General features: G+C 33.4%; 56 protein-coding genes and 1 tRNA gene (1 of these 57 only partly in view). 28 read left to right on the top strand and 29 right to left on the bottom strand.

The features are described 5' to 3' along the window. The first annotated feature begins 20 nt into the window (after positions 1–20). The 8 genes from sucC (at position 21) to KGI96_RS00535 (ending at position 6,759) form a co-directional block, all read left to right on the top strand. On the top strand, positions 21–1,211 hold the full coding sequence (sucC, locus tag KGI96_RS00570) for an ADP-forming succinate--CoA ligase subunit beta (protein ID WP_211597709.1): 1,191 nt from the start codon (positions 21–23) through the stop codon (positions 1,209–1,211). After that, the gene (gene sucD, locus KGI96_RS00565; protein WP_211597708.1) at positions 1,195–2,061 is read left to right on the top strand and encodes a succinate--CoA ligase subunit alpha; all 867 of its coding nucleotides are present in this window, start codon (positions 1,195–1,197) and stop codon (positions 2,059–2,061) included. The genes sucC and sucD overlap by 17 nt, the downstream gene beginning before the upstream one ends. A gap of 82 nt (positions 2,062–2,143) precedes the next feature. Continuing rightward, positions 2,144–2,809 carry a CsgG/HfaB family protein gene (locus KGI96_RS00560; protein WP_211597707.1) on the top strand — a complete coding sequence of 222 codons (666 nt, stop codon included), beginning with the start codon at positions 2,144–2,146 and terminating at the stop codon, positions 2,807–2,809. An 11-nt stretch (positions 2,810–2,820) separates the two neighbouring features. Further along, positions 2,821–3,189, top strand: coding sequence for a DUF4810 domain-containing protein (locus KGI96_RS00555; RefSeq protein ID WP_211597706.1), 369 nt, complete (start codon positions 2,821–2,823; stop codon positions 3,187–3,189). Continuing rightward, positions 3,189–3,860 (top strand): DUF799 domain-containing protein, encoded by a 672-nt coding sequence (locus tag KGI96_RS00550; RefSeq protein ID WP_211597705.1) that lies wholly within the window; start codon positions 3,189–3,191, stop codon positions 3,858–3,860. Before KGI96_RS00555 ends, KGI96_RS00550 begins: the two co-directional genes overlap by 1 nt. Before the next feature lie 139 nt (positions 3,861–3,999). Next, positions 4,000–4,224, top strand: coding sequence for a YejL family protein (locus KGI96_RS00545; RefSeq protein WP_211597704.1), 225 nt, complete (start codon positions 4,000–4,002; stop codon positions 4,222–4,224). Position 4,225: 1 nt separating this feature from the next. Continuing rightward, positions 4,226–5,920, top strand: a complete 1,695-nt coding sequence (locus KGI96_RS00540) for a DUF3413 domain-containing protein (RefSeq protein WP_211597703.1) — start codon at positions 4,226–4,228, stop codon at positions 5,918–5,920. Positions 5,921–5,988: 68 nt separating this feature from the next. After that, positions 5,989–6,759: a Nif3-like dinuclear metal center hexameric protein gene (locus tag KGI96_RS00535; RefSeq protein ID WP_211597702.1), complete on the top strand. Its 771-nt coding sequence runs from the start codon at positions 5,989–5,991 to the stop codon at positions 6,757–6,759. A gap of 5 nt (positions 6,760–6,764) precedes the next feature. Here the strand turns inward: KGI96_RS00535 and KGI96_RS00530 are convergent, their stop codons facing one another. The 5 genes from KGI96_RS00530 to yajC all read right to left on the bottom strand — a co-directional run bounded on the left by KGI96_RS00530 (position 6,765) and on the right by yajC (position 11,393). Next, a complete protein-coding gene (locus KGI96_RS00530) occupies positions 6,765–7,346 on the bottom strand; it encodes an HI_0983 family protein (RefSeq protein WP_211597701.1) in 582 nt (193 codons plus the stop codon). 4 nt (positions 7,347–7,350) lie between these two features. Then, on the bottom strand, positions 7,351–8,154 hold the full coding sequence (gene yaaA / locus KGI96_RS00525; RefSeq protein WP_213156503.1) for a peroxide stress protein YaaA: 804 nt from the start codon (positions 8,152–8,154) through the stop codon (positions 7,351–7,353). 94 nt (positions 8,155–8,248) lie between these two features. After that, positions 8,249–9,217, bottom strand: a complete 969-nt coding sequence (secF, locus tag KGI96_RS00520; protein WP_211597699.1) for a protein translocase subunit SecF — start codon at positions 9,215–9,217, stop codon at positions 8,249–8,251. Positions 9,218–9,228: 11 nt separating this feature from the next. Beyond that, positions 9,229–11,073 carry a protein translocase subunit SecD gene (secD, locus tag KGI96_RS00515; protein WP_211597698.1) on the bottom strand — a complete coding sequence of 615 codons (1,845 nt, stop codon included), beginning with the start codon at positions 11,071–11,073 and terminating at the stop codon, positions 9,229–9,231. A 29-nt stretch (positions 11,074–11,102) separates the two neighbouring features. Continuing rightward, positions 11,103–11,393 carry a preprotein translocase subunit YajC gene (gene yajC / locus KGI96_RS00510; protein WP_211597697.1) on the bottom strand — a complete coding sequence of 97 codons (291 nt, stop codon included), beginning with the start codon at positions 11,391–11,393 and terminating at the stop codon, positions 11,103–11,105. 166 nt (positions 11,394–11,559) lie between these two features. On the opposite strand from yajC, the gene KGI96_RS00505 reads away from it, so the two are divergent. The 6 genes from KGI96_RS00505 (at position 11,560) to pepT (ending at position 18,172) form a co-directional block, all read left to right on the top strand. Continuing rightward, positions 11,560–12,105: a YtfJ family protein gene (locus KGI96_RS00505; RefSeq protein ID WP_211597696.1), complete on the top strand. Its 546-nt coding sequence runs from the start codon at positions 11,560–11,562 to the stop codon at positions 12,103–12,105. Positions 12,106–12,258: 153 nt separating this feature from the next. Further along, positions 12,259–12,588, top strand: coding sequence for an ArsR/SmtB family transcription factor (locus tag KGI96_RS00500; RefSeq protein WP_211597695.1), 330 nt, complete (start codon positions 12,259–12,261; stop codon positions 12,586–12,588). A gap of 10 nt (positions 12,589–12,598) precedes the next feature. Further along, the gene (locus KGI96_RS00495; protein WP_211597694.1) at positions 12,599–13,732 is read left to right on the top strand and encodes an SO_0444 family Cu/Zn efflux transporter; all 1,134 of its coding nucleotides are present in this window, start codon (positions 12,599–12,601) and stop codon (positions 13,730–13,732) included. Between the two features lie 497 nt (positions 13,733–14,229). Beyond that, complete coding sequence (locus KGI96_RS00490; protein WP_211597693.1) at positions 14,230–15,564, top strand: amidohydrolase; 1,335 nt, start codon at positions 14,230–14,232, stop codon at positions 15,562–15,564. Positions 15,565–15,609: 45 nt separating this feature from the next. Beyond that, positions 15,610–16,929: a C4-dicarboxylate transporter DcuC gene (gene dcuC / locus KGI96_RS00485; RefSeq protein ID WP_211597692.1), complete on the top strand. Its 1,320-nt coding sequence runs from the start codon at positions 15,610–15,612 to the stop codon at positions 16,927–16,929. 10 nt (positions 16,930–16,939) lie between these two features. Continuing rightward, entirely contained in the window at positions 16,940–18,172 is a 1,233-nt protein-coding gene (gene pepT / locus KGI96_RS00480; protein WP_211597691.1) for a peptidase T, read from the top strand. A 164-nt stretch (positions 18,173–18,336) separates the two neighbouring features. Here the strand turns inward: pepT and KGI96_RS00475 are convergent, their stop codons facing one another. The 4 genes from KGI96_RS00475 to clpB form a co-directional block, all read right to left on the bottom strand. Continuing rightward, entirely contained in the window at positions 18,337–19,317 is a 981-nt protein-coding gene (locus KGI96_RS00475; protein ID WP_211597690.1) for an ArsA family ATPase, read from the bottom strand. A 37-nt stretch (positions 19,318–19,354) separates the two neighbouring features. Further along, positions 19,355–19,624, bottom strand: a complete 270-nt coding sequence (locus KGI96_RS00470; protein ID WP_090920113.1) for a cory-CC-star protein — start codon at positions 19,622–19,624, stop codon at positions 19,355–19,357. A gap of 4 nt (positions 19,625–19,628) precedes the next feature. After that, positions 19,629–21,305: a carbon starvation CstA family protein gene (locus KGI96_RS00465; RefSeq protein WP_211597689.1), complete on the bottom strand. Its 1,677-nt coding sequence runs from the start codon at positions 21,303–21,305 to the stop codon at positions 19,629–19,631. 211 nt (positions 21,306–21,516) lie between these two features. Further along, positions 21,517–24,090, bottom strand: a complete 2,574-nt coding sequence (clpB, locus tag KGI96_RS00460) for an ATP-dependent chaperone ClpB (protein ID WP_211597688.1) — start codon at positions 24,088–24,090, stop codon at positions 21,517–21,519. 262 nt (positions 24,091–24,352) lie between these two features. Between clpB and KGI96_RS00455 the strand changes: the two genes are divergently transcribed. Continuing rightward, positions 24,353–24,982 (top strand): TIGR01621 family pseudouridine synthase, encoded by a 630-nt coding sequence (locus tag KGI96_RS00455; protein ID WP_211597687.1) that lies wholly within the window; start codon positions 24,353–24,355, stop codon positions 24,980–24,982. Positions 24,983–25,178: 196 nt separating this feature from the next. Here the strand turns inward: KGI96_RS00455 and rimO are convergent, their stop codons facing one another. From rimO to KGI96_RS00440, 3 genes are read right to left on the bottom strand one after another with little or no spacing between them, the layout of a single operon-like run. After that, on the bottom strand, positions 25,179–26,513 hold the full coding sequence (gene rimO, locus KGI96_RS00450; RefSeq protein WP_211597686.1) for a 30S ribosomal protein S12 methylthiotransferase RimO: 1,335 nt from the start codon (positions 26,511–26,513) through the stop codon (positions 25,179–25,181). Between the two features lie 29 nt (positions 26,514–26,542). After that, positions 26,543–27,688, bottom strand: coding sequence for a succinyl-diaminopimelate desuccinylase (gene dapE / locus KGI96_RS00445; RefSeq protein WP_211597685.1), 1,146 nt, complete (start codon positions 27,686–27,688; stop codon positions 26,543–26,545). Position 27,689: 1 nt separating this feature from the next. After that, positions 27,690–28,034, bottom strand: a complete 345-nt coding sequence (locus KGI96_RS00440; RefSeq protein WP_211597684.1) for a Spx/MgsR family RNA polymerase-binding regulatory protein — start codon at positions 28,032–28,034, stop codon at positions 27,690–27,692. A gap of 255 nt (positions 28,035–28,289) precedes the next feature. On the opposite strand from KGI96_RS00440, the gene KGI96_RS00435 reads away from it, so the two are divergent. Both KGI96_RS00435 and KGI96_RS00430 read left to right on the top strand, forming a co-directional pair. Then, positions 28,290–28,535 (top strand): ORF6N domain-containing protein, encoded by a 246-nt coding sequence (locus tag KGI96_RS00435; protein WP_229577185.1) that lies wholly within the window; start codon positions 28,290–28,292, stop codon positions 28,533–28,535. Positions 28,536–28,537: 2 nt separating this feature from the next. Next, positions 28,538–28,816 carry a helix-turn-helix transcriptional regulator gene (locus tag KGI96_RS00430; protein ID WP_211597683.1) on the top strand — a complete coding sequence of 93 codons (279 nt, stop codon included), beginning with the start codon at positions 28,538–28,540 and terminating at the stop codon, positions 28,814–28,816. 153 nt (positions 28,817–28,969) lie between these two features. Here KGI96_RS00430 and KGI96_RS00425 read toward each other — a convergent pair whose 3' ends face one another. Beyond that, the gene (locus KGI96_RS00425; protein ID WP_211597682.1) at positions 28,970–29,950 is read right to left on the bottom strand and encodes a nucleotidyl transferase AbiEii/AbiGii toxin family protein; all 981 of its coding nucleotides are present in this window, start codon (positions 29,948–29,950) and stop codon (positions 28,970–28,972) included. Further along, entirely contained in the window at positions 29,947–30,663 is a 717-nt protein-coding gene (locus tag KGI96_RS00420) for a DUF6088 family protein (RefSeq protein ID WP_211597681.1), read from the bottom strand. Before KGI96_RS00420 ends, KGI96_RS00425 begins: the two co-directional genes overlap by 4 nt. 210 nt (positions 30,664–30,873) lie before the next feature. Between KGI96_RS00420 and KGI96_RS00415 the strand changes: the two genes are divergently transcribed. The 10 genes from KGI96_RS00415 (at position 30,874) to KGI96_RS00370 (ending at position 42,269) form a co-directional block, all read left to right on the top strand. Further along, positions 30,874–33,033 carry an SNF2-related protein gene (locus tag KGI96_RS00415; RefSeq protein WP_306344737.1) on the top strand — a complete coding sequence of 720 codons (2,160 nt, stop codon included), beginning with the start codon at positions 30,874–30,876 and terminating at the stop codon, positions 33,031–33,033. Between the two features lie 80 nt (positions 33,034–33,113). Further along, positions 33,114–33,470 carry a hypothetical protein gene (locus KGI96_RS00410; protein ID WP_211597679.1) on the top strand — a complete coding sequence of 119 codons (357 nt, stop codon included), beginning with the start codon at positions 33,114–33,116 and terminating at the stop codon, positions 33,468–33,470. 360 nt (positions 33,471–33,830) lie between these two features. Further along, complete coding sequence (locus KGI96_RS00405) at positions 33,831–34,457, top strand: hypothetical protein (RefSeq protein ID WP_211597678.1); 627 nt, start codon at positions 33,831–33,833, stop codon at positions 34,455–34,457. 16 nt (positions 34,458–34,473) lie between these two features. Continuing rightward, the gene (locus KGI96_RS00400; protein ID WP_229577183.1) at positions 34,474–37,353 is read left to right on the top strand and encodes an alpha/beta hydrolase family protein; all 2,880 of its coding nucleotides are present in this window, start codon (positions 34,474–34,476) and stop codon (positions 37,351–37,353) included. A gap of 289 nt (positions 37,354–37,642) precedes the next feature. After that, the gene (locus KGI96_RS00395) at positions 37,643–38,092 is read left to right on the top strand and encodes a hypothetical protein (RefSeq protein WP_211597677.1); all 450 of its coding nucleotides are present in this window, start codon (positions 37,643–37,645) and stop codon (positions 38,090–38,092) included. 136 nt (positions 38,093–38,228) lie between these two features. Further along, positions 38,229–38,921: a hypothetical protein gene (locus KGI96_RS00390; protein WP_211597676.1), complete on the top strand. Its 693-nt coding sequence runs from the start codon at positions 38,229–38,231 to the stop codon at positions 38,919–38,921. Further along, on the top strand, positions 38,911–39,906 hold the full coding sequence (locus KGI96_RS00385) for a hypothetical protein (RefSeq protein WP_211597675.1): 996 nt from the start codon (positions 38,911–38,913) through the stop codon (positions 39,904–39,906). Before KGI96_RS00390 ends, KGI96_RS00385 begins: the two co-directional genes overlap by 11 nt. Positions 39,907–39,939: 33 nt before the next feature. After that, entirely contained in the window at positions 39,940–41,046 is a 1,107-nt protein-coding gene (locus KGI96_RS00380; RefSeq protein WP_213156498.1) for an ISAs1 family transposase, read from the top strand. A 120-nt stretch (positions 41,047–41,166) separates the two neighbouring features. Continuing rightward, positions 41,167–41,469, top strand: coding sequence for a hypothetical protein (locus KGI96_RS00375; protein ID WP_213156496.1), 303 nt, complete (start codon positions 41,167–41,169; stop codon positions 41,467–41,469). A 116-nt stretch (positions 41,470–41,585) separates the two neighbouring features. Then, a complete protein-coding gene (locus KGI96_RS00370) occupies positions 41,586–42,269 on the top strand; it encodes a tyrosine-type recombinase/integrase (protein WP_211598101.1) in 684 nt (227 codons plus the stop codon). Here the strand turns inward: KGI96_RS00370 and KGI96_RS00365 are convergent. Then, complete coding sequence (locus tag KGI96_RS00365; RefSeq protein ID WP_211598099.1) at positions 42,260–43,456, bottom strand: IS256 family transposase; 1,197 nt, start codon at positions 43,454–43,456, stop codon at positions 42,260–42,262. The genes KGI96_RS00370 and KGI96_RS00365 overlap by 10 nt on opposite strands. A 50-nt stretch (positions 43,457–43,506) precedes the next feature. On the opposite strand from KGI96_RS00365, the gene KGI96_RS11220 reads away from it, so the two are divergent. Next, positions 43,507–43,893, top strand: coding sequence for a tyrosine-type recombinase/integrase (locus tag KGI96_RS11220; protein WP_211598107.1), 387 nt, complete (start codon positions 43,507–43,509; stop codon positions 43,891–43,893). A gap of 94 nt (positions 43,894–43,987) precedes the next feature. Here KGI96_RS11220 and KGI96_RS00355 read toward each other — a convergent pair whose 3' ends face one another. The 14 genes from KGI96_RS00355 to KGI96_RS00290 form a co-directional block, all read right to left on the bottom strand. After that, positions 43,988–44,344 carry a hypothetical protein gene (locus KGI96_RS00355; RefSeq protein ID WP_211598097.1) on the bottom strand — a complete coding sequence of 119 codons (357 nt, stop codon included), beginning with the start codon at positions 44,342–44,344 and terminating at the stop codon, positions 43,988–43,990. Continuing rightward, on the bottom strand, positions 44,341–45,759 hold the full coding sequence (locus tag KGI96_RS00350; RefSeq protein WP_211598095.1) for a TraU family protein: 1,419 nt from the start codon (positions 45,757–45,759) through the stop codon (positions 44,341–44,343). Before KGI96_RS00350 ends, KGI96_RS00355 begins: the two co-directional genes overlap by 4 nt. 287 nt (positions 45,760–46,046) lie before the next feature. Next, the gene (locus KGI96_RS00345; protein WP_211598093.1) at positions 46,047–46,418 is read right to left on the bottom strand and encodes a single-stranded DNA-binding protein; all 372 of its coding nucleotides are present in this window, start codon (positions 46,416–46,418) and stop codon (positions 46,047–46,049) included. After that, positions 46,418–46,933: a hypothetical protein gene (locus KGI96_RS00340; protein ID WP_211598091.1), complete on the bottom strand. Its 516-nt coding sequence runs from the start codon at positions 46,931–46,933 to the stop codon at positions 46,418–46,420. The genes KGI96_RS00345 and KGI96_RS00340 overlap by 1 nt, the downstream gene beginning before the upstream one ends. Further along, positions 46,923–47,867, bottom strand: a complete 945-nt coding sequence (locus KGI96_RS00335; protein WP_211598089.1) for an AcaB family transcriptional regulator — start codon at positions 47,865–47,867, stop codon at positions 46,923–46,925. Before KGI96_RS00335 ends, KGI96_RS00340 begins: the two co-directional genes overlap by 11 nt. 199 nt (positions 47,868–48,066) lie before the next feature. Beyond that, on the bottom strand, positions 48,067–48,651 hold the full coding sequence (locus KGI96_RS00330; protein ID WP_211598087.1) for an STY4526/YPO1902 family pathogenicity island replication protein: 585 nt from the start codon (positions 48,649–48,651) through the stop codon (positions 48,067–48,069). Beyond that, positions 48,641–50,137: a ParB family protein gene (locus KGI96_RS00325; RefSeq protein WP_213156494.1), complete on the bottom strand. Its 1,497-nt coding sequence runs from the start codon at positions 50,135–50,137 to the stop codon at positions 48,641–48,643. The genes KGI96_RS00330 and KGI96_RS00325 overlap by 11 nt, the downstream gene beginning before the upstream one ends. Next, a complete protein-coding gene (locus KGI96_RS00320) occupies positions 50,130–50,990 on the bottom strand; it encodes a ParA family protein (protein ID WP_211598084.1) in 861 nt (286 codons plus the stop codon). The genes KGI96_RS00325 and KGI96_RS00320 overlap by 8 nt, the downstream gene beginning before the upstream one ends. A gap of 523 nt (positions 50,991–51,513) precedes the next feature. Then, positions 51,514–51,590, bottom strand: a tRNA-Asp gene (locus tag KGI96_RS00315). A gap of 100 nt (positions 51,591–51,690) precedes the next feature. Then, positions 51,691–52,452: a DNA polymerase III subunit epsilon gene (gene dnaQ / locus KGI96_RS00310; protein WP_211598082.1), complete on the bottom strand. Its 762-nt coding sequence runs from the start codon at positions 52,450–52,452 to the stop codon at positions 51,691–51,693. A gap of 101 nt (positions 52,453–52,553) precedes the next feature. Continuing rightward, the gene (ettA, locus tag KGI96_RS00305; protein WP_211598080.1) at positions 52,554–54,224 is read right to left on the bottom strand and encodes an energy-dependent translational throttle protein EttA; all 1,671 of its coding nucleotides are present in this window, start codon (positions 54,222–54,224) and stop codon (positions 52,554–52,556) included. A 78-nt stretch (positions 54,225–54,302) separates the two neighbouring features. Further along, positions 54,303–55,199 (bottom strand): EamA family transporter RarD, encoded by an 897-nt coding sequence (rarD, locus tag KGI96_RS00300; protein ID WP_211598078.1) that lies wholly within the window; start codon positions 55,197–55,199, stop codon positions 54,303–54,305. A 62-nt stretch (positions 55,200–55,261) separates the two neighbouring features. After that, a complete protein-coding gene (locus KGI96_RS00295) occupies positions 55,262–56,557 on the bottom strand; it encodes an AmpG family muropeptide MFS transporter (protein WP_211598076.1) in 1,296 nt (431 codons plus the stop codon). Between the two features lie 154 nt (positions 56,558–56,711). Continuing rightward, on the bottom strand, positions 56,712–57,671 hold the 3' portion of the coding sequence (locus KGI96_RS00290; RefSeq protein ID WP_211598074.1) for an alanine/glycine:cation symporter family protein. Its footprint extends 495 nt past the window's final position; 960 of the gene's 1,455 nt are visible here — the last part of the coding sequence; its start codon lies off the right edge, out of view; its stop codon occupies positions 56,712–56,714.

The raw sequence follows: 57,671 nt of genomic DNA, 5'->3' as shown, positions 1-57,671 counted from the left end.
AAGTTAGGTGATATCATCCAATGAATTTACACGAATATCAAGCTAAACAACTGCTAGCTCAATATGATATTGCTATTCCTAAAGGAATAGCTTGTCAGAATTTAGCACAAATAAAACAAGCGTTACAACATATTCAATCATCACAATGGGTATTGAAATGCCAAGTGCATACTGGTGGACGAGGTAAAGCAGGTGGAATAAAAGTAGTAAACAATGAAACTGACGCATTAACCTTTGCCAATCAAAGATTTGGAAGGCAATTAGTTACGTATCAAACTGCTCCTATGGGGTTGCCGGTACACACCATTTATGTGGAAGAAAATACGGCAATTGAACGTGAAATTTATATCAGTGTTGTCATTGATCGCTCATTGCAAAAAATTGTATTTATTGCCTCAAATGAAGGAGGGATAAATATTGAAGAAGTTGCTCAAGCACACCCTGATTTAATTTATAAAACGATTATTGACCCCTTAGGTGCAATGCCTTATCAAGGGCGTGAAATAGCATTTAAATTAGGATTGCAAAGCAATCAAGTTAAACAATTTACGCAATTTTTTATGCAACTCGTGACCTTATTTAAGCAAAAAGATTTATCCTTATTAGAAATTAACCCTCTTGCCATTACTCAAACAGGGGATTTGGTCTGCTTAGATGCCAAAATGATTGTGGACGATAATGCCCTTTACCGCCAACCTGAATTACAACAATTTAATGATCCCACACAACAAGATCCTAGAGAAATCATTGCAGAATCTTATCAGTTAAACTATGTTGCCCTCAAAGGTAATATTGGCTGTGTGGTCAATGGTGCAGGGCTTGCAATGGGAACAATGGATAGTATAAAAGCTTTTGGTGGACATCCTGCTAATTTTCTTGATGTGGGAGGTAAAATTACGATTGAACGAGTAACTGAAGCGTTTAAATTAATTTTATCGGATCACAATATTAAGGTTATTTTAGTCAATATATTTGGTGGCATTGTACGTTGTGATTTAATCGCAAAAGGAATTATTGTCGCAGTCAATGAAATCGGAATTGAAATTCCCGTCATTGTACGTTTAGAAGGCAATAATGCTGAAATCGCTCATCATATTCTTTCTGAATGTCACTTAAATATTATCAGTGCAACAAACCTTACACAGGCGACACAACTTGCCGTAGAGGTTGCAGAAAAAAATAAGGAAATTAATAATGGCAATTTTAATTGATAAAAATAGTAAGGTAATTTGTCAGGGATTTACGGGTAGTCAAGGCACCTTACATTGCACCGATGCACTGGCTTATGGTACACAGCTTGTGGGTGGCGTATCTCCAAATAAAGGAGGAACTACGCATTTAGGCTTACCGGTTTTTAATACTGTTCGTGATGCAGTAAACAATACGGGAGCAACAGTGTCTGTTATTTACGTACCTGCAAGTGGCTGTAAAGATGCTATTTTAGAAGCAATCGATAGTGGTATTAAACTCATTATTTGTATTACAGAAGGTATCCCTGTATTAGATATGCTTGAGGTAAAACAACGTTTGAACCAAAGTGAGACAATGATGATAGGTCCAAATTGTCCGGGTGTCATCACGCCAGATGAATGCAAAGTTGGGATTATGCCTGCTCATATTCACAAAAAAGGCAAAATTGGGATTATTTCTCGCTCTGGAACACTGACCTATGAAGCAGTAAAACAAACCACGGATGCAGGATTAGGGCAATCGACTTGTGTCGGCATTGGTGGAGATCCTATCTCAGGCTCTAGTTTTATTGATATACTAAAACTCTTTGAGCAAGATCCACAAACAGAAGCAATAGTAATGATTGGGGAAATCGGAGGAACTGCCGAAGAAGAAGCCTCTGAATTTATTAAACAGCATATCACCAAACCAGTGATTGGCTACATCGCTGGAATAACTGCCCCAAAAGGAAAAAGAATGGGACACGCAGGGGCAATTATTAGCGGAGGAAAAGGAACCGCAGAAGAGAAATATCGAGTATTACAAGAAGCAGGTGTCATCACTGTCAATAGCTTAACGGAGATTGGAAGAATACTTCAATCATCCTTATAAATTTTTCCTCTATATACAAATTTTTAAAAATGATCTAATATGTGAATCGAAAATCATTTCTAATTAAATTGAGGAAAATTATATGAAAAAATTATTACCTATCGTTGGACTTTCAGTTCTTACTCTAGTTGGTTGTGCTACTGAAGGCTCTCGAGTTGTAGAAACCCAAAAAGTAGCTACCTATAATACAACCTATCATGGTCAAAAATCACCTATTGCCTTAGGTAAATTTAACAACCGTTCAAGCTACCAAAATGGCATTTTCTCTGATGGTTCTGATCGTTTAGGTAGCCAATCAAAAACTATTTTATTAACACATTTACAACAAACTGGACGTTTTAGTGTCTTAGAACGTGCTAATCTAAATGAAATGGCAAAAGAAGCTAAAATCAGAGGCAAAAAACAACATCTTAAAGGTGCGACTTATGTAGTCACTGGTGATGTTACTGAATTTGGACGTAAAACTGTTGGCGATCATCAACTATTTGGTATCTTAGGTCGTGGTAAACAACAAATTGCTTATGCAAAAGTTGCATTAAACATACTTAATGTGAATACATCTGAAGTTGTTTATTCTTCCTTTGGTGCTGGAGAATATAGTTTATCAAACCGTGAAATTATTGGATTTGGTGGTACTGCTGGATATGATGCAACACTTAATGGAAAAGTGCTTGATTTAGCAATACGTGAAGCAGTAAATAATCTGGTAAAAGGCATTGAAACTGGTCAATGGACACCAAGTAAATAAGGGGTAAATGAATGTTAAAGATACTCAAATTTGTTTCTTTATTACTCTGTGGCGTGGTGATTATTGGTTGTCAATCACCAACTTCATCTCTGTATTATTGGGGTAATTATTCTGATTCTGTATATGCATATTATGATAATGAAACAACATTAGACACACAACAAGAAAATATGCTACAAATTATCAATAATGCCCAAAAATCAGGTAAACAGGTTGGTCCTGGTATTTATGCACACTTAGGTTTGATTTCATTAAAACAAGGAATGGCTCAAAAAGCTCAAGACTATTTCCAAAAAGAAATGACTCTTTATCCAGAATCTGCCACTTTTATTCAGTTTTTACAACGTAAAAATAATTCTCTAAAAGGAGTGGTTAAATAATGAAAAAATTATCTCTATGGTTAGCTTCTTTATCCATTATTTTACTATCTGGTTGTAGTAATAAATCAGAGCCTTATGACTATTCAACGTTACAAAATAGTAACCCAAAATCAATCCTATTGGTTCTACCTAAAAATAACTCACCAGAAGTAAAAGCAGATATTTCCGTGCTTGCTCAAGCAACAATGCCTTTAGCAGAAAAAGGTTACTATGTTTTTCCTGTTACGTTGGTGAATGAATTATTTAAAGAAAATGGTGTAACAAATGGTAATGATATTCAAAATATCAGTGCAAAAAAATTACATCAAATCTTTGGTGCTGATGCTGCAATGTATATGACAGTGGATGAATATGGTTCTAGCTATCGTGTATTTGACAGTGTCACTACTGTCTCAGCAACAGCAAACTTAGTAGATCTGAAATCCGGTAAATTGCTATGGAGTAAAGATGCTAAAGTTTCTATGAATAGTAATGGAGATCAAACTGGTGGCGTTCTTGGGTCTTTACTTGCTGCAGTAGTCAATCAAATTATTAATACTGTAACAGATCAAGGTTATAAAGTTGCAGGGCAAACAACTGAAAATTTATTTAGTGCTGGGCATAGTGGAAATATACTCTATGGTCCAAAACACCCTCTTTATCAAAAAGATCCTCAGTTACCGACTAAGTAATCTTCCCAAAGGCTATAATTTTTTATAGCCTTTTCATTCTCTCTATTCTGATATCATAAAAAAATAAGCGGTAAGATCTACATAAAAATTTACAAATTTATGTTATTATTATTCCAATTATCTTACAAAAATTTTTACTATGGCTATAAAATCTAAATATAACAATGAACAATTAGATACACTACTCAATGAATTGATTACTGTATTAGAAAAAAATAAAACCCCTGTTGATCTTTCATTAATGGTGCTTGGTAATATGGTCAGCAATATTTTACTGAATAATATCAATGACCCTGAACAACGTGAACATTTGGCAGACACCTTTTCACAAGCCTTAAAAAACTCATTAATGACTAAACACTGATATGTTTAAATTATTTCAACAACGACCTGAAGCTGAAGCACTTTCTCAACGTATCACGTGGGGACACTGGTTTAGTTTTTTTAATATTGGTATTGTCCTTTTTATTGCTTCTCGTTATGCATTCAATGCTGACTGGCCAAATACCTTGTTAGGAAAATTGTATTTCTTTATCAGTTTATTTGGGCATTTTAGCTTTATCGTTTTTGCTTTTTATTTATTACTACTGTTTCCATTAAGTTTTATTATCAGAAACCAATTAGCTTTCCGAGTTACCTCAGTAATTATTGCCACGATTGGAATGGTAATACTGTTAGTTGATACGGAAATATTTAAAACTCTCTATTTACATTTATCTCCTCTGGTTTGGAAAATTTTTATTCGCCCCAAAGAACTGACGTCTTTAATTCATTGGCAAATGATCATTCCTATTCTAGCCATTTTAATGGCAGAAATTATCAGTTCTTATTGGATATGGCATAAGCTACGTCGCTTTGCTCGTCAAAGATGGGGAAAATTTGTTGCACTGTTTTTTATTTGTTGTTTTACTGCCACACACCTTTTTTATGCGTGGGCAGATATTACTTTCTATCGTCCAATTACAGCACAAAAATCAAACTATCCGCTCTCTTATCCAATGACGGCAAAAACATTTTTTGAAAAACACGGTTTAGCCAATCATTCTGTTTTAGAGCAACAGATCAAAGAACACGGTCGCCCAGAAGCCTTTTATTTAGATTACCCTAAAAAAATACTAAACGCAGATAAAATAGAAGAGAAAACAAATGTAATTATTGTAAATATTTCGAATTTAAGTAATAAGGCAATTTCTTTAGAAAAGATGCCAAATTTAGTCGATATTCGTCTACATTCACTTAATTTTACTCAACATTACATTGCAGGTGATAGTGCAATGGCGAGTATTGTTAATTTATTTTATGGATTAACAGGGCAATATGTTGATTCTATTTTAAATGAACAAAAATCATCACCATTAATTGATATTTTAAAACAAAACCAATATAAATTTGGACTGTTTTCCACCAAAGGATTTAAAGCACCTATTTATCACCGCTCATTATTCAACCAATTAAAATTACATACTCCCCACTCTAATCAGCAAATGATTATTCAATGGAAAAAGTGGATAGAAAATTATCATACCGCTCCATTTTTTAATTATTTAGATCTTAAAGTAGCCAAAGAACAAATTCTTGATAAACAAATTGCTCAGATTTGGAGTACCCTAACAGAACAAAAATTGCTTCAAAATACGGTGGTAATTATTACCTCAGATTTAAGCAAAAAGACGGAAATGAAGAATTCATTTGATAAATTACGCACTCAAGTACCTATGATTATGTATTGGAAGGGACAAACAGAGACCTATGAGCAGTTATCCAGTCATTTGGATATTCTACCAACACTTTTAAACAATCTCTTTGGCGTAACAAACTCAACGAAAGACTACTCTCAAGGTATTGACCTAATAAATGAAAATAATCATAAGTGGCTATTAAGTGCGAATAGTAAATGGCGAGTGGCAATAATGCCAGATGGTAAACAATACCAGATACAACCGAGTCAAGGACGTTTTAAGTACTTTGATATAATGGGAAAACAGCAAAATAACGTAGATATTCCGCTTAATTTATTCTTACAACTTACTCTTGATAGTAATTATTTTATGGAAAAATAGCGGTCACATTTAAATAAAAATTTGCAAATTTATCTCAAAATCATACCGCTTAATAAAGGAAAAAAGTAATGTTAAATAATTTAGAATTAGAACATATTTTAAACATAAAATTAAATAGCCAAGCAATTAAAGACTATGCCCCTAACGGTTTACAAGTTGAAGGAAAATCTAATATTACTAAAATTATTACAGGGGTAACTGCGACCTTACCTTTAATTGAAGAAGCCATAAAACGCAATGCAGACGCTATATTGGTTCATCACGGCTACTTTTGGAAAAATGAAGAACCTTGCATTCGAGGAATGAAAGGCAAACGCATAAAGCAATTACTTATCAATGATATTAACTTATATGGTTACCACTTACCTGTTGATATTCACCCTGAACTGGGCAACAATACACAGCTTGCACAAAAATTAGGGATTACACAGCTACACGGATTAGAAGATACTCCCTACTCTATTCCTGTTTATGGTGAATTAGATACACCCATTTCAGCCAATGAATTAGCGGATAAACTTGAGAAAATATTAAATCGAAAACCAACCCTATGTGGTGACTTCACTGCTGAATATCCTCAAAAATTAATTAAAACTATTGGGATTTGTACTGGTGGTGGGCAGGATTATATTGATCTTGCTGCTCAAAAAAGATTAGACGCTTTTATTTCAGGTGAAATATCAGAGAGAACTTACCATTCTGCCTGTGAACAAGGTATTTACTACTTTGCAGCAGGACATCACGCCACAGAGAGAGATGGCATAAAAGCAGTGGGGGAATGGCTAGCAAAAGAATATAATTTGATTGTTGAATTTGTTGATATTAATAATCCTGCTTAATATCTTTATTTACACAAAATTTGCCAATCTAATTGTTTAAATCGATCTGCAAGTTTAATTATCTCTTTTTTATAAGCGGTCACATTTGGTAAATTTTTTGCAAAATCTAACCGCTTAATTGCATATTGTATTTCACCAAATCCACATTGTGAATTACGTCCTCGAGAAACTTCTAATAAAATATTATGCTCTCTTTCTGTGGGAGGAGAAATAATTTTACTTTGTAATTCTGCATTGTTGATGATTAAATCTGCTAATATTTTATGCTGTGACTTATAAACATTTTGACGTATATGAATACGCTCTTCTAAAGAAATTGCTGGTCTCACTTCTACAATATTATCTAAAAATATAAAAATAGCCTGTTGCCAATTCTTAGTATTTATCTTTTTATTGTGAGGTAAATACACAATATGCTCCATACCTTCTAATCGGCTATGATTTGATTTTATATATTCTTGTCCATCAAATTTTATACTTTGAGGAATATTAAAAGATAATTTCTGTGGTTGCTGAGAGCTATAACTTACACAAGCGGTAAGATATAAACAAAAATTTGCAAAAATAAGGAATTTTAATTTTTGCATTCTACTACCCTTTCATTTCTTTATAAGCAAGGGCTTCAATTTCAGTACGTTTAAAGACCCATTCCGTTTCCGTTGAGCTGCCTTTATCAAACCAATAGCCGCCTAAATTAAATTCTTTTAATTTTTCAACTTCCGTTAATTGATTTTTCAAAATATAACGCACCATCATTCCACGTGCTTTTTTGGCATAAAAACTAATGGTTTTGAATTTTCCCTTTTTTTCATCTAAAAAGATCGGTTTGATTATTGTTGCTTTTAACTCTTTGGTTTTTACTGAATTAAAATATTCGTCAGAAGCAAGATTAACCAGAACATTATCCCCTTGTTTATCAAGGGTTTTCTGTAATTGTTGTGTAATCACACTGCCCCAAAAATCATATAAATTTTTACCTTTTGGGTTAGTTAATTTTGTTCCCATTTCAAGACGATAAGGTTGCATTAAATCTAGTGGTTTAAGCAAACCATATAACCCTGATAAAATGGCTAAATGGGATTGAGCAAATTCAATTTCAGTTGTGGTTAAACTCGTTGCATCAAGTCCTGTATAAACATCCCCTTTAAAGGCAAATAGTGCTTGTTTGGCATTTTTATCATTATGTTCCAACTGCCATTCTGCAAATCGCACTGCATTTAAAGTGGCTAATTTATCACTGATTTTCATTAAACTCGCAAAATCTTGAGGAGAAAGCTGTTTACAAATATCAATTAGCTGTTGGCTATAAGCGGTCAGTTGTGGTTGAGTTTTTGCAAAATTAGGAGGTTGTGTTTTGTAATCTAATGTTTTTGCAGGAGAAATAATCGCTAGCATAATATTTTCCAATTTGAATAAACTTTAATAACAATGTTGATAATAAAAGAAAGGCAGAATTAATCTGCCTTAATTACACATTGATCATTAAACCTTAATAATTAATAAAGGCTTCTTGCTCCGCACCTTCTTTTTCAACAACAGGAGGGATCATATGATCACGAGTTAAACCTAATCTTAATGCAATGCCAATTGCAATGTAGATTGAGGAATAGGTACCAAATGCGATACCGATTAATAATGCTAATGAGAAGCTATGTAAGGTTGAACCACCTAGCCAAAATAGTGCTAATACCACAACTAAGGTTGTTAATGAGGTCATCAAGGTACGAGATAGCGTTTGGCTTAATGAAATATCAACAATTTCAATGGTATTTGAACGACGTACTTTACGGAAATTTTCACGTACACGGTCGAATACCACGATACTATCATTCAGTGAGTAACCCACAACGGATAAGATCGCCGCCACAAAGGTTAAATCAATCTCAATTTGTAGTAATGAGAAAAAGCCAATTGTGACAATAACATCGTGGAATAGTGCTGCAATTGCCCCTACTGCTAAACGCCATTCAAAGCGTAATCCAACATAAAGCAATAACATTGCTAATGTTGCTAATGTTCCGTAAATAGCACTTTCTGTTAATTCTTTACCCACATTTGGTCCGACAAACTCAGCACTTTTAATTTGTGCTTTTGGATCAATATGTTGATGAATAACATTAATGACATTAGTACTTACTTTGCTGTCTGCTTCCGCAGCAGGTAGACGGATCATTAAATCTTTTGTACCACCTAAAGTTTGTACTATTGCACTACCATAACCATTTTTATCTAACTCTGAACGTACTTTTCCTAAATCTGCCGATTGTGAAAAAGTGGTTTCAATCACCGTACCGCCTGTAAAATCTAATCCCCAATTTAAGCCTTTAGTCACAATAAAAAATAAGCTAAAAGCAATTACAACCAAAGAGAAAAGATAACCCGTCATTCGGTATTTCATAAATGGGATTAGCTTATAAGGAAGCTTAATCTCTGCTACATTTTGTTCTTTTCTTGCCATTTTATTCTTCCTTAAATCCACAATTTACTCACTCGTTTACCACCATATCGCCAGTTAACTAGCATACGAGTTCCAATAATTGCAGTAAACATTGAGATCATCACCCCTAACGAAAGCGTGATTGCAAAACCTTTAATTGGACCCGTTCCTACTGCATAAAGAATAATAGCCGTTAAAATAGTGGTTAAGTTTGAGTCAAAAATACTGGAAAATGCCCCACTATAGCCTTCGTGGATTGCGTGTTGAATTGAACGACCATTACGAATTTCTTCTTTAATACGCTCATAAATCAATACATTAGCATCAACGGACATACCAACAGAAAGCACAATCCCTGCAATACCTGGCATTGTTAAAGTTGCACCAATTAATGACATTAAACCAATCGTTAATACCATATTTGCTAACAAGGCTGTGGTTGCAAATAAACCAAATATTTTATAATACACTAAGCAGAAAAAGATGGTTAATGCTAAACCAAGTAACGCAGCATTCATACCTTGTGCCACATTATCAGCCCCCAAAGATGCACCAATAGTACGCTCTTGCACGATCACAATTGGTGCAATTAATGCCCCTGAACGTAATAATACGGCTAAGTTTTGAGCTTCTGCTGAAGAGTCAATCCCTGTAATTTGGAATTGACTACCAAAACGTCCTTGAATGGTTGCTACATTAATGACTTCTTCGTGCTTATCCAAAATGACTTTACCATTCGCATCTTTTTTCCCTGAATCTTTGTATTCACGGTAAAGGGTTGCCATTGGTTTTTTTAATGCTCGTTTAGTGGTTTCTGCCATTAAATTACCACCTTCACTATCTAGTTTGATACTAACTTGTGGTAACCCTCTGTCATCTTTTCCAGCCGTAGCATCAATAATATGCTCCCCTCCCACTTCAGCTTTACGATAAAGTAGTACTGGACGATTATTTTTATCCATTTTCAGCTCAGAATTGGCAGGAATAATTCCTTGAGAAACTAAGGCTTGATTGGCTTCTGTATTCACTAAACGAAATTCTAACGTTGCTGTTGCACCTAAAATTTCTTTTGCTCGAGCAGTATCTTGAACCCCTGGTAATTCAACCACAATACGATCTGCACCTTGTCGCTGAATTGTTGGCTCTGACACCCCTAATTCTTCAACACGTTTACGCAAAATTGATAAGTTTTGTTCAATTGCTGCACTACGAGAATCTGCTAACCCTGCTGCTGATGGTTTTAATAACAACACATTAGAAGAAGTATAGGTTAAATCTAAGTTATTATGATAATCACGAATAAAGCGGAATGCTTTATCTGCGGTATCGGAATCCACAAAGACAATCTCTGTTGCAAAATCTTCTAGCTTTCTGACCGCTTTATATTTTAATTTTTCTTTACGCAACTCGGTACGCAAACTGTCTTGCAACATTTCTTGTTGTTTTGCTAAGCTGGTGTTCATATCCACTTCCATTAAGAAGCGAACACCACCTAATAAATCTAACCCTCTTCGCATTGGCTTTCCACCAATATCTGCCAACCAACTTGGTGTTGCAGGGGCTAAGTTTAATGCAACTGAATAATCATTCCCTAACACATCAGCAATTTTTTCTTTTACTGGAAGCTGTTCATTTTCTTTTTCAAGACGAACTAAAATTGCCCCTTTTTCAAGATTAATGCCTTTTGGATTGATTTTCATTGAAGATAAAACACTTTGTACTTTAGCAAGTGTTTCGGTAGTTGCGGTTTGTCCTCTAGTACCAGAAATTTGTACTGACGGATCTTCACCATATAAATTTGGAAGTGCATATAATGCACCAATGGCGACCATAAAGATAACCATCAGGTTCTTCCATAAAGGAAAACGATTTAACACAATTTAATCCTGTATTAAAATTAAAAAAATTAAAGTGATTTAACTGAACCCTTAGGTAAAGTTGCCACAACGAAATCACGACGAATCGTTACTTCAGTTGTCTCATTTAATGCCATAACGATATTTTCATCAGCAACTTTAGTAATTTTGCCCATCAAACCACCACTAATTAACACTTCATCGCCTTTTGAAAGACTATCTAAAAGTGCTTTTTGTTCTTTTTGACGTTTAGCTTGTGGACGATAAACCATAAAATAGAAAATCCCACCAAAAACGACTAACATTAAAATAATTTGCATTGTGCCACCTTGAGTGCCCATATAAAACTCCTTAAAAAATTAAATAAAAAATACGGTGCTAAAATATCACAAAATTGACATTTAGACGAGAAAAATCTACCAAGAGGTAAAACCTCTCTCCCTATCACACCTTATTAATGTTAAAATAGGCACTTAATTTCATAATTCAATAGTAAAAGGTTAAAAAATGAAAAAATTATTTGTTTTGCTCGCTCTCTTTTCACCACTCACAATGGCTCACAATATTCAATTAAATCAAGCATTACCAAATGTTACAGTAGTTGAAGATGGTGAACTTATCAAAAAAAATAATGAGATTATTTATCAAGAGTGGAACTCTCGCTCTTTAGCGGGGAAAGTAAGGGTTGTCAATCATTTTGCTGGTAGAAGTGATGCTAAAGAGAAAAACAGTGCATTAATTGAAGCAATTCGTAACGCTCACTTTAACCGTTCAACTTATCAAACTACAACTATCATTAACGTTGATGATTCAACCTTTGGTACTGGTGTATTCGTAAAAAGTAAAGCAAAAAAAGGTAAACTAAAAAATGCACATAGTCAGGTAGTGTTAGATCAAAATGGTGCGGTTAAGAAAGCTTGGGATTTAAAACCAAAAGATAATTTTGTGGCAGTTCTAGATAAAAATGGCAAGGTTCAATTTGTATTCGATGGAAAACTCTCTGGAGCCCAAATTAATGAAGTTATTCAATTAGTTAAAAACCTTAATCATTAATCTTTTAGTTATTTTTGCAAGTTCCTTAAGCTTATTCAGTTTAAGGAACTTATGTCAATTTCCCCTCACTAGAAAATATTATTATTGACTTTATTTAATTAACATTCTATCATTTATAAGAATGATAGATTATTTAAAACAATGAGGTTAAAAGTGAATAAAACTATGCCATCTTCTCTTTTAAATTCAATATCACTAGAGCAAGCAGCTAAAATGTTTAATGCCTTAGGTGACCCTGCTCGTCTTCAACTATTACTGCATTTACAACAAAAAGAATGCTGCGTAAATGAGTTAGCAGAATTAGAAAACTCTAAGATTGGCACAATTTCTGCACGACTAAAGATTTTATTTGAATCCAATCTCGTCAAAAAAAGACGAGAAGAAAAATATATTTTTTACTCATTAGCAGATCATCACGTTGCACAATTGCTAGATAATATGATAGCTCATACAAATGAGTGTTCTCACACAACACCTTATTAAGGATACAACTATGAATAACCTAACTCTTTTTATTCAAAATTTCTTTATGCTTTTATTTGAATCAGCTCCTTGGCTTTTGTTTGGATTTCTAATGTCTGGACTGATAAAATTTGCACTTCCACCTAATTTTCTACATAAACATTTAGGAGGGAAAAATGTGATTTCGGTTGTTAAAGGCGCATTAATTGGTGCACCTATTCCTCTCTGCTCCTGTAGTGTTATTCCTGTTGCATTAGGTATTCGTCGCTCTGGTGCCTCTAAAGCGGCAACAACTTCATTTTTGATTGCTAGCCCTGAAACTGGTGTAGATTCTATTGCCGTTACTTATGCGTTATTAGGTCCTTTTATGGCGGTAATTCGTCCAATTGCTGCAGTGACAACGGCAATTATAACAGGCTTAACCGTTATGTTTTTTGAAAAAAAAGAGATTGATAGTAAAGAAACGGAGTCTCATCCCCTTAAGCATTCTCATCATAATAAACAATGTTGTAGCACTAAAGAAGAACCTAAAACACATTGTTGTGCTTCTCAACAAGTGGAGCAACCAAAGAAAAGTTGTTGTTCTTCTAAACAAGAACCTCAAGACGCCCTCTCTTTTTCTAAAAAAGTGTACCGTTGGTTTCAATTTAGTTTAATTGACTTGGTTAATGATACTGCAATGTGGTTATTAATAGGATTAATTATTTCTGCAGCTATTATTACTTGGATACCTTCTGAATTTTTAGAAACTTGGGGAGCAAGTTCTTATGCTTATTTGATTATGGCATTAATGGGTGTGCCAATGTATATTTGTGCAACCTCTAGTACACCTTTAGCAGTGGGACTACTCTTTGCAGGAGTTTCACCAGGTGCAATTTTAGTCTTTTTACTTGCAGGTCCCGCAACGAATGTTGCTACCTTAGCCATTGTTAAACAAGAATTAGGTAAAAAAATATTAGTTATTTATTTAAGCTGTTTGATTTTGATAAGTTTTGTTTTCGGTTGGATTACTGATTATTTAGCCAATTTCTTTCATATAGGTCTAAAAAATCAAATGATTCAAGAACATAGTATGGGAGCATCTCCTCTTTCAATTGTCTGTGGATTGATCTTATTAATATTAATGGCTTATGTACTGTATTTTAGAAAATATTTGAAGAAATAGATTTGTGGAGGTGTGGCAGATTGCAACACTTCCAGATTTTAAAAACTTAATATAATTTATCGATTTTTATTAGGTTTTAAGCACTATCTTGCCCTAATTAAAGTATGGTTTTGCCCTGATAAAACCATAATTATGACTATTAAATAAAGGAGTTATCTTACAATTTCTTCTCTTATATAATCCTGCCTCAAATCCTTTTAAAAAAAGAAATGGGTACAAATCAAACCCATTTGTAAAAAACAACAAAAAACTAACCGCTTGTTATTTTTTAATAATATCAAGCGGTTACTTTATTATAAATTATTGCAAAACCCATATATATCAATAATGTTTCATTCAAATGTTTTTTTATTTATTTATTATTTGATTAGAATCAATTTTATTTATTATTTATATGTTGATTTTTTATACATTTAATGATAAATAAAATTTACAATTCTTTAGATACTAAAAAGTATAATATCTACATAACTACTTAATACTAAAGGAGAATTATAATGGACAAGATCGCAATTCAAGTTCAATCCCTCGAAAAAGAGATGATCAAAAACAGAAGGTTTTTTCATTCTCATCCTGAAACAGGTTGGTTCACTTTCTTTACAACCGCTGTAATAGCCAATGAAATGGAGAAATTGGGTTTTAATATCAAAATGGGTAGAGAAGTTGTAGTTCCTGAACAAAGGTTAGGTTTAGGTTCTAAAGAAGAGTGTCAATTTGCTATTTTAAGAGCAAAACAGCTTTTAAATAAAGATCAAGAAAAGTTTTTAGATATTATGGAAGATGGTTTAACAGGTCTTGTGGCAGAAATAGATACCAAAAGAGAAGGAAAAGTTTTAGCTTTTCGATTTGATATAGATGGCGTTGATGTTACAGAGAGCAAAGAAGAAAGTCATCGACCGTTTAAAGAAGGTTTTAATTCAGATATTGCTGGCATCACTCATGCTTGTGGGCATGATGGACATATCACAATTGGATTGGCATTGGCATTGGCAAAATTAATAATACAAAACTTAGATGATTTTAATGGAAAATTTAAGTTTATTTTTCAAAGTGCAGAGGAAGGTACGAGAGGTGCAATTGGAATGGAAGCGGCTGGCATTTTAGATGATGTTGATTATTTACTTGGTGGGCATATGGGATTCCAAGCTAAAGAACTTGGTGGTTTAATTTGTGGTACAAATAAATTTCTAGCAACCAGTAAATTTGATGTCATTTTAAAAGGAAAGTCTGCCCATGCAGCGGGTGCACCTCAAGATGGTTCAAATGCGTTATTAGCAGCAGCTCAAATTACTTTAAATATGCACGCTATTACAAGACACAGTGATGGTGTAACCAGAATTAATGTTGGCATTTTAAAAGCAGGGGAGGGCAGGAATGTTATTGCCCCTAATGGGTATTTAGCTTGTGAAACTAGGGGAGAGACAACAGCCCTAGACCAATTTATGTTTGAGCAATGTGAAAAAATTGTAAAAGGCGTAAGTTTAGCTTATGGCGTTGATTATGAAATTATTAAAACAGGGGGAACTGCTGGAGGAGATAGTGATGAAGAAATAACGAATATTTATTTTGAAGCAGCACAAAATTCTCCTTTTATAGATAATAACAAAATCATCAAAAACTTAGATTTTGGTGCTTGTGAAGACTTTGCTCATTTTATGCAAGGTGTACAAAATCAAGGGGGGAAAAGTGCTTATTTGATGATAGGAACTAAGTTAGCAGCAGGGCATCATAATGCTAAATTTGACTTTGATGAAAAATCCCTTTTAGCTGGAACTGATATTTTTCTAAGATCTGTTTATAGATTAAATTCCATATCACAAAATGGAATTTAGGTTATAAAATTAGTGAGATTCTAAATTAAAATTGGAGGTGGTTTTATGGAAACATTAAAACTTATTGTTGCTGCATTGGGAGTTATTGCAGTAGTTGTTTTATTAATTAAAAAATTTGAAACTAAAACAGTACTAATTGGAGTTGGATTAATTCTTTGTGTATTGTCATTAAAACCAATGTTGGCACTTGGTGCTTTCACTAGTTATATGACAAAAGCAGGACTAATTAAAGCCATTTGTGCAAGTATGGGATTTGCATTTGTGATGAAATATACTAAATGCGATAAACATTTGGTTAAATTACTGACTAACCCACTTAGAAATATCGGTTTTTTATTAATACCGCTAACCGTATTAGTTACTTATTTTATAAATATTGCGATACCTTCCGCATCAGGTTGTTCTGCTGCTGTAGGGGCAACCTTAATTCCATTACTAATGGCTTCAGGAGTGAGAGCAGATATGGCTGCAGCCGCTGTGTTTGCTGGCACATTTGGTGGTGTTTTAAGTCCAGGATCGGCGCATAACAACTACATCACAGATTTAGTGAAAAAAACAAATCCTGAGTTTACAGTACAAGAGGTAATAAAAGTACAATTACCAAGTGCTTTAGTCGCATTAGTAGTAACCCTTTTTGCTATCAGTGTTGTGGCATATTTGCTAAAAGATTATCAAAAAGGTAAGAATTTTATGTTAGAACCGAATTTGATAGACAGTCAGCAAGATGATGCTGAAAATGGAGAACCAGTGAATTATCTATATGCTGTTATGCCTTTAGTTCCTCTTTTTATTTTAATAGTGGGAGCGACAAGTTTAAAAGAACTCCCGTTTTTAGCTTGGACAAATATGGGAGTTGCAGAAGCGATGATACTCGGTGCAATTTTAACTATTTTTGTTACTTTGACAAATCCACAGCATATCACCAAAGAATTTTTTAACGGAATGGGAAAAGCCTATGCTAATGTAATAGGTATTATTATTGCAGCAGGTGTTTTTGTTGTTGGTTTAAAATCTTGTGGTGCAATTGATGCCGTTATTGAAGTACTAAAAAGCGAACAGGAGTATGTTAAATTTGGAGGCACCTTTGTCCCATTTTTAATGGGAATGGTAACAGGATCTGGTGATGCGGCAGCTTTTGCTTTTAATCAAGCAGTTACTGTTAAAGCGACTGAGCTTGGTTTTGATCAGGCAACATTAGGAATGGCTGTTGCAATAGCTGGAGCATTAGGAAGAACTGCTTCTCCAATAGCAGGTGCTTGTATCGTTTGTGCAGGTATTGCTGGAGCAAATCCAATTCAAATAGCGAAAAGAACAGGATTAGGTATGCTTATTTCTATTTGTGTAATTGCCTTTATCATTTTATAGGAGAAATATTATGAAGATTGTAGAACGCTTTTTGAATTATACGAAGATTAATACCACAACAAATAGGGAAAATGGTGTAAAAGGTATTATGCCATCTAATCCCACAGAGCTTGAATTAGCAAAGTTTATTAAAGCTGAATTGGAAGAACTGGGTATAACAGATATAAACCTAGATGATAGAGCCATTTTGATCGCAAGATTACCCTCAAATATGGATAAACAAGTGCCTAGTGTTGCATTTTTTGCACACCTTGATACTAGTGCAGAACAACAAAATGATACCAAAGCAAAAATTGTTAAATATGATGGCGAGGATATTTGCTTAAATAAGGAGCTTAACATTTATTTAAAACAAAGTGATTTCCCTGAGCTTCATAATTACCAAGGTGACGATATTATCGTGACAGATGGGACAAGTTTACTTGGTGCTGATGATAAGGCAGCGATTGCAAGCATAATGAATATGCTGGAATATTTTGTTGAACATCCTGACATAAAACATGGGGAAATTGTTGCTTGTTTTGTACCTGATGAAGAGCAGGGATTAAGAGGAGCAAAAGCATTAGATATAAGCAAAGTAAATACCGATTTAGGCTATTGTTTGGATTGTTGTGGTATAGGAGAGTTTATTTATGAAAATTGGAATGCTGGAGACTGTGTTGTTACTTTCAATGGAGTCTCAGCTCATCCAATGAATGCAAAAGGTAAACTTATAAACTCTCTTTTAATGGCACATAAATTTATTTCACTTTTACCAAGTGGAGAAGCACCTGAATATACTGAAAATAAAGAGGGATATTTTTGGGTAAAAGAGCTTTCTGGAAATAGTGCAAAAACTATTTTAAAACTTGATATAAGGGAGTTTGATGATAAAAAATACGTACAAAGAATGCAATTTTTACAAGATTTAGTGGATAGTTTAAATAAAGTATGGGGAAATAGAATTGATATCACCTTAACGGATAGATATAAGAATGTTTATAATTATTTAAACGATGAAGATGCTCCTGCTATTACCTACGTTAAGCAAGCTTTTAAAAACTTGAACATTCAAGAAAAAATTATACCTATGAGAGGAGGTTATGATGGAGCGATAATCTCGGCTAAGGGTATTCCTTGCCCTAATATTTTTACAGGAGCACATAATTTCCATTCAATTTATGAATATTTACCAGTAAAATCACTACAAGCCTCAAGTAGAGTAACCCAAGAAATAGTCACTTTAATTGCACAAAGTGAATAATATTTGTAATGAAGGAAGTACAAGAGTGATGTTGCACAATAAGGCTAAATAATAAATATTTATTTAGCCTTATTATTTATCTTTAGGCATACTAGACAAAAATTATGTCACAAAAAAATACTAAGAATTAAGCTCTTAATATCTGAAATTTATCATACTCCATTCTAGAATGCACCTTCCCAAAATTCAGATAGAGCAACTACTCCTTGAATATCATTTTGTTTAAGAGGCACAAATAAAGCTTGTAACTCTTGGTATTGTTCCATTAAATCATCAAGTTGTGTCATTATTTCACGCTGTCTTTGACTTCGTTTTTGCCAAAATTCATTAGGTTGTTGCTCGCTTAAAATTTGATTTACAATTAAACCTTTGCAAGGTAAATGACTGGCGTGTAGTTGCTTCAACGCTCGTTTGGTTTCTGCGATCGGCAAGGTTTCTGCAATCAATACTAACACAATGGCGGTTTTCTCTTGATTGTGCAAAATATCCCTTGCTTGTGAGAATAACTGACGGCGTTTTTCTAATACACTCACAGCCTCAGACCAACGATTATTTTCTTTTACAAAAGGATTAAAGCTACGTTGCTTATCTAAATTTTGTGACGCTTCTCGTAATTTAGTTTGATGTTTTTGCTGAGCGAGTAATCCATCTGTCCACGCTTGCATCATTTCAGGTAAACTTAACAAACGCAAAGTATGCCCTGTTGGTGCGGTATCAAAAATGATGTGTTGATAATCCGCTTGTGCATCAACTAAATGCTGACAAATGGCTTCCAACATTGCCGCTTCTTCTGCACCTGGTGCGTGATGAGAAAGTTTTAAAAACTCTCGTAATTTAGGCATCATATCAGGGTTGGTATAAGCTCGTAGGGTATTTTCTACCTGTTCAAAATGCTTATGAATAACGGTATGAGAATTAAGCTCAATCGCATCCAAATTATCGTTAATTCTGGTTGCTTTGTGGCTAAGCTCAATCGCCAAAGCATCCCCTAAGCTGTGAGCAGGATCAGTTGAAATAATCAGAGTTTTACGCCCAAGACCCGCAAAATGCACCGCCAACGCTGCTGATGAAGTGGTTTTACCTACACCACCTTTACCACCAACAAAAATGACTTTTTTATCTAATAAGCTATTAACTAACTTCATTTTATACCTCAATTTATCTCTTATTAACAACCGCTAATTAACAGCAACCAAAATGCTCTAAGGGCGATTTTTCAATTCCCATACGAGTATGCCATTCGTGAAAGGCTTCTAAGAAAATGGGTTGTAATTCAAGGGTATAAAATGCAACAGGATTAGGTACGCCAAGACTTTCAGCAAAAAGCATTAACATAAACAAATCCGCCTCATCACGATTTGCTCTCGCAAGTGTTTGACGATAAGGGGCGTGATAAAACTCATTTAAGCCTTGCAAGAACTCTTGCAAGGCTGTTTTACAGTTATGTGTCATCACATTATTCAGCTTGTTTATCTTTTGATGGCCATTCTTTTCTAAGCACAGATACGCACTCAAAAGATACCATAATAGATGCGATTAAAATAACAATATCTAACACTAATAATAACCACTGCTCTTTAACATAGAAAGCTTGTAATTGGATTAATAATGCCATTACTGTCATACATAGAAGAAATGCCATTGGTAATAAAGTGTACCAGCTCTTAATACCTCTACGTAATAACATCACAGATACAATTAATAAAGTTAAACCTGCCATTAACTGGTTCGTTGTACCGAATAAAGGCCAGATTGTTAAACCACCTGCACCATCATCGCCACCCGTTCCGAATACTAATCCGATACAGATACCTACCGCTGATAATGTTGCTACAGTACCATTTTTCAAGATTGGTAAGTTATAGATTTCACCAAATTCTTGTACGATATAACGTTGTAAACGCACACCTGTATCCATTGTTGTTCCAGCGAATAATGCCGCCATTACCGTTAACATTGTGACTGAAATTTCTTTACTGATTCCGACACCTTGATTGATGATTTCACCACCACCATTAATAAATGCACCGATCGAACCTTTACCAAATGCAGTATAAACAGCTTCCCAATCAGCTAAGGTTGCAAAACCTGCTGTTGCAGCAATGATTGCACCAAGAGAAAGCATTCCTTCGCCCATAGCACCAAAGTACCCCACAAAACGAATATCTTTTTCGTTGTTAATTTGTTTTGACGTTGTACCTGATGAAACTAAACCGTGGAAACCTGAAATCGCTCCACAGGCAATGGTTACGAATAATAATGGCATAATCGGTGGGGTACCGTTTGGCATATTTTCATTAAATGCTGGTGCCACCACATCTGGGGCAAATAGCATAATTGAAACGTATAAAATACCTAACCCAATAAATAATTGTAAACCATTGATATAATCACGAGGTTGTAACAACATCCATACAGGAAGTAATGATGCCACTGCTGCATAAGCAAAAAGAATTAAAATCCACCAACCAGTGCTGCTCATTCCCATCATTTCTGTTGGTAATGCAATCGGACATTGTGGGCCTAACCAAATTAACGTATATAATGCAATAACACCTACAATTGACACAATTGGTAGTGATAATTTAAAACGATAAATCGCTTGTCCAATGATAAATGCGACAACTAAAGCACCCCAAACTGGTAATACCGAAGAAGGAGTTTTGACCATCATTCGAGCAATTACAGTACCAAAAGCCGTATTTACCATTAGTAATAATAGGAAAATTACTACCATCAACAATGCTCTTGCACGACCTCCAATGACTTTACCTACGATAAAGCCCATTGATTGACCACGATTACGCACTGATGCCCAAATCGCAGACATATCGTGTACACCTGCCATAAAGATCGTACCAAATACAACCCAAATAAAAGCAGGTACCCAACCCCAAATTACAGCAATCGCTGGACCAATGATTGGAGCAGCTCCTGCAACTGACGTAAAATGATGTCCCCAAAGCACATATTTATTGGTTGGTACGTAATCGATACCATCTTTAAATTCGTGAGCAGGCGTTTTGAAATCATCACTGAGTTTAAAAATTTTTTCAGCGATAAATTTTGAATACACAAAGAAGCCCAATGCCATACAGCCTAAGCCTGTGAGTAATAGAAAGATACTATTCATAAAAAATCCTTATAAATAAAAACCCACTTAAAATGAACATTAAGTGATATAAATGTGACAAGTATATTTTTTGAGGAAAAGAAGTGGTTTTAGAAAACCGTATCCAGTTAGTAAATATACTAAATTTATAAATTAAAAACAAGTAGCTATCTATCAACTAAAAATTTAGATAGCTACCATAAAATTATCACTTATCTTTCTTTATTCTTCTTTATCCTTGAGAAACAATAATTCGCCCTTCAACTACATCAAGTGTAATTAAATTATTCGGCAATAATCGTCCACTTAAAATCTGTTGAGCAAGTGGATTTTCAAATTCTTGCTGAATCGCACGTTTCAACGGTCTTGCACCAAAGAGTGGGTCAAAGCCCGCTTTTGCAATATGTGTAAGGGCATTATCACTCACTTCAATTTGATAACCATTACTTGCCATTCGGTTAATTAAGCGTTGTAACTGAATTTTTGCAATCGCTTTGATATTTTCTTCGCCCAATGAATGGAAAACGACAGTCTCATCAATTCGGTTGATAAATTCAGGTCTAAAATGTTGCCCAACAACACTCATTACCATTGTTCGCATTTCTTCATAGTTCGCTTCCGTATGTCCTTGAATTAAATCTGAACCTAAGTTTGACGTCATAATCACCACCGTATTACGAAAATCAACAGTACGACCTTGTCCGTCTGTTAAACGCCCATCATCAAGCACTTGTAATAAAATATTAAACACATCACTATGTGCTTTTTCTACTTCATCAAGCAAAATCACAGAGTAAGGACGACGACGTACCGCCTCCGTTAAGTAGCCCCCTTCTTCATAGCCCACATAACCTGGAGGTGCACCGACCAAACGAGAAACGCTGTGTTTTTCCATAAATTCTGACATATCAATGCGAACCATTGCATTTTCATCATCAAATAAGAAATTCGCCAAGGTTTTGCAAAGCTCGGTTTTTCCTACCCCTGTTGGACCTAAAAATAAGAATGAACCAATCGGGCGATTTGGATCAGATAATCCTGCTCGGCTACGGCGGATCGCATTTGCCACCGATTCCACCGCTTCATTTTGCCCAATCACACGCTTGTGCAATTCTTGTTCCATTTTGAGCAATTTTTCTTTCTCGCCTTCCATCATTTTTGCCACTGGAATACCCGTTGCACGAGAAAGCACTTCGGCAATTTCTTCTTCGGTCACTTTGGTGCGTAATAAGTGATTTTCCGTGCCTTGCTCTTCACGCTCTTCCGCCTCTTTGAGCTGTTTTTCTAAGGCTGGAATCACGCCATATTGCAACTCTGACATTTTCTCATAGTTGCTTTCACGCTTAGCTTGTTCCATCAAAATACGGCTATTTTCTAATTCCTCTTTTAAGTGTTGCGTGCCTAAAAGACTTGATTTTTCCGCTTTCCATACTTCTTCAAGTTCGGCATATTCACGTTCCTTAGCTGTCATTTCTTGCTCTAATTTTGCTAAACGCTGACGGCTTGCCTCGTCATCTTCTTTTTGTAACGCTTGCTGTTCCAATTTAAGCTGAATAATACGGCGATCCAAACGATCCAACGGCTCAGGTTTAGAATCAATTTCCATTCGCACGCTTGACGCTGCCTCATCAATTAAATCAATCGCTTTATCTGGCAACTGACGATCGGAAACATAACGATATGACAGGGTTGCTGCCGCTACAATCGCAGGATCGGTAATTTTAACGTGATGATGAATTTCATAACGCTCTTTCAAGCCACGCAAAATCGCAATGGTGTCTTCCACCGTTGGCTCATCAATAAACACCTTTTGAAAACGACGTTCCAACGCTGCATCTTTTTCAATATATTGACGATATTCATCTAAAGTTGTCGCTCCCAAGCAGTGCAATTCGCCACGTGCTAACGACGGTTTTAATAAATTTCCTGCGTCCATTGCACCGTCACTTTTACCTGCACCAACCATTGTGTGAATTTCATCAATAAATAAAATTACCTGCCCTTCTTCTTTGGCAAGCTCTTTTAACACTGCTTTTAAGCGTTCTTCAAATTCACCACGATATTTTGCCCCTGCAATCAATGCCCCCATATCCAATGAAAGCACACGTTTATTACGTAATCCTTCTGGTATTTCATTATTCACAATACGTTGTGCTAAGCCTTCCACAATCGCCGTTTTACCCACACCCGGTTCGCCAATTAACACAGGATTATTTTTAGTACGACGTTGCAACACTTGAATCGCTCGGCGGATTTCTTCATCTCGTCCAATCACAGGATCAAGCTTGCCCGCTTTGGCTCGCTCGGTTAAATCAATGGTATATTTATCTAGTGCTTGACGTGTTTCTTCTGCGTTTGGGTTATTCACTTTCTCGCCCCCTCTAATTTGTTGAATCGCATTTTGTACTTTCGCTTTATTTAAACCGAGCTGTTTCAATAATTGCCCTAACTCGCCACGATCTTCTAAGGCAGCTAACACAAAGACTTCCGATGAAATATAGCTATCGCCCATCTCTGTCGCCAGTTTTTCGCATAAGGTTAATAAACGAATAAATGGCTGGCTTGGTTGGGTGTTTGCCCCTTGAACCTGTGGCAATTTGTTAATCAGCGTATTTAATTGATTTTGCAACGCCACCACATCAACTTGTAAACTGGTGAACAGCGGAGCTACACTGCCTTCTGATTGTTTTAATAACGTAATCAGTAAATGTGTTGGTTCAATATAATTATGATCTTTTCCAATAGCTAACGACTGAGCCTCGCCAATCGCTTCTTGGAATTTACTGGTAAATTTTTCAATATTCATTTGCTTTCCCCTCTAAATATTAAGGATTAAATTCTAAGTTTGATGTTGAATAAACTTCAAACTATCACAAAGAATAGATGGGGGATTTTTAATAAATTTCAAGTAATAAAATAACAAGCAACTATTTTATTACGCAATATTTAAGCGGTAAGATAGTAATTAAAATTTGCAAATTTTGATCAACATCCTACCGCTTGCTTAATTAGAGCATATTCATATTTTTTGTTACAATGGCTCTTCTATTTTCTATCTATCAAATAAAATGTATCAAAAATTTACAATCTGCTACCAAAATAACGACTTTGTTGTTATCAATAAACCTGCGGGCATTAGTGTTCATAAAGATAATGAAGAAACAGGATTAACCACACAACTTGCTCAACAGTTAGGCATAAAACAAGTGTGGTTGGTACATCGTTTAGATAAAGTAACGTCTGGCTTGTTGATTTTGGCATTAAAGCGTGAGGTAGCGGTCACATTCTCGCAACTTTTTGCAAATCATCAAATTCAAAAAACGTATTGGGCATTAGCCACCAACAAACCGAGAAAGAAACAGGGGAAAATTGTGGGGGATATGGAGCGTTCTCGTAATGGAGCGTGGAAGCTGTGTCATAGTAAACAAAATCCTGCAATTACACAATTTCACTCTCACTCAATTGAACCTAACCTACGTCACTTTATTCTTCAGCCAAAAACGGGAAAAACCCATCAATTACGTGTTGCAATGAAAAGTTTAGGTAGCCCAATTTTGGGGGATAAACTTTATGGTGGGGGAAATACTGATCGTGTTTACCTACACGCTTATCAATTAGAATTTGTCTATCAAAATCAACCAATCAAAATAAGCTGTGTTCCTCAAAAGGGAGTATTGTGGCAAAAGCTAGATATCTAAAAAAATCGAGAATTGACAAATTTAATTCCTCACGTAGAGACAGGGCATGCCCTGTCTCTACAATATATTTATACATCAATAAGTTATATTAAAAATCAATAAAATATAGCGGTTAGATCTAGTTTAAAATTTACAATTTTTATGCTTGCTTTTCTTAATAGCATCTACATAATCATTATTGATTTTAAGAAAAAATCTAAACTAACATTCCCCACAAATCATACTCATCAGCCTCTGTAATGACTACATTTACCACTTCACCAACTTGTATTTCTGTATTTTGTGGATTGTTTACATAAACTAAACCATCAATTTCAGGAGCGTCCGCCATTGAACGACCAATAATACCTTCATCATCAATTTTATCAATAATCACCGCTAATGTTTTACCTATTTTTTGTTGTAAACGTTGTGCGGAAATTTGTTGTTGAAGTTGCATAAAGCGATGAAAACGTTCTTCTTTCACTTCTTCTGATACTTGATTTGGCATATCTGTTGCCGTTGCACCATCAACAGGGCTAAATTTAAAACAGCCCACTCGGTCTAACTGTGCTTCTTTTAAGAAATCTAATAGTAGTTGAAAATCCTCTTCTGTTTCGTCTTGAAAGCCGACAATAAAAGTAGAACGCAAGGTTAATTCAGGGCAAATTTCACGCCATTTTTTAATACGTTCAAGAGTACGATTAATAGAACCGGGGCGTTTCATTGCTTTTAATATTTTAGGGCTTGCGTGTTGTAATGGAATATCTAAATAGGGCAAGATTTTCCCTTCTGCCATTAATGGAATTAAATTATCGACGTGCGGATAAGGATAAACATAATGCAAACGCACCCAAATACCGAGTGAACCTAATTCTTCACATAAGCTAATTAAATTATTTTTTATCGGTTTACCTTGCCAAAATACCGTTTTTGATTGACTTTCTTTACCTTGTTCTAAAGAATAGGCAGAAGTATCTTGTGACACGACTAACAATTCTTTTACCCCTGAATCTCGTAGCCGTTTCGCTTCATCTAAAACCTGTGTGATAGAACGGCTCTCTAATTTTCCTCGCATTGAAGGAATAATACAGAAAGTACAATGATGATCGCAACCTTCTGAAATTTTTAAATAAGCATAATGCTTTGGCGTTAATTTAACACCTTGTGCAGGAACAAGGTTTACATAAGGATTATATTCAGGCTTTGGTACATATTTATACACTTGTTGCATTACTGCTTCATAGCTGTGAGGACCTGTAACTTCAAGTACTTTAGGATGAACTTCACGAATACGATCCTCTTTTGCCCCTAAACAACCAGTGACAATCACTCGCCCATTTTCGGCTAAGGCCTCCCCTATTGTTTCTAACGACTCTTGTACTGCACTATCAATAAACCCACAAGTATTGACAATAACCAAATCTGCATTTTCATAACTTGGAATAATGTTATAACCATCAGTACGTAATTCCGTTAAAATACGTTCTGAATCCACTAAATTTTTAGGACAACCTAAACTGACAAAACCAATATTTGGCATACTATTCATAAAATCATCTCAATAATCACTCAAAAAAACTATTTTAACAATTGCGTTAAAATATCTAAATAGATCAAACCTGATTTGGCAAGATCTTCACAACTCACACACTCATCAACTTTATGAATGGTTTTATTCAAAGGTCCAAATTCTATAATTTCCGCGCCCATTTGAGCAATAAAACGTCCATCTGACGTTCCCCCTGATGTATCTAATTTAGGGGTAATATTTGCAAATTTTTCAATTGATCGTACCGCTATATCAATCAACTTACCCTCTGCTGTTAAAAATGGGTTGCCTGATAAATTCCACTCAATACGATATTTCAACTGATGTTTTGCTAATAACTCTTCGACGGTATTTTTAATTATTTCCGCATTGATTTCTGTACTAAAGCGTAAATTAAACTGCACATAAAGTTGTGCAGGAATGACATTATTACTGCCTGTCCCTGCGTGAATATTAGCAATCTGTAAACTTGTCGCAGGGAAAAAATCATTACCCTTATCCCATTGATAATTCACTAACTCATCTAACATTGATGTTGCTTTATGCACAGGATTTTCTGCTAAATGAGGATAAGCTACGTGTCCTTGAACGCCCTCAATATAAAGATCCGCAGTGATAGAACCTCGACGCCCATTTTTAATCGTATCACCTAACTTTTGACTACTCGACGGTTCACCAACCACACAATAATGAACCGCTTCATTACGTGCCATTAATGTTTCCACCACTTTAACTGTCCCATCTTTTGCAGCAGCTTCTTCATCAGAAGTAATCAACAACGCCACTTTACCTTTATGATCTGGATTATTTCTTACAAAGTCACGAACTGCAATCACCATTGCGGCAAGTGAACCTTTCATATCCGCCGCACCACGTCCATAAAGCATATCACCCACAATCTCTGCACTAAATGGAGGGTATTGCCATTGTGACGTATCGCCTACTGGCACAACATCAGTATGCCCTGCAAAAGCGATACAAGGTGAAGTTTCTTTATCATTACTTTCACCGTGAGTTGCCCATAGATTTAAAGTATCCCCAAACTCAAGCCACTCAATATTAAAGCCTTCTTTTGCTAAAATATCAGCAATCACTTTTTGACAGCCTTTATCTTCAGGGCTAATAGACTCTCTCTGAATTAAATTTTGAGCAAGTGTTATAATTTCATTTTTCATTTTATTTTAACTTCGCTGTATATTCATTTGCATTAAAACCAAGTAACACCACATCATCTTTAATGGTAATTGGACGTTTAATTAACGTAGGATTTTCTAACAACACCTTTAATGCTAATTCTCGGTTTAAATTATCTTTAATGTCTGAATCTAAATTTCGCCAAGTTGTAGAACGCTTATTCACCAGCTTATCCCAACCTAAAAGAGCTTCTATATTAATTAACCAATCTTTATCTAATCCATCCACACGATAATCGTGTAAAGTTGCTGGTAAATTATTATCCACACACCATTTCAGTGCTTTTTTAACAGTGTCACAGTTTTTTATGCCATAGAGAGTAATCATTGTTTGATCCTATTATTTTTAAGTATTGGAATAAGTTTAACAAAATTTAACTGTTTTTTATATTATAAGTATTGATTAAAGAATCTATAAACTAGAAGTATTTAATTTTTAGATAAATTTGCAAAAAGTTGCATTTACCTAACCGCTTATAAAGCGTTATTTTTACGATCCTTATCGCAAAATTAAAATAATTTTTATTTGGAGATAAAAATTTCGATTATAGTCATACAAATATAATCACACAAAATTATCACTATGAATAAATTAACCACAATGGAACTCTTTGATATTAAATCAAAAATTTATACCATAAGAGATAAACACGTAATGTTAGATAGGGATTTGGCTCTGCTTTATGGGGTTGAAACCAAAAGAATAAATGAAGCGGTAAGAAATAATCCTAGATTGTTTACAGAACAAGGCGTTTATATGCTTGCGACAATTCTGAAAAGTAAGGTTGCTTCTGAAATTACTGTTTCTATTATTAAAAGGAGAACATAAAAATGCACAATAGTATATTTTCACATCGTATTCCTAACAATGCTAAAGTAGCTAAACAACCTACAAGAAAAACTCAACAACAATATACACAGAAAGATAATGAAGATACTTACTGGTCTATTAAAGATATCGCAGCTTATATCAAACAAAGCGAAAGGACGGTGAGGAGGAATCTACTTAATGACCCAATATTTCCCCGCCCTATACAATTTGGAGAGAACACTTCAAAAAGGTGGTTAGCAAGTGAAGTTAAAGTTGCCTTATTACTCTTTAGAAAGTAAAAATAATAAGGAATAATATATTCCACGATATTTTTATTATTATATTTGAAAAGTAGTATAACTAAATGAATACTAGATGTTGAATAGATCTCCAATAAAGTCGCAAATTGCGACTTCACGGGACATTTAAAAGAGACCGTTCAAAATTTCAGATTAAGCCTCAATGTCTGTATATAAAATTGTTGATATTTTTTCAACTGAAATAATAAGATCATCAACTGAAGGCATTATTCTATAATCATATACTAATGCCTTAAATTCATTTTCATAAAATGATCTTAAATCATTCAATACTTCACGAGGGTTACAGAAAATATCTACTGATGAGAATGAAGCTTTAGCCCAATCATCATTAAATTGATACTCATCATCAGCCCTAACTTTTTTGAGCATATTTATAAATTCATCACTATCAATAAATAATTGAATATCATCTTGTTGCATCAAGAAAAATAAATCATAAAAATGTCTTATTTTACTTTTAGTATTTGTATAGTTACTATCATTATGATCATCATATGAAGCCCTTGCTATAGCACTAATTTTTTCACAAAATGTTCTTTTATAATCAAGAATGTTGATATCAAAAGGCTCTAAATGATACTTCTGTATTAGTTCTCTCGCTTCCTTATTTTGATTGTTTAAAAAATCATAAATATAAGTATTAATTTTCTTAGTTACATAAGGCTCTGGTTGAGTAAAGGAGTTTAATTCAAGAATTAATTGCTCTTTTGCATGCCCCCATAATCCATCCATAATTTTGGGATATTCATATACTGTTTTTCTAAACTTTGAGCCTTTAGATGTATAATCCGTCTTATGCTCAATAAAGTTTTCATCCAGTATTGCTTTCTCAATATTTTTAATGAGATTTTTAGTTTGATTTGCACTCAAGTCTTTATTAATAATGGCTAAATCAATATCTTCTGAAAATCTATGGATGATTTTATATGCTTTAGATAACGATGTTCCACCTTTAAATATAGCAACATCAACGTATTTACTTTCACTTAATTTTTTAAGAATATAGGTCACCCAGTAATCTTTTTCTACATAAATACTTGCTAAATTAAGGCTCTTGGCTGTTGCTTCAATTAAATCTCTGAAGTCCTCTTGCTCTGTATGCAATATCATATAATGTTCCAATCTCTTGTATTCTGTAAAACTTCTTTATTCAACTCTATTTTATAGGAAGTTAATGGATTAAGCGAAGATTTGAGTCTATCCAAATATAATACTTCACCTAAACTTTGTAATATAGCACCTAATAACGCTCGTGTTCTTGGTGTATATTTAAGCGCCAAAGAGACCATTTTTTCCAGCTCCTGAGATGATAAAGAGCCTATGATTTTTGCAATTCTCTGTACTGTTTCAGTTGGTGTAGTCGCTGGTATTCTTTTAATATCTTTTAGAGCATCCAAAATTTGTAGTAAGTAAATATCATCTTTTTGAGCATTTACCCTTATAGGAACAAATTTCACATTAATGTTATCAATAGAAACCTTTTTATATGGCTTATTGGTAGCAAGTGTAATCTCATTTGCCACTTGAGTCGTTAATCCTAATTTTCTAAATACATTACATCCTGTTTCATAAACTATATCATCCGTTGAGGTGATAAGACTTTCGATTTTTTCTATAGAGCTTGGTTCTAATTCACCAAAAGATCTTTTCTTAGGTTTATAGAACTTCCCTTTTGATACTTTTTTTATTACCCCTTTTTTAAAAAGCCGACTTAACTCTATCGCTACACTTGATTTTTCAGGGCAAGGAATATCTTTATAGGTAAAAAGTCTTCCATCTTCAACCGTTGAAATAAAGGTTCTGGTGGTTTCTGCAACAGACATAATTATTACCTCAATACTAAATTATTAATAATATATATTATATTATATTATGAAATGTTTTTAAAGTAAAAAACTTTTCTTTCCTATTATATTATTCATATCAAAATAATCACAAATCTGTTAACCATATATGTACCATAAAATTGACAATACAAATTTTTATCTTCTCCATTATTTAATGAGCAAGAGCTTAACCCCAAGTATGAAAAAATTATTGATGGATTAGAGAGAACACCTCTAGGTCCACAAAGAATTAAAATTCATAATATTTTAAAAGGATTTATTGAGCATAAATTAGAAGCAATCATTCTCAATGGCGAAATGGGAACAGGTAAAACGTATGTGTCTATTGCCACTGCTGCAATTTATCACAAATATAACCCTAAACCTATTTTCGTCATATGCCCTCCCCATTTAGTATATAAATGGAGAAGAGAAATATTATCAACGATACAAAATGCAAAAGTCACCGTCATTAATGGTAGTGATGCGATTAATAAACTGTTGAAATTGCGTGAACAAGTATTAAATAAAACCTTAGATAATACTATTCCACAATTTATTGTTATTGGACGAGTTCGTATGCGAATGGGCTTTCATTGGAAACCTGCATACACTATTCGTAAGATCCATAGCATTACAACACTTAATAACAGTGAAAAAGTCTCTCATACTGATGAATATATTGCTTGTTCACATTGTGGTGATTTTTTTATTGATAGTGATAAAAATTTCGTTGATGTAAATCGGTTTACAGATGAATTTTCTAATGATCAACAATATTGTAGTAAATGCTCAAACCCATTATGGACAATGCACCATCGAGCAAATACAGGTAATGATAATAAAGAATTACAATTAATAAAATTCTTACAAAAATTACCAGGTATTGGCAAAGTGACGGCTCAAAAAATGGTTCAACAATTTGGTGTCGAGCAACTCACCAGTATTATTGATGATAATATTTATGAATTTGTAAACTTATACGATCCTGAAAAACAAGGTGAGTTTTATTTCACTGATAAACACGCAAAACGTATTGAGCGATCTTTAGGACGATTAGAATTTGCCTTACGGTTTATTTCTTATCAACCAAGTGAGTTTATTAAACGTTATTTTCCAAGAAAATTCTTTGGGCTTGCGATTGCTGATGAAGCACACGAATACAAAAATTCAGGCTCTGCACAAGGGCAAGCAATGGCTGTATTATGCAGTGCTTCAGATCAAGTGTTACCTTTAACAGGTACCTTGATGGGAGGATATGCAAGTGATTTATTCCATTTATTATGGAGAATTATGCCAAGTTTTATGCGTTCACAAGGCTTTTCTGCCAATCAATCTAATTCATTAGGAACAGCAGAAATGGACTTTATGCGTAGATATGGAGTGCTAATTGATGTGATTAAAACGACGAATGGTCCTGCTCATAAAACAGCAAAAGGTAACCAAACTCGTACATCTGTTAAAAAAGCACCTGGATTTTCTCCTATGGGTATTGCAAAACATATCCTACCATTTACTGTCTTTATGAAATTAAATGATTTTGGTAATGAATTACCTGCTTATACGGAAAATACGCATACCGTATCGTTACCAGCAGATATGCAAAAATACTATAAAGATTTGGAAGATAAACTGATTGGTATTATGCGAGAAGCCATACGTAAAAAGGATAATTCACTGATTGGATTAGTGATGACTTTCTTACTAAGATGGACTGATACTGCATTTAGAGAAGAAGTGCTTTATCATCCAAAAACGAAAAAACCATTAGTTAATGTCCGTCATCATTTTGATGAAAATAGACCAATGCCAAAAGAGCAAGATTGTATAGATCTTTGTTTAGCACAAAAGCAACAAAATCGTAAAGTGATTATATACACTACCTATACAGGTAAACACGATACAATGACACGATTAAAAGGCTTTTTAGAAAACAAAGGACTTAATGTAGCGGTTCTTCGTTCTAATGTGAAAACAGATGAACGAGAAGACTGGATTGCAGATAAAGTAGAGCAAAACATTGATGTTTTAATCACAAACCCTGAACTTGTAAAAACAGGTTTAGACTTATTTGCATTTCCTACATTATATTTTATGCAAACTGGCACAAATACATATACGCTTGAGCAAGCTTCAAGACGTAGTTGGCGATTAGGTCAAAAAAATGATGTTGAAGTATATTTTTCTTGCTATGACAGTACCAGTCAAACAAAATGTTTGTCTTTAATGTCTAACAAAATAAAAGTTAGTCAATCAACATCAGGTGTGATGCCTGAAACTGGATTAGATGTCTTTGATGAAGAAGCGGATAACAGCATTCTTTTTGAAATGGCAAAAGATTTAGTAAAGGCTCATAGAAATATATAAATTCAAACCTTAACCCTTTAAGGAGAATCATCCCTAAAGGGAGATTCTCCTTTTTTAATACTAAAATATGGAGAACTAAAATGGGATTAGATATTTATTTTCAAAAAAATAAAGAAAATTATGGATATTTCCGTAAAGTTAATTTTTTAATTAACTGGATGTATAACAATGTTAGTGATTTTGATAATTGCCAAGAAATTGTTATAGAAAAACATCATATAGAGAAATTATTAAGTGATACTAAAAAAGTCCTTAATACTAAAACTCAAGAAATTGCAGAAGAATATCTACCTTGTACTACAGGTTTTTTCTTCGGAAGCCAATTATATGATAATTATTACTATGAAGATGTAAAAGAAGTCAATGAGTTTTGCAAAAAAACACTTAATGAGTTTGATTTTGAAAAAGATATTTTGCTCTTTTATGCTTGGTGGTAATCACAGTAATAGCCAATCGATATTATCGGTTGGCTATTTTTTTAAGAATAATTAGGTGAATTGGTGATAATAAAATCGTTTATTTCCGAGGTGATGATGGGTGATAACACTAGTTGATATCCCTGTGTGAATAATGCTCTCTCTATTGAAAATTGTAATGACTTCATTATAGGTAATTTGGATAATAATATCATTCTTAGACACCCAAACAATCATATTTTCAGTGACACCCTGCACTCTCAACAAAACAAAAGTCAATATAAAACAATCACTTAATCACCTTAAAGTCTCTCTATTTTCTACATTAAAAATATTTAAAAATTTCTATTGACAAAATAAATATAGAGGAATACTATATTTTTGACAATCATTCTCATCAGTAAAAATCTTACAAAAAAATACAAATATCTTACCGCTACAAATAACAAATGGAGAAGAAAAGTGAAAGTCTCACCAAGATGTATAATAATTCTTACTATTAGCACTCTTTGTATCTTGCCATTTTGTTTTGAGTGGATTATAGCAGAAATTACAACTCCTATTAGGTGTGCCATGTTGGGAGATAAAGGTGTAGAAATTTATCTTTCTAAAGAACAATGGCGAGCAAGTAGATCTGATTTGGATTTTTCTAAGATTTCATCTAGTGATTTTGAAAACAACTGGATAGGTTCATCAGAATATCATGACCTTAAAATGAAAAACTATAAAAAAAATTTTAAATTTAAGGGACAAAATTATGAACTTTGGGGAATTTATCCAAAATTTTCAATAACAGTATACGTTAATAAAACAGAAGCTTATGATGTATTTTCGAAAATTTATTGGCTTTACTATGATAATAAGCTGAATTCTGTTGTAGCAAATTCAAAAGATGTGAGAGGTTATTATCGTAATTATGCAAATATGGGACTTGATCATAGTTCAATAAAATGTAATAGAGATAATGATATTTCAATGACCATAATGGTACGAAACTATTTTAAGTAAACTTAGAGGTGTTAAGATGAGCGGAAATGATGCATTGTTAGCCAAAATATCTTATTTAGATTTTAAGCGTGATAGTCAAGGTAATTTATTGAATAATACTTCTGATATAAAGAAAGCAGTATTAACTGATGAAGACACCTCAATATCTGAGGAGGAAATTAATTATTTTAATGAACACTATGAATTAGTTGCTCAACAAGCTGAAACTGATAATGGTTATTCTGGTATTATTGTTAGAAAAAGAGATACTCAAGAGCATATTGTTGTTCATCGTGGAACTCACGATTTATATGATTTAGCAATAGTAGATGTTAAATTAGCAATTACAGGAATTGCTCGTCAACAATATAAAGATGCAATGAATTTTATTGATAGTTCACTTGATTCTAATATAAAATTTTATCAAGTAGGACATAGTCTTGGCTATGCATTGGGAACTCTCATTCATTTTACTCATAAAAATTCAAATTATGTTAACGGGTTCAATGGAGCAGGAATAAATATTAGAGGGCATCAAAAGTTTTTGGAAGAGATGGCTACATCTGTAGATAGCTCATTTGATTTTAGTAAAAGAGAAACACTTACAAATTATGTTGGAAGTGGACTCAGACTAGTTGCTAATGACATTAGAAATAATCAGTATGGAAAGCTAGTTGTACTAAAAAAATCTAATGACTATATTTTTAGGTTCAAACCAGAGGAAATAGCGTCTGCTGGTTTACTAGGGAACTGGATGTTAACTTCATCATTAGGAGCCCTTGGGTTACAAATGGCTGGACATAAAATAGATAGTCTCGTTGAGGCTGGATATGATATTGAAACAAATACACTATATACTATTAATCCAACTATTCCAGAGAAAGAGCCATTACCACACTCTGATTCATTTTCTCTGACAGAACATGGTTTAACTGATGAAATGGCTAAAAAAATGTTTAAGGAAACTAAAAGTGAATTTAAATATCTCACCACTCAACCAACAGAAAAACTTCCTGATGGAAGGTTTAAATACGATCCTGTTTATACCGATTATGGTTGGGGGTTATATGCCGATGCGAATACACTAAATTTAGATGCATATGCAGATAGAGATAAAGTTGACAATGCTACCAATACCTTTAAGTCTAATACTGTAACCGATGATTTTAGACTTAGTAATGGTAATAAATCAGAGAAACCAATTAGCGATATATCATTACCAGTAAAAATAATTGATATTGCAGATAGTCTTACACTGAATAATGCTTCAAATCTCGGTAAAAGTGTTCTCCCAACCGATCCCCTCATTCTCGATTTGAATGGTGATGGTATTCATTTAAGTAGTTATAACGATAACAAAATTTTATTTGATATTGATAATGACGGAGGTTCATTAGAGCAAACAGGTTGGATTAATGCTGATGATGGGTTCTTAGTAAACGACCTTAATAAAAATGGTAAAATTGATAATATCAGTGAGATTTTCTCTGAGTTTTATGCAGGTAAAGTTGGAAAAAATGGCGAAACTGGTGAGAAACGTTTTAAAACAGGTTTTGATGCATTAAGAACCTTAGACAGTAATAACGATGGTGTCTTTGATAAAAAAGATAATGCTTGGAACACGGTTCGTGTATGGAAAGATAAAAACCAAAATGGTCAAACCGATAAAGGAGAATTATTAACCCTTGCCAGTTTAAAAATCACCAAAATCAATTTAGGTTATAACTATGTGGGTGGTGAGTTCTATGACGGAAATGAGATTTTAGCCCGTGGTGATTTTATGATTAATGGTAAAACGAATCAAGCATTATCCGTTAATTTTTTAGCCGATCCAAGAGGGAATACTTTTACTCATCTTGAAGGGGGCGTAAAAGTAGAAACACAAGGGGATGGACGTATTGGTGAAAACTCTGTGTTTACATCAACTGAAAAAGGCAATACAACCTTAGACGCCAAAAAATTAGGAGTAAAAAATATTGCTGCTGGTGTAGGTAATGATGTGTTAAAAGGCGATGACGGTAATAACTGGCTTGCAGGTAACCTTGGCAGTGATACCTTCTATGGTGGTTCTGGTGATGATGTATTAATTATTGATGGTGATGATAAAGCCGAAAATATTCACGGTGGTGAAGGTGAAGATATCATTCAAGTCGTGGGTAATAAAGCCGTTAATATTGATTTATTTAAAGCTGAAGTAGAAGCAATACAAGGTGGTCGTGGCGATGATGTGATTGTTTCTAGTGGCAATAAAACCGTTTATGTACGCGGTGGCGATGGTGATGACACAATTTTAGGTGGCTTTGCGAATGATGCACTCTCAGGAGAAAATGGCAATGACCTTATTATGGGTAACTTGGGTGATGACTTGATTCGTGGACATCGTGGTAATGACTATCTTATCGGTAACCAAGGTAATGATTTAATCTGGGGAGGCTCAGATGATGATGTGCTCTTTGGGGGTAAAGGTAATGATATGCTCAGTGGTGACAGTGGAGATGATTACCTAGACGGTGAAGACGGTGATGATATAGTGACATATAGCGGTAACTTCGCAGATTATAAAATCAAAAAAGTTCAAGATGGTGTACTTATTACAGATACAGTTCAAGGACGTGATGGTACGGACTTTGTACGTAATGTAGAAAAAGCTAACTTTAAAGATATTAAAGGCTACTTATTACCACAAGAAAATGATCTAGGTCTTGATAATCCTCTACCTGTAATGGATATTATTGACCGAGATAAAAATGGTCGCTTATTAGATGGGAAAACACCTTATGTCATTAGTCGTAAGCAATTATTAGCCAATGATATTGACTTACAAAATGATAAGTTGGATGTGACGCAATTGATGAATATTAAAAATAGAGAAAACTATAAAAATACTTCTTATAAAACAGCACCTTATCTTGTTTAATCTTATCTGAAATACTTTCCTTTTTCTACGCAAAAATATTTTCCAAAAACCTTAAAATTTCTATTGACAAAATAAAAACAGAGGAATATCATTTTTTTAACATTCATTCTCATCAATAAAATTTTTGCAAAAAAGTGCAAATATCTAACCGCTACAAATAACGAATGGAGAACAAAAGTGAAAGTCTCACACAAGGTGTATAATAATTTTTACTATTAGTAGTTTTTGTATTTTACCATTTTGTTTTCAGTGGATCATAGCAGAAATTACAACTCCTATTAGGTGTGCCATGTTGGGAGATAAAGGAGTAGAAATTTATCTTTCTAAAGAACAATGGCGGTCAAGTAGACCAGATCTAGATTTTTCAAAAATCACATTAAAAGAAATTAATGGCTCTTGGCATCATCCAACAATGGAAGAATTTAATAATACTAGCAATAAAATAAAAGGTTATCCTAAAACCATTAAATTTGAAGGAAGAACATACCAATTATCAGCTATGTTACCCAAGCTATCTTTAGGATTTTATAAAGATGACAGTAAATTATTCACTTTATTTTCAAAGCAGTTTACTCTTTATTATGATAATAAAAGTAGTACGGTTATTACTCACTCAATTGATGTGAATGGTCGTTATCCTAATTACATCAATTTTGGTGTTGACTATGGCTGGATTCAGTGTAGGAGTTATAATTGGAATTCTATGATGGATATAGTAAATAGTTATTTTGACTTATAAGGAGTTTTATTATGAGTGGTAATGATGCATTGTTAGCTAAAATTGCTTATTTAAACTTTAAGCGTAATAATCAATAAAATTTTGTAAAAAAGTAAAAATATCTAACCGCCATAAACTTTAAAAATATGTAATTAAAATGAAAATAGAAACAAAAGGTAATTCACTAAATAAAAAAAGAAAATGGAAGATATATGCTTTTTTCTTATTTATTTTTTTATTGGTTATTAAGGAATTTACACCAGTAAATAAAGCAAAAGAGTTTATTCAACGAAATTATCCTATGAATTGTCAGTTAACAAAAAGTGAGTTTGAAAAAGCTGTATGGAAAGATATAGGATATATCCTTTTAAAATCAATAAAACAGCATAAAAATGGAGATTTAGGAGAAGTATATAATTTTTGTAAACCTAGTAGCTATTGTGATATTTGGCTTATAGATAGAAAATTTACTACTGAAACTTTGGATTACAAGTTTACAACTTTTTATACAAATAATATCTCAAAAAAATACTCAATGCTCAAACTATATCACAATTTTCTTCAATCCATTAAAGCCCAAAAATATCAAGGCGGAATGATTGATTTTAATAAGTATTCACTAATTTTTAATCTTGATGGTAATGTTGAGTTTTATGATAAGAATCATATTAATATTTTAGGTAATAAGTTAATTCTTACATATCGGTATACTCAGGCTTGGTTACCATTTGATATTGAGCAGAAAATAGGATTGGAGCATATGCTGTATAAAAATAGTTTATTGTATACAGTTGCATATGCTATTGATAATTGTGGAAGATTATATGAGGAGATAAGTTATGAACAATAACAAAAAAACAGTTCCCTTAAAAGAGCTTGATTTAGTAGCACTTAAAGCTTACAACACAGGGGAAGAACAAGTAATTTTCGTTAGTGAAAAAGAGCTCCAACAGTGGGTTGGAGGAATAAAAAAATCTGCAAAAGATTTTAGAATTCTTAGACGATTTTTTAACGGTAAAAACTATGATAATAAAACCGTTGATTTATCAAAATTACCTAGAAATAAAAATGGAGAAGTTGTATTAACACATAAAGAAATGGTACATATTTTTTATGCAGGAGCTAAAAAAACATTACTAAATGCTGCCTATCACCCACTTTTAAACTATTCAGGATATCTAAATGATATTGACGAATCATATTATGCAGCAAGAGCATTTACTTTCGGTTCTATAGGAGTGACATTTGATACTGAAAAAATAAGATATATTATTGATAAAAATGGTAACCCTAGAATTGAAAATTTTGGATTACTAATAGATGATGATAATTTTGATTATAACAGTGATAGCTATTTTGCTAAGCCAGTGAATGCGTTTCTGAAACCTGTTTTTAGTGACAATATAGAGAATAAAATTATCATCAAAATTGATAGGGACTATGATAGGAAATACGATGACTATTCTTCTCAATCATTTAATAATTTATCAAGAACAGATAAATCTATTCTATCTACAATGAAAGATGTACTAACATTTATAGATATAGGTGCAGAAAAATATATTCGCAGAGGATTCTATTTATACAATGAAACGCATAAAAAACCACGAGACTGGTCGGCTGATTACTATGGAATGGATCAAAAAGAAGTAAAAGAGTGGATTACTAATTTAAGAAAAGAGAGGGAAAAGTCAGGGGAAATATTTGGTTCTTATGCTAAAGCATCAGAATTGGGAGTTACTCTGTCTAAAAAATCTCAAAATGGTTTTTATATTTTCCCTTATCAACCAACAGGGCAAGATCATACTTTAATTGAATATAACTCTAATTTATGATCAAATACTCCTTCATATAAAAGGAGACATAAAATGGCATTTATTGAACACTTTAATCAATTAGAAGATACCCGTTCACATATTAATAAAAAACATGACTTACTCGATATTATATTTTTAACAGTAACTGCAATTTTATCTGGAGCTGAAGGCTGGAAAGGGATTAAATTATTTGGTGATGAAAAACTCCCGTGGCTACGTAAATTTAGAGCGTTTGAAAATGGTATTCCAGTCGATGATACGATTGCTAGAATTGTAAGTTCTCTAGACCCACAAGAGTTGACTCATTGTTTCATGCGTTGGGTTAATGAAATACGAGAAGCCAATGGACAAAGTGTCATTGCATTTGATGGAAAAACACTTCGTCATTCCTTTGATGGTGATAGAAAGACGGCATTACATAGTGTTTCAGCCTATGCGACAGACCAGAAGTTGGTGCTAAGTCAAAGTAAGTCTAAAGGTAAAAAAAATGAAGTTGAAACTGTTTTAGAGTTGATTGAGATACTAGAAATAAAAGGAAATATTGTTACAGCTGATGCCATGCATTGCTTGAAAAAAGTGACAAAAGCAATTGATAAAAAAGGCGGTGATTATGTCCTTCAAGTAAAAGATAATCAAAAAAAACTACTGCAAGAAATAGAAAGTTTTTATCATAAAACTCGTCGAGATACACCTGTTTTAATTGAACAAAATAAATTTGAACAGATTGATGGTGAACATGGGCGATTAGAAGAGAGAACGTATACTCAATTAGCTGTGACGGACTGGTTAGAACAAAAAAAGGGTTGGTCAAATTTAACTTCAATTATAGAAGTTGTTAGAAAACGAACAATCAAAGCAAAAAAGAGTGAAGAAGTTTCTTATTATATAAGTTCTTTGCCTGTTGCACCTGAGATGGTAGCAAAAGCAATAAGAAGTCATTGGAGTATTGAAAACAGTTCACACTGGGTACTTGATGTAATTTTTAAAGAAGATGAATCAAGAATTCGTCGAGAAAATGCCCCTGAAAATATGGCGATATTTAGGCGTTTTGCGATGAATTTAGCTCGTTTAAGTCCAATCAAAGATAGTATGAAGAGTAAACTACAACGAGCTGGATGGTCAGATAAAATAAGAGAGCAACTTATATTTGGTCAATAATCATCCAAGTATGATTTTGCCCTGTATCAACCAACAGAAACACTTCCAAATGGTTCTAAATTAGATCCTGTTTATACAGGGGGATTTTGGGGAATGTATGTTGATCCCAAGAAAATTAATATGAATGCGCATACAGATAGAGGAAAAGTAGATAATGTTGCTAATGCGTTTGCATGCAATGCCCTTACTGATAATTTTAGGATCACCAATTGTAATAAATCAGAAAGTCCAATTGTTGATAGATTACTCCCTTCCTATTCAAAAACACTTAAAGATTATACTGCATTAAATGAGTTTTCAAATCTTGGCAAAAGCGTTCTCCCAACCGATCCACTTATCCTTGATTTAAACGGAGATGGCATTCGTTTAAGTGGTTATAACGATAATAAACAGTTATCGATTGTTGATTTACCAGCAGAATAATCTTTTTTAAATCATAAATCAAGATCTATTAAACATCATAGCATCGATAAAAATAGCTAACTACAATCATTAAATAATAAGGTACAATGATCTCCAAAAACTCAATTCAAAAACTAATGACTAAAGATACAACAACTAAACATAAAAATTTATCAATAAATGATGCTATAACTCAGTTTATTTTTCATTGTAGATATGAGAAAAAATTAGATATAAAAACTATCAAATCCTATGAAACCGACCTAAAACAGTTTACTACCTTAATTGAGAAAAAGTTTAAACGTACTAATGTATATGACATAACTAAGGAAATCTTAAAATCGTATGTTCAATCTATCTCTTGTTTTAAACCCAAAACAACAAAAAGAAAGCTTGCTTCAGTAAAGGCGATGTTTAATTTCTTAACTTTTGAAAATGATGATTTTGAAAATCCCTTTCATAAAATTAAGATAAGAATTAAAGAACCTACCATTTTACCAACGGTAATGAATATAAATGAAGTATCAAAAATATTAGAACTTCTTTATAAAGAATATCACCATAATAACAATAAGAGTATGTACCAACAAAAAATGATAATTAGGAATATAACCATTGTAGAGCTATTATTTGCTACAGGAGTAAGAGTATCTGAACTATGCAATATCAAATGTACAGATATAGATTTCTTAAATGGAAATATTAAAATTTTTGGCAAAGGAGGGAAGGAGCGTATAATACATATCTGCCAACAAAGTGTATGGGGACACTATCCCACAAACTGTGTAAGTTCTAAAAATAGGGTTCAAGGTTATCCTTGAATCCTATCTCCAAAAATAGTCAAAAATTGATTTAAAATCAAGCCCCAATTTCTGATTGGTTGTGTCCATTTTTTTGACACCTCTCTTAAAGATAAATAAACTGACTTTGTCACTGCTTCATCTGTTGGATAAGAAAGCTTATTTTTGGTATATTTCCGAATCTTACCATTTAAGTTCTCAATCAGATTTGTTGTGTAAATAATCGTCCTAATTTCAACAGGATAGTCTAAAAATACCGTTAACTCTTCCCAATTCCGCTCCCAACTTAAAACCGCATAAGAATATTTATCGTTCCATTTCTCTTTAAAAACTTCAAATGCAGCCCTTGCCATTTCTCTATTTGGGGCGGTATAAATATCCTTCATATCCCTTGTAAACGCTTTTTTATCCTTCCATACCACATATTTACACGCATTTCTGATTTGATGGACGACACAAATTTGAGTCGCTGATTCAGGGAATACACTTCTAATTGTTTCCGTAAAACCGTGAAGATTATCGGTGGCTGTGATAAGAATATCTTGTGTGCCACGGGCTTTGATATCACTTAACACACTCATCCAAAAGGCTGATGATTCATTACGTCCAAGCCATAAGCCTAAAACTTCTTTTTTACCATCAGTGCGTAATCCTACCGCTATATACATGGTTTTATTGATTATTTTGGCATTCTCTCTGACTTTAAACACAATGCCGTCCATCCAGACAATCAAATAAACAGGCTCTAGTGGTCGGTTTTTCCACGCAATAATATCAGCGTTAATTTTATCAGTAATACGTGAAATGGTGGAGGAGGAAACATCAAAATGATAGATTTCTCTGATTTGTTCTTCGATATCTGAGACCGTCATTCCTTTGGCATAAAGGGAAATAATGACATTTTCAATACCGTCTATGGTATTTTGTCTTTTCTTGACAATCATTGGGTTAAAGCTACTATCACGGTCTCTAGGCACATTGATTTCAGCTTCACCTAACGAGGATTTAATTGTTTTGGTTGAATGTCCATTACGATAATTTGAGCCTTTAGATTTTTGATGTTTATCGTAATCTAAATGAGCATCAAGCTCTGCTTCTAACAGTTGCTCAATGCCACGTTTTTGTAGTTCGTTAAGGAAAGACGTTAATTCATCCCCTGTTTTGAATTGTTTTAGAAATTCATCTGTAATTAGGTCTATCGTTTTCATTGGTGTAAATCTCCAAATATTATTAAGTTTAATATTAATTTAGGGCTGAAATTATTCAACCCTTATTTTTAACTTACACACTTTGGGGTATAGAGCCTGTATGGGATATCTTAGAATCATACTACTCTCTTTTTAATCCTTCCCATAGTTTTTTTATCAATAAATTAGGAAATCAAATATCTTCCCAATCAGTAAGACTACTTATAAAAAAATATGTTAAATTAGCCAATATTGATAAACAAATAACGCCTCATACTTTTAGACATACCTTTGCTACATTACTGCTAGAAGAAGATATTGATATAAAATATATACAAAACTTACTTGGTCACAGTTCTATTGTCACAACCCAAATTTATACACATGTCAGTTCCCATAAACAAAAAAATATCTTATCTACAAAACACCCCAGATTAAAATTAAATTTTAGGATCTAAGTCTATCTAAAAAACAATCAACCACGTATACCATTATTAATTAAGGAATAATATTCTTTAATTACCAACTTTATTCATATAACTTATAAATAAGTTATTTTTGAATCATAACGTATGGTAATGTATTAATATTCAACTGTTTAAATAGTAAAGAAAGATACATTTTTGGCTTTGGTTCAACACCAAATAATACACCTTGATATTTACTATTTAATTGCTTAACTAGTAATTCTGTTCCACCAATAACCATTACAAGTATATTATTCTCTCTTAGATATATTTTATTTTCTTTTACCCAATCCATAGACGCCTTAGTTGTATCAATAAAGGCTATTCCTACTTGCTTTACCTGTTTATCGACTATCTGATAAGATGGATAAATAGTTTCAGTATTCGCTATTACAAAAGGGAATTGGTAGCATAATATGATGAGTAAAAATAATTTTTTCATTCTGGGACTTCCGATGTAAAACAAATAGGCTGTGGGAATTTTACCGTAGTAATGTACACACCAGGTTCTCTCATATCACAGTTATATCTTCTCCAATATGTCCAACTATAACCTCCTGTTTCATTATTAGTCATTCCTGTATTTGCAATATTTTTATGACATGATGATACTTTTTGACCTGGAGTTGTATCTCCACTTACAGGAAATACTTTCCCCCAACCACCAAAACCATTGTTAGACTTATCAGGCTGGTAACGAATACGAGTTGAAATAGTATCTTCACGCATAATATCTACTGATCTCGCTGCAATCACTGTTGCTCTTTTACTATCCCACTGATGCTCTAAAGTCCCTTCTCTAGGATAGAGCTTTCCCCATATTTCATTTATCATTGGTAGGTTATATTGTAAATTTCCTAACTGTAATCTATCTTGAACTTCAGTTCCAATCGTTTTTGTACTTAATGGATTAAGGATCTCATCACTATATCTTACATCTGATGTAGGATACCCTAAACGCCACTCTAGAGCATCTAAACCACTTAAATAATATGGCATAAAAGGAGTCACACTAATAGGACAAAATAATCTATTTCCAGCTCCTCCTGAATGATCCATTTTAGATACCGCACTTCCTAATTTCTGCATAAAAAATGATAAGTCATTATTCTTAGCTATAGCATTCATATTATCCATGTTACCCCCAAAACCATTAATCATTGTGGGTGTTGTATTCATTGTATCTCCTTTATAAAAACGCTTAAGCCAATCATAAGTACTGGCATCACTGATGCCACCTAATTTATTTTCTTGGCGAATAGAGTGTCCCAGCGGACTATTTTCTTCTTCTAAACAGCCATTTGTTTTACAAGGTACAAATTCTTTATTCCCATTACTGTTCCTAACCATCTTACCCTTTGGCTTTACACCACCCGAATTAAACATCTTTAATACTAGTGATGCTGGATGTCCTAATATTGTAGATTCTTTAAAAGAGACTGACTGATGTTGTCCCCATTTTTTATAATACCCTCTACCCCCTCCTGCTTCCACATTAAGGCTAGTAATACCTTTAATAATATCTTCAGTTATACTGGTATAAGATGAACCAAAAACACGATCAAACTCTTGCCAAGGGGTATCAGAAATATTATCGTGAGACATAACTAAAAAATCAGGAGAGTTGTGGCTAATATTAAGTACCCATTCAAAATCAACACCAAATGGTGTAATAATTGCATACAATGACATTCCATCAACACAATACTCAATACAATCAGGGACCGAATTAATCGTTTCTGTAAATACTTGCGATATATTCATTTTATTTACTTTAACTGTCGGCATATCTTCGGCATAAAGAGATTGATTTAATAGCACCATACCAATAACATAATAAGACAATATTTTTCTCACTTTTAGCCCCCTATATTTCTTTTTTCAATGGTTGTAAGGCTTCAATATGAATGAATACTTTTGCCTCTCTACCATCATCAAGAACAACTGTACTAAATAAGATATTGATCTATCCTACCCTGTAAATTTAATTGCTTATCTACATCTGTTTTTGAAAATAACGCATATAATCTTGCCTTATTACGTGTGTACCATTCATCAAATAATAGAGGCTCTTTTATATACGTTACTTTTTCTCTATATAAATCTGTCATATAAAAAAATAACGGATTATGTATCTCATCATTTTAAGTATTTAATGATGGTGATTGATTAGTCTGATTTCTATCAAGTAAGATAATGTTATTAGCAATGATCTTAGTGCTGTACTTAGTCTCACCTGTTTCTTTGTCTTCCCACGATTCATATCTAATGGAGCCTTGTATAAACACACTTGAACCTTTATGTAGATACTTTTTACATATCTCTGCATTACCCTTAAATGCACTAATGCGATGCCAATCTGTTCGCTCTTTCGTCTCATTAGTTTCTTTGTCTATCCATCTCTCTGTAGTCGCAACGGATATTGTTGTAACAATATCTCCATTTGATAATGTTAATACGTCTGGCTCTGCTCCTAGATTTCCAATAATTTGGACACTATTTAATGATTTTGCCATTATAGTTCTCCTCTCTGGTTTAGTTGATGTAAAAATATGTCTAAATTTATGCCTTGATGTATTTCATCTAATGATTGTAGTATTCTATGATTTGCCTTACTTCTTGCATTAAGAGCTACTCTCTTTTTCTCATAATCCAATAATTTTTTGTAATTTGGCATATGTATAATTTTCTTAAATACACTATTTAATTTCCTACTATTAATATTATTTTTTACAAGAGCCTTAGCGATTGGAACAGTAATAAAAATACGTTTTTTACTATTTATAAATATACACCATCTTAATTGTTGAGATGTGCCATTTGAACCAGCTCCCTCTTGCCATATTTCTAATAATATCTTTCCTCCATTAATATCAATTTGTGATGTGCCAAACTCTTTTCTGAGTGACACCATACTATGATAAATCTTTTGAGTATTTTCTTTATAAATCTCTTGCCACTCTTGTAATTCCCCCCTTACCCTTAATTCCTTTAAAGGAAAGATTTCTCTTACCACCTGACTACTCATCACTTTTACCACCTAATGAAATGTTACTTACTCTTGCTATGGTTGGTTGTAGCTTTCCTGATAAAATCTCATCAGGTAACACACCTAAACGGTGTTCAATGTCTTGTAATCTGGCATTCTTCTCATCAACCACTTCACGTCCAACAAATTCCCACGTATCTGTTAAATGGAAAAGTTCACGTAATGGCGTTCCCATTTTAAGTTCAACAAGCCGATAATCTTCTGATGATACAATGCTATGTAATCTATAACTCAACACTGAGCGTAATAGTATGTCATATTGCGTAAGTAAATCTGAAAAATGAAATGCGTAACTTGACCTAAAATCTAGAGTGACTGTTGTTGGGGAACGTGATGAAAAGGGTTCAAAGACTAAGTTTGTGGCATTCTTAATCATTGTATTTGTTTGTTCCTGACTAATGGCAAACAACTCTCGTATTTTTTGCATTTGTCTTTCAATCTTAACTAATGTCCAAGTGGCATAATAACAACCCTGTTGATATCCAGCTTCAATATTCTTCACAGCATTAGCCGCCTCAAATAATCCCACTATACGAGTTTGCCTTACTTTCTGATTGTTTCTTACTATAGTACGAGGATTACGCCCCAGTAAAAATCGATATGCATCTCTCGTGTGATAAGTAGCTGTTGCACTGATATAGCCATAGCTAGGACGGTGAAATAATTTCTCAGCAGGAACAGATCTATTGATTCTCGCTTTGGCTTTTTGTGTTGCTATCTTCTTTTTTTTAGCCAGTATTGCTGCTTCACGTACCATTTGCGCATCTTGCTCTGTTTCAGTACTATCAATAATATATTGCTCCTCTTGTACTGTTAATTTTACTTCATCATCACTAATGGATTTCATTTCTTCTGAAACTTCAATCGATTGTTTTGCGTCATTAATTTTCTTTAATTGGTCAGATCCTAAAACCATATATTATTCTCCTCTAATTAATTTTTTAAAAAATTGCATCCCTGACACCTTTTTACGATCCATAAATTAATACATACGTATTGGCACCACTGTTGCCACTTTTACTATCTATAAATTGCCACATCATTCTGGCATCATTGATGCCACTTCCATAATCAACAAATTGCTCCATCACTTTGAAATCATTGATGCCAATACTTTAATGAGTATTAGCGTGATGATATTTATTAGTAAACAATATCTGATTATCAAGATAGAAGTATTGATAAATACGATTAATGTCTATCTTTGTTTGCTTTGATAAAAAAATAAGGCACCTTAGGTTATCTAACCTACTTACGATTGAATGCTGTTTCTTGTATTTGTTATGTAGTATTGCTAATTCCTGATATTCATCATTCGTTAATATATGAGGTTTGTTTCTCTTATTGAATAAATTAAGTTGTATTCTTCTTTTATTAAAATTGCCATATGAGATATTTGCAATCTGTTTCATCATCATTCGTGAAGCACCTAATAAAATTGCTTCATTAACTAACTTATCTTGATTTCTTCCTTGAATGATATTTTGTATGTAATAGTCTAAATGTTCGGTGTTGATACTATATTTAACACAGGGACTTTGAGCTAATTCATAAAGCTCATAAATACTCATTGTTGATAACTGTTGAATGAGACAAGGCTCTATACCCAGTTTTTTAATACTTTCAAAATTGTATTTTGATTGTTCAATAATCTCTGTTAAGAGTGAAACGCCAACACGAGTAAAAATATTAGCATGCATTATGATGTCCCCTTATATTATTAAGCATATCAATACATAAAGAATGAACCTGTTGCATAACTTTATAGGATGCTTGTTCTGTTGGAGGGTTTAAATGGAAATCAAAATAATAGCGACCATATCGTTCACCATACTTTTCCCATAATTTATAAGTTTGGTTATAGATGATTTTATCTAAAGATAAAAAATGACCTTTCCCATAAGTGATGACTATTGCTAAGCAGTGCAATACAAAATATTGTAATGGGATATTATTACCTTGCATAACTTGTACAATAGTTTTATACCCATTATATGTACTTACATCAAAATAAGAAAAGTATTGATGTTCTTCACTACTACAAAGCATTTCTTGTAGCTTTTCTTCTGTATCACATAGTAATAATGCTTCTTGCCATAAATTAGGTCTTTTCTGATGACTGTTTTTATTATCTATATTTACATTTTCTGCTTTAATAGGATCATCGGAATCATCAGATGTATCTTGCTCTGTTAGAATATTATTATCTGTATCAAATATTATAGAATTATTCTCTTGAGGTAATGCAGAACTATCAGGAATATAACCAAATTCACTAAGGTTACTTATTGCAAATGTAATAGATTCTACTTTAATTGTTGTATCAAACTTGGCTAGATAATCTGATAATTGAAAAAGAAATAATTGATAAAAACTGTCTAAATTAATTGGTTCAATATCATCATCAAATTGCTTTAAAACCTGAAAATAAAGTATTTCTACTTCATCATAATTAATATTGTACCCTTTATTACTTTTAAGCCATTGTATGTATCTATTAATATGATTAAGCCACTGACGTAACTGCTTAACTTTAGGTCTTCCCATTCCATTATTTAAAGCAAGAGGTATAACCAAATCAAGCTTCTCAAAAGCAAAACTTAGTTCTGTCATCACCTGATGTTTAACACTAGACCAACCTAGTTGACTAATAAAATCAGCAAGCTGTCTATTTGAAATATCTTCGTTATTATGTTGCTGTAAATACAATTCTTTAATTTGAAATATTGCTCGAGCCTTGTCAATAAACGTCATATTGATACGCTCTTCATTCTCTGCCATATGTTTAACTAATACATCTAATTCATCCGTAAACTCTACAAATTTTACCGACTGATAACGGTATGTATTAGCCTTACCTAACTCTCCTTTCTGTTGATATTCTTGATACAGTTCTATAAGAATTTTAAGACGTGTGTTTCCACCGTTATATAATTCATATTTATTGCTATTAGGGTATTTTGTTACTGTAAGAATAGACTGTAGTCCAATATTTCTTATAGACTCTTTGAGATTTTCATAATGTTCTTGATAGTTCACACCTAATGTTTGTCTAGGATTAAGGCGAGAGGGTGATATATTTAGAATATCAAGAGTGAATACTTGTCCATCAATAGGTGTGCTCTTAATTTCATCTGTAGAAAGTGAGGCTGTATTTTTATGAAAATTGAGAAAACCTTTACTCATTTTTCTTCTCCACTAATTCAGGAAAGACTTCTTCACATAAAGATTGGATAATGATATTTAAATGATCATACTTATTAGGATCTTTATATTGATGGGCAAATGTTTTTGTTAAAAAATAAGATTCAAAAAATTTACGCTTGGTTGGTACAACTGTTTTTAATAAATGTGTTGTCTTTAAATTTTCATCGTTAATAAAAGCAGTTTGTAATTCCTTAAGTAATAAACTGTCTGTTGCTAAACTGCGATCAAAATCATTAATAATAAAAACTAAAGAAGGTTGATGAGGATTACCAATATTTTCATATTCTTTAATAGCAGAATTAAACACATCAACAACTCTCGCTGTTTCCATTGCAAAAAGCATTTTAGGTTTAGTGACGGAAAGAACTAAATCTGGACGTGCCAATAATGCTGCATTTTGTACAGAACGACCATCATGATCACGACCATCAGTACCTTCTGTATCAATAAATATATAATCATATATATTTTTTAAAGGCTCTAATAAAAAAGCCAATCTAAAAACACCACCAGAGCTATTCTTTAAAAAATGAGCTACCAATAATTTATTAGGATCATCATTAATAATAATGTCAATATTCTTATGATTTGTCGTTTTATGAATAACATCATCAGCAGATAATTTACCCATAAGAAATAATGAAAATCCGTTATTAGATTCAGAGTGTTGCTCTATATTAAAAAAACTGGATAGTGATTGCTGAGAATCAGCATCAATTAATAGGATTTTTTTACCTAGAGAAGCAAGATAACCTGCCATATGAATAGTAAGTGAAGTTTTACCCACACTACCTTTTGTAGAGATAAAAGAAATGATTTTAGAAGTACCCATAATTTAACCTATATATTATAAGTCCTATTAAATATATAAAATTTAATAGATAAAAAGTTAAAATAAATTTAGGGTAAAATATTTTTTAAGAAGAGTGAAGCACTGTCACACAATGTCCTCAAAAGACTATTTCTGTCATCAATTATCACTTAATGCCCAATTTTAAGTATAAAATACCTCAAAATAGTTAATATAATTAATTTAAAATAGTGATTATTGTTGATTTAATTAAAGGGGTATTTTAATATGGAGGGGTTGTTAAGTATGTAAATACATAGCAATAGCGAATGGAAAACAAAATTATGTAGCAATTAATACATCACTACAATTTTAAAAATAATTTTGTTTTTTAAGTAAAAAGAACTCTTATTTATACCGTTGTCAAACTTACAATAGTTAAAGACTAAGACATTTATTTATCATAAATAATATCTTTCTAGCATTAAAAATAAGGGGTATCTAAAGGGGTACTTCGGTGGAAATAAATGCAAGTTATTGAAAAACAAAGCATTTAAATAAAAAATGGCGGAATGGACGGGATTCGAACCCGCGACCCCCTGCGTGACAGGCAGGTATTCTAACCAGCTGAACTACCACTCCACTGTAAACAAGGTGTATAATAATGATTTAATACTACGTCGTCAAATCTTTTTTTTCAAAACTATATTTAAATGTTGCTAAAATAAACAAAAGTTAGTTTTCAATGTAGATTTTTTATATCATCTTTCTCTTTTAATAACCAAATACAATTTCCTTTCGATTTTTTATCTACTGATGCTAAATAATCTAAATGAGCTTGCAACTCTTCTTCCGTTGGTCTTAACACCACTAAACCGCTAGTATCAAGTGGTATTTTTACATTTGTTGTTTCATTATTAGTTGTGGGTTTTATCTCTTCATTATCACTTAATAAAGCAATTTGACCACCAGTCATCATTAAATACACATCAGCAAGAATCTCAGCATCCAGTAATGCGCCGTGAAGTACACGCTTAGTATTATCTATTCCTAGTCGTGAACATAAGGCATCTAAACTATTTCGTTTTCCTGGATACATTTTACGAGCCATTAATAACGTATCAGTAACCTCGCACATTTCAGCCGTTTTAGGTGGCGGATTTTTTAAAAATGAAAATTCGTGATCCATAAAGCCGACATCAAAGGGGGCATTATGAATAACAAGCTCTGCACCTTTAATAAAATCAACAAACTCATCAACAATCTCAGCAAAGCTTGGTTTATCTTTTAAAAAGTCATTGGTAATACCGTGAACTTTAATTGCTTCTTCTTCCACTTCACGTGGTGGTTTTATATAGACGTGATACGTTCGTCCTGTTAGGCGACGATTTATCACTTCTACAGCCCCAATTTCAATGATGTTATGCCCAATATATGGCTTTCCATTAAAGTTCATACCTGTTGTTTCGGTATCTAGTACTACCTGTCGTTGAATTTTTTCCATAATGATTTTTAGTTAAATTAAGCGGTTAGGTTTTGATGATTTTTTGCAAAATATAAAATGTTAAAGAAAGACAGGGCATGCCCTGTCTCTACGGATTTTAATTATTTTGTGATACGTTTATATTTAATACGTGTTGGTTCAATCGCTGCTGCTCCAAAGGTTTTCTTTTTCCACTCTTCGTAGTCTGAGAAGTTACCTTCGTAGAACGTTACTTTACCTTCATCGCCGTAATCCAAAATATGGGTCGCAATACGGTCTAAGAACCAACGGTCGTGGGAAATTACCATTGCACAACCTGGGAATTCTAAGATCGCATTTTCTAATGCTCGCAAGGTTTCCACGTCAAGATCATTGGTTGGCTCATCAAGTAACAACACGTTTCCGCCCACTTGCAATAATTTTGCTAAATGTAAACGTCCTCGTTCTCCCCCTGAAAGTTCGCCAACACGTTTTTGTTGATCCACACCTTTAAAGTTAAAGCGTCCAACATAAGCACGGCTTGGAATTTCAAAGTTACCGATCGTTAAAATATCTTGTCCGTTAGAAATTTCTTCCCATACCGTTTTACTGTCATCCATTTCATCACGGAACTGATCGACGGATGCTAAAATAACGGTATCACCTAAAGTTACTGAGCCTTTATCTGCTTGCTCTTTACCTGAAAGCATACGGAATAATGTGGATTTACCTGCACCGTTCGCACCGATAATCCCAACGATTGCCCCTTTCGGAATGGAGAAAGATAAATCATCAATCAAGGTACGATCGCCATAAGATTTGGTTAAGTTTTGCACTTCAATCACTTTATCCCCTAAACGTGGACCAGGTGGAATAAAGAGTTCGTTGGTTTCGTTACGTTTTTGGTATTCGCTTGATGTTAATTCATCAAAACGAGCCATACGTGCTTTTGATTTTGCTTGGCGACCTTTTGGATTTTGACGTACCCATTCAAGCTCTTTTTCAATGGATTTTTGACGAGCACTTTCTGTTGCTTGCTCTTGGGCTAAGCGTTTCTCTTTTTGCTCTAACCACGTTGAGTAATTGCCTTCCCAAGGAATACCTTCACCTCGGTCAAGCTCTAAAATCCAACCTGCAACATTATCTAAGAAATAACGGTCATGGGTAATTGCTACAACAGTACCTTCATAATCGTGTAAGAAACGCTCTAACCACGCCACAGACTCAGCATCTAAGTGGTTGGTTGGTTCGTCCAGCAATAACATATCAGGTTTTTCTAACAATAAGCGACAAAGTGCCACTCGGCGGCGTTCCCCACCTGATAAGTTAGCAATTTTTGCATTCCATTCAGGTAAACGTAACGCATCAGCTGCACGCTCTAATTGGTTTTGTAAATTGTGTCCGTCGTGAGCTTGAATAATCGCTTCTAATTTACCTTGCTCTGTGGCTAATTTATCAAAATCAGCATCAGGATCAGCGTAAAGTGCGTAAACTTCATCTAAACGAGTTAATGCATTTTTAACTTCTGCTACGGCTTCTTCAACCGCTTCTTGTACGGTTTGCTCAGGATCTAATTTAGGTTCTTGTGGTAGATAGCCGATTTTGATCCCTGGTTGTGCTCGCGCTTCACCTTCAAATTCTTTATCAACGCCCGCCATAATACGAAGTAAGGTTGATTTACCCGCACCATTTAAACCTAATACCCCAATTTTTGCACCAGGGAAAAAGCTTAATGAAATATCTTTTAATATCTGACGCTTAGGTGGAACAATTTTGCCCACTCGATGCATCGTATAAACAAATTGTGATGACATTATTTATCCTTTCTTTGTATTTTGAAAATCTGAGGGATAGTTTACTCGAAAATCAATAAAAAATATATCAACAGTAAATTATTTATCCTTTATTCGCTGAGTAAAATTAGCTTTCTTCTGATAAAGTAACGCATCAAATGAATAAATCAGTATAGCAATCCAAATAAAAATAAATCCGATAAATTTATACATATCAAACGCTTCACCGAATACCACTAAACCGCAGAAGAATTGTAGTGTTGGACTAATGTATTGCAAAAATCCGATTGTTGATAATTGAAGTGTTTTTAAGCTATTGGTCATTAACATTAACGGCAATAAAGTGACAATACCACCACATATTAATAATAATTGCGTACTCAAAGAACCATTAAAAATTGCTTGGCTATGATTTCCAAATAATATATACAATGCTGCAGGTATCACAATTAACCCTGTTTCAATAAACATTGCAGTTTGGGTATCTAAACTTACCTTCTTACGTAATAAAGCATAAATTGCAACAGTACTTGCCAGACCGAGAGCAATAAAAGGAATTTGTCCATAAACAATAGTTAAAAAGATAACACTAAATAGTGCTAGAAAAACAGCGATAGTCTGTAAGGGGCGTAATCGTTCACCTAAAAATATGATACCTAATAATACGTTACATAAAGGGCTAATATAATAACCTAAACTTGATTCTAAAATATGTCCATTCGTCACAGCCCAAATATAAATCAACCAATTACCACTGATTAATAACGAGGTAATCAATAGAATTAATATATTTTTTTTAGTTTTAACACTATGAAAAACTTGAATAAGTTTATTTCTAGCAATAATCACTATCAGCAATAAAACAAATGACCATAAAATGCGATGAGCAATGATCTCTGTCGCAGGAATAGACTTGAGCAAAGCCCAATATAGAGGGAAAAGCCCCCATATAGAATATGCTAAGATAGCTTGTATCAAGCCTACTGATAATTTCATATTACCTCAATAGTTAGACGCTATAAAATCAAGTTAATTTGAATAAAAATTGTAAATTAAAACTACTCAAAGCTTACTCTTTTATCATTCCAAGGAGCAACCCAGAATAAACAAATCATTCCTGGAATTGCAATAAAGAAACAGCAGATAAAGAAGTGATAATAACCAATTTGTTCAACCACCCATCCAGTACCTGCTCCAAGTAATTTACTTGGAAGAGCATATAAACTCGTAAAAATAGCCAACTGCATTGCGGTATACATAGGATTGGTTTCTCTTGCCATAAAAGCAACAAAAGCAACGGTTCCTAATCCTACACCGAGATACTCTCCTGAAATCACAACACCTAATTTAATCAATTCGTTTGCACCTATTGTTTCTGTGTCAAAATGACCAAAACTTGCGAGATAAACAAAACCAAGAATAGTAATAATTTGTACCGCACCAAATATCCATAATGCTCGGTTTACTCCTAGTTTAATCATCGCCACTCCACCAATGATACCTCCTGCAATACTGCACCAAAAAGAGGTTGTTTTAACCACTAGAGCAATATCAGATTTGGTAAACCCCATATCTAAAATAAATTTAGTTTGAAGAGTCGTTGCAAGAGAATCACCTAATTTATATAGGAAAATAAATAAAATTAAACCAATTGCTCCATATACGCCTTTACGGGTAAAAAACTCTTTAAAAGGGTCAACAAAGGCAGTGTAAAAAGGTTTGTTGTGTTCAGTTTTGGGAAAAATTTTCTCATCACTAAAAAATACCGTAATTAATAATCCAGGTATTAAAAATGCAGAGGTAATCATAAAAACACTTTCCCAAGGCATATGATCTGCTAGTGCTAATGATAGACCACCTGGGATTAAACCTGCAACACGATAAGCATTCACGTGTATAGAATTTCCTAATCCAAGTTGATTATCGGTTAAAATTTCACGGCGATAAGCATCAATTACAATATCTTGAGTAGCGGAGGCAAATGCAAAACATAGTGACAGAACTGAAATCAATGCAATATCTTTTTTAGGATCAAAAAAACCATAACTACCTAAAATCACAATAAGCACGATTTGAGAAATAAAGATCCAGCCTCGACGACGCCCTAAAAAAGGAAAAGGATAACGATCCAATAATGCTGCCCATAAAAATTTAAAGGTGTAAGGTAAAGAAATTAATGTAAAAGCTGCAATCGTTTTAATATTAAGATCTTCGGAAGTAAACCACGCAGGAATCAGTTGAATTAAAACAAATAATGGCAAACCGGAACAGAAACCAGTATAAATACAAAGTAACATATTTTTAGTAAAAATTTGTTGCCAAATCGATTGTGGTGGTAGAGCTATCTCGGTCATTTTATTTCCTTAAGTAACCAACAAAGATGTCCGTAGTCTACTCTTTTTATAAAAAAAAGAAAAATAAATTTGGTAAATTTTGATCTTAAAGTGACCGCTTAATCTAAAAAAACCCAACTAAAATTAGCTGGGTTTTCTCTTAAATAAATAATAATTATTTAATGACTATATTTTTATCACTATGACGTTCCCAAGCATCTATATCAATATCTAAACGTTCATATTGCTGAGCATCAAAGATAGGTTCTTCAATACCTGCATCTAATTGATTTCTGTAATCCTTCAACAGTTTTACTGCTCGAGGGAAAAGCATTATTAATGCTAATAAATTAGTCAATGCTAATACTCCCATTAAAGGATCAGAGAAGAAGAATACATCTGTCGCACCAGGCGCTACTGCACCCAAGAATAAGATTCCAATTACCGCTAAACGTAAGATAAATACAGGTACTTTTGCTTTCTCAGCACTTCCAGCAAGGAAACTTACCCCATTTTCACCCATATAGTAGTTATAAATAATAGAACTAAATGAGAACAGTAAAATTGAGAATGTTAATAAGTAGCTTACCCAGTTACCAAAGTGACCAACCAATGACTGCTGTGTTAACACTACGCCATCAATTTCAACACCTGGTTGATATACATCACCTAATAAAATAATAAACGCCGTTGCACTACAAATTAACATAGTATCAATAAAAACTGACAGAGCTTGTGAAATACCTTGGCTCACAGGATGATTTGCTTTCGCTGTTGCTGCTACATTTGGTGCTGAACCTAAACCTGCTTCATTTGAGAATAAACCTCGACGCATCCCTTGTGCAATCGCGACACCCATTCCACCACCAACAACAGAATCAATACCAAATGCATTTTTTACCACACTTATAATGAGTGCAGGTACTTCTGTGATATTTATTACAATCACAACAATAGCAAGTAGAAGATAAATTAATGACATTAATGGCACAATAATATCCGCAGCTTTCGCAATGCGTTTAATTCCACCAAAAATAACAAGTCCACCAAAGACAACTAAAAATATACCCGTATAAAGACGATCAATACCTAAACTATCTAATGCAGCACCAGCAACAGTATTACCTTGAAAAGC

It is taken from the genome of Phocoenobacter atlanticus subsp. cyclopteri (assembly GCF_018343795.1).
Lineage (GTDB): Bacteria > Pseudomonadota > Gammaproteobacteria > Enterobacterales > Pasteurellaceae > Phocoenobacter > Phocoenobacter atlanticus.
This window is presented reverse-complemented; position numbering and strand designations above follow the sequence as displayed.

What these genes read in the sequence shown, in the direction of transcription:
- KGI96_RS00440 (WP_211597684.1), bottom strand. Translation starts at nt 28,034, where the DNA reads ATGATTACTCTCTATGGCATAAAAAACTGTGACACTGTTAAAAAAGCA.
- rimO (WP_211597686.1), bottom strand. Translation starts at nt 26,513, where the DNA reads ATGAATAGTATGCCAAATATTGGTTTTGTCAGTTTAGGTTGTCCTAAA.
- KGI96_RS00560 (WP_211597707.1), top strand. Translation starts at nt 2,144, where the DNA reads ATGAAAAAATTATTACCTATCGTTGGACTTTCAGTTCTTACTCTAGTT.
- KGI96_RS00490 (WP_211597693.1), top strand. Translation starts at nt 14,230, where the DNA reads ATGGACAAGATCGCAATTCAAGTTCAATCCCTCGAAAAAGAGATGATC.
- KGI96_RS00430 (WP_211597683.1), top strand. Translation starts at nt 28,538, where the DNA reads ATGCACAATAGTATATTTTCACATCGTATTCCTAACAATGCTAAAGTA.
- dcuC (WP_211597692.1), top strand. Translation starts at nt 15,610, where the DNA reads ATGGAAACATTAAAACTTATTGTTGCTGCATTGGGAGTTATTGCAGTA.
- KGI96_RS00320 (WP_211598084.1), bottom strand. Translation starts at nt 50,990, where the DNA reads ATGGGTACTTCTAAAATCATTTCTTTTATCTCTACAAAAGGTAGTGTG.
- dnaQ (WP_211598082.1), bottom strand. Translation starts at nt 52,452, where the DNA reads ATGGAAAAAATTCAACGACAGGTAGTACTAGATACCGAAACAACAGGT.
- KGI96_RS00465 (WP_211597689.1), bottom strand. Translation starts at nt 21,305, where the DNA reads ATGAATAGTATCTTTCTATTACTCACAGGCTTAGGCTGTATGGCATTG.
- KGI96_RS00435 (WP_229577185.1), top strand. Translation starts at nt 28,290, where the DNA reads ATGAATAAATTAACCACAATGGAACTCTTTGATATTAAATCAAAAATT.
- KGI96_RS00535 (WP_211597702.1), top strand. Translation starts at nt 5,989, where the DNA reads ATGTTAAATAATTTAGAATTAGAACATATTTTAAACATAAAATTAAAT.
- yajC (WP_211597697.1), bottom strand. Translation starts at nt 11,393, where the DNA reads ATGGGCACTCAAGGTGGCACAATGCAAATTATTTTAATGTTAGTCGTT.
- secF (WP_211597699.1), bottom strand. Translation starts at nt 9,217, where the DNA reads ATGGCAAGAAAAGAACAAAATGTAGCAGAGATTAAGCTTCCTTATAAG.
- KGI96_RS00395 (WP_211597677.1), top strand. Translation starts at nt 37,643, where the DNA reads ATGTTGGGAGATAAAGGAGTAGAAATTTATCTTTCTAAAGAACAATGG.
- KGI96_RS00550 (WP_211597705.1), top strand. Translation starts at nt 3,189, where the DNA reads ATGAAAAAATTATCTCTATGGTTAGCTTCTTTATCCATTATTTTACTA.
- KGI96_RS00495 (WP_211597694.1), top strand. Translation starts at nt 12,599, where the DNA reads ATGAATAACCTAACTCTTTTTATTCAAAATTTCTTTATGCTTTTATTT.
- KGI96_RS00380 (WP_213156498.1), top strand. Translation starts at nt 39,940, where the DNA reads ATGGCATTTATTGAACACTTTAATCAATTAGAAGATACCCGTTCACAT.
- KGI96_RS00455 (WP_211597687.1), top strand. Translation starts at nt 24,353, where the DNA reads ATGTATCAAAAATTTACAATCTGCTACCAAAATAACGACTTTGTTGTT.
- KGI96_RS00555 (WP_211597706.1), top strand. Translation starts at nt 2,821, where the DNA reads ATGTTAAAGATACTCAAATTTGTTTCTTTATTACTCTGTGGCGTGGTG.
- KGI96_RS00385 (WP_211597675.1), top strand. Translation starts at nt 38,911, where the DNA reads ATGAACAATAACAAAAAAACAGTTCCCTTAAAAGAGCTTGATTTAGTA.
- KGI96_RS00365 (WP_211598099.1), bottom strand. Translation starts at nt 43,456, where the DNA reads ATGAAAACGATAGACCTAATTACAGATGAATTTCTAAAACAATTCAAA.
- KGI96_RS00330 (WP_211598087.1), bottom strand. Translation starts at nt 48,651, where the DNA reads ATGCATGCTAATATTTTTACTCGTGTTGGCGTTTCACTCTTAACAGAG.
- KGI96_RS00530 (WP_211597701.1), bottom strand. Translation starts at nt 7,346, where the DNA reads ATGCAAAAATTAAAATTCCTTATTTTTGCAAATTTTTGTTTATATCTT.
- KGI96_RS00425 (WP_211597682.1), bottom strand. Translation starts at nt 29,950, where the DNA reads ATGATATTGCATACAGAGCAAGAGGACTTCAGAGATTTAATTGAAGCA.
- KGI96_RS00420 (WP_211597681.1), bottom strand. Translation starts at nt 30,663, where the DNA reads ATGTCTGTTGCAGAAACCACCAGAACCTTTATTTCAACGGTTGAAGAT.
- KGI96_RS00390 (WP_211597676.1), top strand. Translation starts at nt 38,229, where the DNA reads ATGAAAATAGAAACAAAAGGTAATTCACTAAATAAAAAAAGAAAATGG.
- KGI96_RS00505 (WP_211597696.1), top strand. Translation starts at nt 11,560, where the DNA reads ATGAAAAAATTATTTGTTTTGCTCGCTCTCTTTTCACCACTCACAATG.
- clpB (WP_211597688.1), bottom strand. Translation starts at nt 24,090, where the DNA reads ATGAATATTGAAAAATTTACCAGTAAATTCCAAGAAGCGATTGGCGAG.
- KGI96_RS00470 (WP_090920113.1), bottom strand. Translation starts at nt 19,624, where the DNA reads ATGACACATAACTGTAAAACAGCCTTGCAAGAGTTCTTGCAAGGCTTA.
- KGI96_RS00345 (WP_211598093.1), bottom strand. Translation starts at nt 46,418, where the DNA reads ATGGCAAAATCATTAAATAGTGTCCAAATTATTGGAAATCTAGGAGCA.
- pepT (WP_211597691.1), top strand. Translation starts at nt 16,940, where the DNA reads ATGAAGATTGTAGAACGCTTTTTGAATTATACGAAGATTAATACCACA.
- yaaA (WP_213156503.1), bottom strand. Translation starts at nt 8,154, where the DNA reads ATGCTAGCGATTATTTCTCCTGCAAAAACATTAGATTACAAAACACAA.
- KGI96_RS00400 (WP_229577183.1), top strand. Translation starts at nt 34,474, where the DNA reads ATGAGCGGAAATGATGCATTGTTAGCCAAAATATCTTATTTAGATTTT.
- dapE (WP_211597685.1), bottom strand. Translation starts at nt 27,688, where the DNA reads ATGAAAAATGAAATTATAACACTTGCTCAAAATTTAATTCAGAGAGAG.
- KGI96_RS00540 (WP_211597703.1), top strand. Translation starts at nt 4,226, where the DNA reads ATGTTTAAATTATTTCAACAACGACCTGAAGCTGAAGCACTTTCTCAA.
- ettA (WP_211598080.1), bottom strand. Translation starts at nt 54,224, where the DNA reads ATGTCATCACAATTTGTTTATACGATGCATCGAGTGGGCAAAATTGTT.
- rarD (WP_211598078.1), bottom strand. Translation starts at nt 55,199, where the DNA reads ATGAAATTATCAGTAGGCTTGATACAAGCTATCTTAGCATATTCTATA.
- KGI96_RS00410 (WP_211597679.1), top strand. Translation starts at nt 33,114, where the DNA reads ATGGGATTAGATATTTATTTTCAAAAAAATAAAGAAAATTATGGATAT.
- KGI96_RS00475 (WP_211597690.1), bottom strand. Translation starts at nt 19,317, where the DNA reads ATGAAGTTAGTTAATAGCTTATTAGATAAAAAAGTCATTTTTGTTGGT.
- KGI96_RS00335 (WP_211598089.1), bottom strand. Translation starts at nt 47,867, where the DNA reads ATGGTTTTAGGATCTGACCAATTAAAGAAAATTAATGACGCAAAACAA.
- sucD (WP_211597708.1), top strand. Translation starts at nt 1,195, where the DNA reads ATGGCAATTTTAATTGATAAAAATAGTAAGGTAATTTGTCAGGGATTT.
- KGI96_RS00375 (WP_213156496.1), top strand. Translation starts at nt 41,167, where the DNA reads ATGAATGCGCATACAGATAGAGGAAAAGTAGATAATGTTGCTAATGCG.
- KGI96_RS00295 (WP_211598076.1), bottom strand. Translation starts at nt 56,557, where the DNA reads ATGACCGAGATAGCTCTACCACCACAATCGATTTGGCAACAAATTTTT.
- sucC (WP_211597709.1), top strand. Translation starts at nt 21, where the DNA reads ATGAATTTACACGAATATCAAGCTAAACAACTGCTAGCTCAATATGAT.
- KGI96_RS00370 (WP_211598101.1), top strand. Translation starts at nt 41,586, where the DNA reads ATGACTAAAGATACAACAACTAAACATAAAAATTTATCAATAAATGAT.
- KGI96_RS00355 (WP_211598097.1), bottom strand. Translation starts at nt 44,344, where the DNA reads ATGAAAAAATTATTTTTACTCATCATATTATGCTACCAATTCCCTTTT.
- KGI96_RS00545 (WP_211597704.1), top strand. Translation starts at nt 4,000, where the DNA reads ATGGCTATAAAATCTAAATATAACAATGAACAATTAGATACACTACTC.
- KGI96_RS00325 (WP_213156494.1), bottom strand. Translation starts at nt 50,137, where the DNA reads ATGAGTAAAGGTTTTCTCAATTTTCATAAAAATACAGCCTCACTTTCT.